The following is a 57,473-nucleotide window of genomic DNA, read 5'->3' on the forward strand; positions in this document are numbered from 1 at the left end:
CATGCGGTGCGGCCGTACCATAAGGTCGATCTTGCCATTGTGCGAGCCGGGCGCACGCAGTGTCGCGTCGCCGACCGTGATGTGATCGCCGACCGCGTTTCCGACCAGCCTGTTGGTGCGGCCGACGAAAGAGGCGACGAAAGCCGTTGCCGGGCGCTCGTAAAGATCATGCGGCGTGCCGAGCTGTTCCAGACGCCCGCCATTGAGCACGGCGACCTTGTCGCACATGCTGAGCGCCTCCACCTGATCATGGGTGACGAAGATGGAGGTGATGCCAAGCTGTTTCTGGATGCGGCGGATTTCAGAGCGCATCTCGTCGCGCAGCTTGGCGTCGAGATTGGAAAGAGGTTCGTCAAACAAAAGGATGGAGGGCTGGATGACGAGTGCACGCGCCAGTGCGACGCGCTGCTGCTGGCCACCGGAAAGCTGGGCGGGCCGGCGGTCCTCGCGCCCTTCCAGACGCACCATGGCAATCGCTTCGCGCGCACGCCGTTCCGCTTCGGCAGCCGGCACCTTGCGCATTTCAAGACCGAACATGACGTTCTTGAGAACAGTCATATGTGGGAAAAGCGCATAGCTCTGAAAAACGAGGCCGATATCGCGCTTGTAGGGCGCAAGCTGCGTCACATCCTTGCCATCGATCAGGATCGAACCTGACGTCACGGGCGCAAGGCCGGCAATCATGCGCAGCGACGTCGACTTGCCGCAGCCGGATGGACCGAGGAAGGCAACCAGTTCGCCCTTGGGAATCTCGAGATTGAGATTATCCACGGCGACCATGGTTTCGTAGCGCTTGGTCAATGAACGAATCGAGAGAAATCCTGGCTGCATGATGTCTGAAGTTCCCATTCTGGCTTTTTGCCTTTCTCCAGAACATGTCCCATCCCGGCGGGGTCGCGGGCATGCCCTGTCCCTTGATCTATGCAATCGCGGCGGAAATTCACCTGCGCTCTGCGCGGCGCTTTCCCTATGCAGGCCTTCGGGCCACCCACCCCTCCATCGATGCCAACACCGACGGAGGAAATGAGCCGGGGCCTATGCCGTTTCCGCATCCGCCCGAAGGGGATGCGGAAGACTTGCCATTTTTCACGACAGAGACGCGAAAGCCTTAGCGGCTGAGCGGGATGACCTTGCGGCGCCAGTCCTGCGTGATTTGGTCACGAACCTTCGAGAGGCCGATCCAGTCGACCGGGATAACCTTGTCCATCGCCTTGACGACCGTGCGATCGCTGACATCGGGAGCCACCGTGGCCTTGGCGTTGGTCGGCGCATAATACATGGCGGCGGTGAAGGCGGCCTGGGCTTCCGGGCTCAGCGCGTAATCGATGAACTTGCGGGCCGCCTCGGACGACGGGCCGCCCTTGACGAGATTGAGCGTGTTGATCTGCAGGATCGTGCCTTCCTTCGGAAGAACGACCTTCATCTTGCCCTTGGAACCATCGGCATTCACCTGGCTGCGGGCATTCCAGCCCACGCCCAGCGACACCTGACCGTTGACGACAGTCGGATAGACTTCCGGCTTCGGTTCCCACGTCTGGACGTTCGGCGCGACTTCCGCCATGGCATTGATGCCGGCGTCGATATTCTTGATGAAGTCGGTGCCGCCATTCATATGGTCCATGATGATGGTCGTGCCGATACCGACGATGTCAGGAGCGCTCAGCATGGCGATCTTGCCCTTGAAGGCGCTGTCTTTCAGGGCATTCCAGCTGTCCGGCGCGGTCTTGATTGCATCGGTGTTATAGATGAGAACGAGATTGTCGAAGGTCACGCCGACACCGGCGACGCCTTCGAAGCGGGCGTTCGGATAGAGGTCGGCAACGTTCTTGGTAACGCTTTCATCGACCTTGTCGAACAGGCCTTCGTCCGTGCCGGTCTTGGCGACGGAGACGTCCATCAGCGCGATATCGGATTGCGGAGCAGCTTTCTGGGCGCGCAGCGAGCCGAGCATGGCGGCGGAACCCTGCTGCGGGAAATAGTCGACCTTTATATCCGGGTTGGCGGCCATGAAAGGCTCGATGACGGCCTTGGTGTAACGCTCCTGGAAAAGGCCACTATAGCCGAGGAACGTCACGGTCTGCTGGGCGTGCGCCGGCATGGCGGCCGCGCCCAGCATGAGAATCCCACTCAGAAGTATCGATTTCTTCATTGTCCTGTTCTCCTCTATTGTTATTGGGAGTGGCGAACGGATCCGCCACCCGAAAGATTGTGTCAGGCGCTGAGCTTCGCCTGGACGAATTTGTTGGCGCCGGAAATATCCGGCAGCTTCTCGCCGTTGCGCAGGCGTTCCAAAAGCACGATCTCGGCTTCCTGCATGCCGATGGCGCGTTCCGCCATGGCGCGGGCCTGGCTCGGATGAAGGGCGACAACGCCGCTTTCGTCGCACAGGATCGCATCGCCCGGATTGATCATCTGGCCGCCGACGCTGATCGGAACGTTGATCGCGCCTTCCAGACCAAGGATCTTGGTGGTGATCGGCGACGGGCCGCGGCACCACATGGGCATGTCGACCTTGGTGAACTCCGAGAAATCGGTCGCCGGGCCATCGACGACACCGGCTTTGACGCCGGCCATCTTCATGGTGTTGGTGATGACGCCGCCCCAGCAGGCGTGGCGGGTATCGCCGCAACGGTCGATGAGAACGATATCGCCCGGACGCACGAGTTGCGTCAGGTAGTGGAGCATGGTCGAATCCGCATTCGGGATGCGCAGCGTGACGGCAGTGCCCGCCACGCGCTTGCCCGGAAGAACGGCCCGGATTTCAGGATCGACGAAACCGGAATGAAGCACATGTCCGATCGTTGCCACTTCGACCTTTTCAAGAAGCTCGATGATGTCGGCGCCGATCTGTTCCGGCATGGGGTTGACGATAAACATTGGGTCTTTCTCCGATCAGAGAACGTGGTGGTTCGCCACCGGCACGTTGGCGCGCACCTTGGCCGAATAGTCGAAGTCGAGAGCGGCGCCAGCAGTTCCGACGGTGTCGGAGCATTGCGCGACGATGTGACCCCACGGATCGATGACCATGGAATGCCCCCAGCAGGCCTTCTTGCCGCCCGCATGGGTGCCGATCTGGCCGACAGCGAGGAAATAGGTCTGGGTTTCGACGGCGCGGGCGCGAGCCAGCACTTCCCAATGGTCCTTGCCGGTCATCAGCGTGAAAGCGGCCGGCAGAACGATGACATCTGCACCCTTGTCCCGCAGGGCACGGAACAGTTCCGGGAATCGGATGTCGTAGCAGATGCCGCAGCCGACCGTCCTGTCGCCAACCTTGTAGGTCACGACCTCTTCGCCACGGGCAACGGAATCGGATTCGCGGTAGCTGATGCCGTTCGGCGTATCGACGTCGAACAGGTGAATTTTACGGTAACGGGCGATCTGTTTGCCGTCCGGGCCGAAAACGAGCGTCGAATTGTAAAAGCGGTTGCCTTCCTTCTCGACGATGGAACCGGCATGCAGCGTGATCGCGTGCTTTCTGGCCAGATCCGAAAGCAGCGAGTAAATCTCGCCGCCGGGGAATTCTTCCCCGCTCTCATGCATTTCCTGAGGATTATCTCCAAGAAATGCGAAGTATTCCGGAAGAACAACAAGATCAGGACTATCCGCCTTGACTGCCTTCTCAATTAAATCGGCAGCAACCTTGAGGTTTTCTGCCTTGTCGTTCTGGGTATTCATTTGAACAAGTGAGACTTTCACGTTGCTCTCCTCTCATGTTGCGAGGAGAATTAAGAACGGGAACTGTTTTCCTGACAAACGGAAAAACTCTATCGAAACCCATAAGGTAAGCTTATAGATTAATCATTTTGCGTTGCAGCATAAAATTTAAGCTGCGGCCGTCATCCATTGCGTGGTGGTTTCACTGACGATTTCCGTCGCCATGTCGGCAATGGCACGGGCAAGCGCATTGTCGCCGCGCTCCTGATAAACCGTGTGGAAGGTAAGAGGCGGCACCGCCGGTGTGATGTCGAGAATACGCGCTTCGCCCGATTTGATGATGCCATCCACCAAAACGCGCGGCAAGGCGCCTACCCCGACAGCCGTGGCCACAAGGCGCGTCATGATCGACAGCGAATTGGAATTGTAGATGCGGCTGTCGGACAGTCCATGGGAATCGAGAAGCGCCCGCAAGGCCTGATGCGGCTGTGAGCCGGTCGAGAAGGTAAGCAGCGGAAAATGCGCGATATCTTCAAGCGTGACACCGGTTTCCGGCAGCGGCAGCTCGACGGCGCCGACCCAGCAGGATTCGAATGTACAGAGCGGTGAATTATAAATATCCGCAGCCATGATCGGCCCCATGATGAAACCGACATCCACCTCGCCGTTCTGAATGCGCTGCGAGAGTTTCAAGCTGGTATCGATGGTCAGATCGAGGCTGACACCGGGATATTGTTCGTTCACTCGGCGGATGAGCAGCGGCAGCCAGGCATAAACGATCGTATCGGCGGCACCGATCCGCACCGTACCCCTCAGCGCCTCGCGGTTACTGACGATCTGCCGGAACTCGCCGGTGAGGTTGACGATCTTTTCGGCATGTTGCAGCGCCAGACGACCCGCGGGCGTCAGGTTGACGCAGCGCACATCGCGCGTGAACAGCACGACACCAAGCTCCCGCTCCAAAGCGGCGATCCGGTTGGATACCGATGCTTGCGTTGTGTGCAAACGTTCCGCGGCTGCCGAAAAGCTGCTCAATCGGGCAGCCCAGAGAAAAGTTTCGAGGAATCGCGTATTCATGGGCTCAATCTTCTCGCATGGCTCCGCGATCCAGCTCCAAGTCTCTGGCTTCGTCTTGCCCTTGGCCTTTGTGGTTCAAGGGGCAGTATGTCCGATGCGCGCGCCCATAGGCAAGCGATCAAAGCCGGCGCCTCCCTTTCTGAAGTGATTGCGCCGGTTCCCTTAATGGAGGCATTGGATGGGGATCAGCGTGCCGTGATCTTTTCCTGCAAGAGCTGGATGGCGAGATGCTGGATCAGAATGATCGTCTTGGCATCGCGAATATCGCCGCGGCCGATCATCCGCATCGCCTCGGGCAAGGCGATTTCCAGCACGTCGATGTCTTCGCCCTCGTCCGCTGAACCGCCACCTGCCCCGACCTTATGTTTCTCGGCATATTCGCCGTAGAAAAAGGCGAGATATTCCGTGACCGATCCGGGGCTCATATAGATATCGAACAGATGCGTAAGTTCGGAAACCTCATAACCGGTTTCCTCGATCAGTTCCGCACGCATGCGCGTCGCCGGTTCAGCGCCTTCCAGCAGCCCCGCCGGTGTCTCGATCAGCGATTCCAGACCGCCATTCAAAAGCACCGGCAACCGGAACTGGCGGGTCAGCAGCACATTGTCGCTTGCCGGATTGTACAAAAGGCATGTCGCGCCGTTGCCGCGATCATATGCCTCCCGGGTCTGCCGTTGCCAGCTTCCGTCCCTCAGCTGAAGTTCATACTCATACTTGGTCAGCCGTCCCCAATCATCCGCCAATACGCGTTCGGAAATGGGGCGGTAAACACTGCTAGTCATCAAATTCACCTCGTTTTCGTCTGTCTTTTCAAAGGCCATGCAACCGGCCTTCGACATGCGTGCGCGTTTCGCCGCCAACCCATATCTGGCCGGCATCGTCGCGGGTCAGATAAATGCGGCCGTGGCGGCCAAGGTACGTTCCCTGCGCCGCGACATAGTCTTCGTCAACCACACCCTTCGCGAAAAGCCATTGCGCCGGCACTATCTTGCCACCACATTGTGCGCCGTTTCGGGCTGAAGATATTTAGCCCGAACGCGATGGAATTCATAAGCCGCATCGTCGGACACGGCCTTGGCCGCCAGCCACGCATGGTGATGCCGCTGGGCGGTAATGACGACGGCGCAACACATTCCGCCGGACTGCTGAGCGGGCGGGAAACCACCGTTTTGAAACTTCTCTCCGAAGGCCGCAGCAACAAGGAAATGGCCCGCGATCTCGGCCTTTCGGAAGCGACCGTGAAATTCCACCTGAAGAACATCTACGCGAAGCTTGGCGTCAGCCGGCGTGGCATGACCGTTTCCGTCAGCAAACATCTCAAGCTGACCGACCGCGAATGATGCCGACATCGATATGCGATGTCGGCCGGTTCCCATGAGGTTGTTACACTGGACTACACTTGAACCAGGTTGAGGCAAATGACGGTCCTGTCATCGCTGAATTCCGCCGTTGTCGAGCCTTTGACGGACGGATACTCACGCAGCTTGTGAAAATCCGCCGCCTCGACACGCGCGAATTCCGCTTCCCAGGCCGTAACATCCGTCCCCGCCGGCAGGGACAAATAGCCGTCGGAGAATATTTCAACACTCGAGAGCCCGTCTTTGGCGATGCGGACGTCAACCGTCCCCTCCTGCATAACTGTTCCGCCATTCACCGAGGCGTAACACAATACATGCCCATGCCGGTTTGCGAATTGCGGCTGGACACGGATTCCACCCATCAGGAATTCCTCGACCGTTTCAATGTCGTTCTCAAGGCCGCTCATCCCGGCCGCGGCAATAACGACATTTTCCGCATCCCGCGCCGTCAGGATACCGTTTGCGACAGCCGAACGCAGGCCTGAGAAGATCGTCGCGCGCGTGCGCGCCTCGGCCGCGTCGCCATCGCCGATGGCGGCGAGAAGCTGTTTGAACACGAATATACGCGCCGAAGTGCTTACCGTATCGATAAGCTTTGTGTGCTGAAACAGACGGGTGCCGTTGATCCTGACGCCGGAATCGCCAGCAAGCAGCAGGCGGAAGCTGTCGCCCATATCCGCGACGATCGCCAGGGTGGTTGATGGCGGATGGCCGGCATTGATGCGCTGCGCCTCCTTTTTCAGGATATCGCTGATATTCTGAAAAAGCGCGGGCGCGGCGAGTGTTTCCAGCCTGCCGTCAAGGCTCATCTCAGCCACGGCATTGGCGGCGGCAAGGGCCGCAATGCGGCCGGAACTCAGCCCGCCGTAACTTGCTCCGGTCGGGTCGGTCGCGCCGTCGAAAACGGCCAGAACCCGTCCGGGAATGAGAAGCGCCACATCGTCCCCCGGCTTTGCGGCGTTCTTGTATTTCGATTGCGAAAAGCTCGCGATATTCATCTTTCTGGTGTCCTTGCAGAGGGAGGCTGGCGGCGACACATGGGGTCGCCGCTGCTGTAGTTTTGAATGATATTTGATGGCTTCAGACGAAAGAGGCTTCCTTGTCTTCCGAAAGCCGGAAGACGACGAAGACGCAAAGTCCGGTGCTGACGAGAAGCAGCGTCGAAAGTGCGGCTGCCGTGCCGAACTCGCCGTCAATCACCTGAATATAGATCAGGACCGGCATCGTAATCGTCCGCGCCGTATAGAGGATCAGCGTCGAGGACAATTCGTTGATGGCGGTGATGAAGCTCATCAAGGAACCGATGATGAGCCCCGGCAACATCAGCGGCACCGTCACCGATATGAACGTCTTTGCCGGCGAAGCGCCGAGATTGACCGCGGCCTCCTCGATGGAAGGCTTGATCTGCCGCAGGATCGAGGTGGTGGAGCGGACGCCGTAAGGCAGGCGGCGGATAAACACCAGCAGGATGATGATCAATGCCGTGCCGGTAATGTCGAAAGGCGGATAACGGAACGTCGTGACGTAACCGATCGCCATGACGACACCGGGTATCAGATAGGGCACCATCAATAGAAGATCGAGCGAGCCTGATACTGCATTGTCTCGCCTGACAACGATGAAAGAGAGCAGGCCGGAAACGATGGCGATCAACACCACCGCGGCAAGCGCAAAGGTGAAGCTGTTGGCAATCGCCTGCGGTGAATCGCGGAGAATGCGGGCATAGCTGTCCAACCCGAAACCGCCGGTGAAAACGGGACCGTTCGTTGCGAGGAACGATGTGTAGATGACCGTGAGAGACGGCAGCATGGCAACAAAGACGACCAGATAGCAGAAACCGTGCACGATAAACGATTTCAGCGGGCGCATGGAGCGCTTTACCGGCCGGTTCGTCAATGAGCTGGCATAACGGCGCTTGGCGAGAATCTGCCGCTGCAAGAGAAGTGCGGCCATGGAAATCGCAATCATCACCATGGAAATCGTGACTGCCATGGTCGGCGTGCCGGCCATTTCGGAGGTGTATTGCGCATAGGCGATGGTCGAGAGCGTCCTGATGCCCTTGCCGAGGATTGCCGGCGTTCCGAAGTCTGCGATCGACAATACGAAGCAGATGATCGCGCCGGTGCTGACTGCCGGAAAGACCAGCGGCAAGGTGATCTTGCGGAACCGTTGGAACGCCGTGCAGCCGAGGTTTTCCGCCGCATCCTCATAGGATTTGTTGATGGTGTTCAGCGCATTTTCCGTCATCAGGAAGATATAGGGAAAGAACTTCAGGCTGAAGACCATCACGATGCCAGGTATCCCATAAATCGTCGGCAATGAAATACCGGCGAAAGACAGGAGATTGGTAACCGCGCCGTTGGCGCCGAACAGCATGATCCAGGCATAGGCGCCGATGAAGGGCGGTGCGCACAGAACCAGCACAGCGAAAGTCGCAATGAAGGTGCGGCCCTTTATGCGGTAACGCGAGGTGCAGAAGGCAAGCGGAATACCGAGCAGGCAGGCCCCCAACATGCCGAGCACGCCGATGACAAGCGTGTTCCACAATGCCACGGTATAAAAACGCCGCGTCAGCACTTGAACATAGTTGCCGAAACCGAAATCACCCGTCTTGGCGTCGAAGAAGCTGATGAAGAACACGCTGAAAATGGGCAGGATCAAAAAGATCGCCAATATGACAACGGCAAATGCCGTCACGCTGGTCCAGAAGCCTGGCAGTCTCAGGCGGAAGCCGCCCGTCGTTGCGGTCGCGGTCATATCCGTCATGACAGGCGCTCCCCGGTAACGCCCTCACCGAAGAGCTTGGTATCGCCCGCAGACCAGGAGAAAACCGTTTTCTGGCCGGGCTGAAGGGCGATGATATCGGGCGACGGCTTGGTGATCGCCTCGATTTCCTCTCCCGACGACAGTACCGCGGCAACATTCATCTCGCGACCGGTGAAGCTGACCTGCCTTATGGTGACAGGCAGTTCGATGCGGCGTTCATCTTCGGTCGCGGGCGAGCCAACGGTAATCGCTTCGGGACGGATGGCGGCAACGACCGTTCGTTGCGGCGCAATGGCGTCGACCTGCGGTAGCGCCACCACGTGCCCGGAAATGGAGGTCTGTCCGCCCGAACGATCCAGCGTCAGGAAATTGTTCGCACCCACGAAGGAGGCGACGAAACGGTTGGCGGGATTGTTATAAACCTCCCAGGGTGCAGCTGCCTGCTGGATGACGCCGCCATACATCACACAGACCAGATCGGACATGGCAAGCGCCTCCTCCTGATCGTGGGTCACATAAACCGTGGTAATGTTCATGGCCTGCTGGATTTCGCGCAGCTCGCGCCGCAGGTCCACGCGCAGTTTCGCATCGAGGTTGGATAATGGCTCATCCATCAACAGCACTTTCGGATTGATGACGAGCGCTCGCGCCAGACCGACGCGCTGCTGCTGACCGCCGGATAATTCATGCGGCATGCGCTTGGCGTAGGGAGCGAGCTGCACGATATCGAGAATCTTGCCGACGCGTTCGCGAATCTCGGTGGAAGATGCCTTGCGCTGCTTCAAACCGAAGGCGATGTTGTCGAATACGGAAATATGCGGAAAGACCGCATAATCCTGAAAAACCATACCGACATCGCGCTTGTGCGCAGGCACATGTTCGATCGCCTGTCTTTCGATACTGATGCTGCCGCTATCCTGCTGGTGAAACCCGGCAATCGTGCGCAGGAGGGTCGTCTTGCCGCATCCGCTCGGACCGAGAAGCGTAAAGAACGAACCCGAGGGGATGGAGATATTGATGTCGGAAAGGGCAACGACATCCCGGTAACTCTTTTTTATGCTGGTAATTTCCACGGCGGCCATGTGCTGCTCCATGACAAATCCTGCACGGCCCGTGACCACGCTGGACAAAACGAAAAGCGAATTGTGAACGGGATAAAGGGGGGCGGCCGCTTCTGCGCCGTCCCCGGCAATTATCTTATTGAACGTCGAGCAATGTCTCGTTCCACTTTTCCATCAGGCGCGCGCGATTGTCCGCAGCCCACTTGAAATCGTATTTCGCGTCTGGAACATCGGAAAGCGGAACGAGTGCCGGATTGGCGGGAACATCGGTTCGAACCGAGCGACGACCCGCCTTCACGACGACTTCCTGCGCTTCCTTGGAGACGATGAAATCGATGAAGGCCTTGCCATTGTCGGCATTCGGCGCTCCCTTGACGAGTGCCATGCCGTCAGGCGCAATTGCCGTACCCTCTTTCGGATAAACGATTTCGACCGGCGCGCTGCCGAGCTTGTAGCGCAGCGCGGCATCTTCCAGCGTAATGCCAACGGCCTGCTCGCCATCGTTGACGAAACGCGGCACCGCGCCTGAAGAGGTGGAAAGAACCGAGTTGCCGAGGATGCCGGTATAAATTTCCCAGCCTTTTTCCTCGCTGTCGAAATCCTGCAATACCGTTGCCATCTGAATATAGGCCGAGCCGGACTGATCGGCGCGGGCCGACGAAATCAGGCCCTTATATTCCGGCTTTGCAAGATCGGCCCAGGAGGTCGGAACAGGAGCGCCTTTCAGGGCTTCTTTATTGACGATAAAGGCCGTGACGACAGCCGTGAAAGGCACCCAGTTCGCGCTCGGTGAAAAGGCAGGGTTGATCGATGCAGCCTCAACCGGCTTGTATGGCTCGAAAAGGTCGGCGGAGAAATCGATAACCGTCCCGTCGACGCTCCAGATCACATCGCCCGCCGCCTTGCCGCTCTCCGCCTTGATGCGGTTCATCAGCTCGCCGGACCCGGCTTTGACAAGCTCGACCTTGGTGCCGGTTTTCTTTTCGAACATGGGCAGCAACTCGTCCATGAGCTGCTGCGGGGCGGCGGAATAGACCACGACGGTACCTTCCGCATGAGCGAAAGCCGCGCTGGCAAGGAAAGTCGCGCCGGCAAAAAGGCGCGCGAAAATAGTGCATGATTGACGCATAAGGGGGCTCCGTTTTTTTGTTCCCTGACAGACCGGCCCTGCGACATGATTTCTTTTTGATTTTGCCGTCGCCACCCGCTGTCCGCTATTTATTTTCTTTATGTAAATTAATTAGTCAAGCCGAAATTTATTTTGAATATGACAATAAAATATCATATTGAAAAAACACATTATTTCCTGATTTTTACTTACAGCCACCCAATTTCAATGGCGGGATTTCCGGCGAAACGCGGTGTACAATCGCGTAATTTTCGCTAATCATCCGGCATAATTTCTCGCGGGAGACTTTTTTGATCGATCTCGGCTACAATGAGCGGCGTCTGCTCGAGATTTTGCGCGGCAAGGGAGGCATGTCGCGCATCGAACTGGCGCGGGAGATGGATGTTTCCGCACCCACCCTTACCCGCCTGACGGCCAATCTCCTGGAATCCGGCCTCATCCTCGAGGCGGAGGAAGCCCGCAATGACGGTAAACGGGGGAAACCCTCCACCGCCATCGAGATCAATCCGAACGGGCTTTTCACCCTGGGGGTCTACTTCAATCCAGACGATCTACGGGTCTGCGTGGCCGATCTCAACGGCACAATAAGGCAGGAAATCAGATCGGAACTGGAAGGGCACAGTTTCGAGCATATTATGGAGATGGCCGAGGCATCCGCCCGGCAAGTCATTGAAAAAGCGAAGATAAAAAAGAAAGATGTGCTGGGCTGCGGTATCAGCTTTCCCGGCCATTTCAAGAGGGATCGCGGCCATGTCTTCCGCATCAAGCAGTTCGAAAGCTGGCGCGATATCGACGTCGAAAAGGACTTCCAGCCCTATTTCGATTTCCCGGTCTTTCACGAAAATGACGGCAACACCGTCATTCTTTCCGAACTCTATTATGGTGCAGGCCGCAATATTCGCAATTTCGCGATGATCTGGCTGACATATGGCATCGGTGGCGCCCTGGTGGTGCAGCGCCATCTCTATCGCGGCACCAATGGCAATGCCGGCGAGTTCGGCGGACTGTTTCCAAAATCCCATCCCCGCCCCTCGGGGCAGGACCTCTGCGACACTCTGGCTGCTCAAGGCATCGGCATTCGGCGCCTGAAGGACATTGACGAGAGTTATGCCGACCATCCCGCCGTGGTGTCGTGGCTGGAGCGGGCAACGGATCAGCTTCGCCTTCTTTCACTGACGGTCGCCCGTACGATGGATCCGGCAGCCATCATTTTCGGTGGATCGCTGCCGGACTGGATTCTCGAACATATCGTGCGGCGTATCGGTTCTCTGGACATACTCGGCGAAGATTTTTTCGTCGAGCCGCCGGAAATGCGCAAATCGATCATGAGCGACCTGCCTCATCTGGGCGCCGCCAGCATACCGATCTACCGCGCCACCACGCCCAGCTATTATTCCGGGCGGGCGCTGAAAGGCTGGGCATGACATGCCGTGGCCGCCAGAACTCTTTCCCCATTGGCCTCCCTGTTGATAACAGGGGAAGCCGCTATCTGGATATGCGCCGCCGGAATTCCTCCGTGCCCTGCATGATCTTGTCCAGAAGAGCCTCTATCGCCCAGAAACGCTCCTGAATATCGAACGTCACCGCACGGCTTTCGATGTCGCTTATGGTGCCGAGGCGCTGGTGATAGAGCTTCGCCAGTTTGGGATAGCCCATAGGCTCCGCCATGGCGGCGAGCGCCAGATAGACCGACAGCTCGTCAGCCAGTTCCGGTTGCCGGCCGGCTTCCGTCAGCAGCCATTTGTAGAGATCGGGATGGAAATTGGTGAAGACCCCGGTGAAACCGCGCGATCCCGCTTTCATGGCGTCGAATGCAATTGCCGCATTGGCGTTGACGATGGCGAGCGGCGTATTCGCGGTGAGCGCTACACGCCGCTTGACCGTTTCAAGATCACAGGAGACATCCTTCAGGATAACGAAACGACCGCTATTGGCGCAGAAGGAAATTTCGGCATCGGTCATGAGACGGCGATAGGGCGCCGGGCATTCGTAGAGACCAAGCGGCAGGTCGGAAGGCAGACGCTCGAGAAGCCAGCCGAGATCGTCGAGAAACTTCGAGTTGCCCTCCTGCCGGGCATCGAGCCGGTTGGTGACAAGCACCATGCCGTCAACGCCCGTCTGCGCGATGGCATTGAGCTCTTTCTGCTGATCCTCAAGCGTCTCGCTGATATGGCCCGAGGCAATGACGGGAATGCGGCCGGCTGCGGCCTTCTTAACAAAAGCAGCCAGTTCCACGCGCTCCTCGAGGCTGAGGAACATCATCTCGGAAGACTGGCAAACGGCAAACAGCGCGTCCGATCCATTGGCAATGTACCATTCCACGAGATTGGCGACGCCCTCGAAATCTATCTTGTCGCCCCTGAAGGGGGTGATCATCACGGGAATGATGCCTTCGATACGCTTGGTCATTGTTTTCGTCCTGTCAAACATATGTGGTTCCGGCATTCCGATGCGGAAGCCTTGCCGGCGTGGATCAGAGTTGTCGAAGATGAAATTCGAAAATAGGCCATTCAGGCTCGTGGGGACTGAAATGCCCGCGTGATCCGTCGCAGCACCGCGTTCGCGTGATCGCCGGTAACCGCGGAAATCATCACCACGTCCAGTTTCGAAAGCTGTGGGAGCAGGCCTTCCCTCACCTCCCGCAGACCGGCGGGCGCTACACTTCGCGCCAGCAGTGCGACGCCGATCCCGGCTTCGGCAGCCGCTCCCACCGCCGTTGCCCCGGTTCCGACGAATACCTCACGCCAGGCGATGTCCGCCGCCTCCAGCGCCCGAAGGGCCATGGCTCGCAAATTGCAGGGCTCCGGTTGAAGCACCAGCGGCACCGGCAGGTTGGAAGGCAGATCGAAATCCGCGCTGCAGTACCAGCCGAAGCTTTCCTGAAACAGCAACTCGCCATCGCGTCGGATATCATCATGCCGCAACACGACGATCGCATCGAGCGCGCCGGCATCGTAGAGCTCAAGCAGGGTCCTGGTGCCGGCGGTGCGCAAATGAAGCGTAACGCTCGTCTCACGCTCGCTGATCACCCGGAGTATCCGGGGCAAATCGGCCCCGATCAAATGATGCGTGAAACCGATTGCGAGGCGGGTCGGCTCCTGCCCAAAGACATCGAGCGCACGCCGGCCGGCCGCAACATAAGCCCGCGCGGCCTCCAGAAAGCGTTCGCCGGCCGCCGTCAAACGCACGCGACGCGGCGTCCGTTCGACGAGACGATGCCCCAGCATGTCCTCAAGCCGGCGCAGGCGCAGCGATATCGCAGCCTGTGACGTGTTCATCACGCCTGCAACCCGTGTGAAAGACTGCAATTCGGCAACGAGAAGGAAAGCCTCGACGGCCTCGGGATCCAATGAGCGCATGTTTTGCATAACAAGCTGTTATCGCTGAAATGCGCAAGCCCCTAATTCTATCGGGTTCTCGCGAGCGCTATTGCACGAAAACTCTCGATAGGAGCTTTTCGTGTCTTCACAGATTTCCTCGACCTCGCCCACGCCCGCCACCGACCGCCGGATCTGGGCAGTCCTCGCAGTCGCCGTCGCAACGCAAACCGCAGGCTCGTTCGTATCGCAGGGGATTTACATCCTCGTGCCCTTCTGGCGGGAAGCATTCGGCATCTCCCTCGCATCCGCTTCACTGACCGTGACCGTCATGAACGGTGTGCAGATCGTGACGATGTTCACGCTCGGCCGCGCCATCGATATTCACGGTGAGCGCCGCATTGTCGGCATTGCCATGCTCGGCATGGCGCTCGCGATGGCCTGCGCGGCGTCATTCGCAAACAGCCTGCCGGCGCTGCTTTTGTGCATCGCGTTTCTGGGCGGCACCTATGCTGCGGTCCAACCGGGCGGCACGCGGGCGATCATGCGCTGGTTCCCCCCTGCCAAACGCGGCATAGCGACAGGGTTTCGGCAGGCCGCGGTTCCTTTCGGAACGATGATCGCGGCCGCCCTCCTCCCGTTCATGGCGGTTCGTTACGGATGGCATGCGGCAGCATGGCTCTGCGCCGGTGTTTCCGTCACGGGCGCCGCACTCTTCTGGGGTCTCTATCGCGAGGGAGGCGATGTGGCCGCAAAAACCGAGCGCCCGCTTCCCCTGGCAAGACTCGCCCGCGAGGTCGGGCAGAATTCGAGCTTCTGGCCCCTATTACGGCTTGGTATAGCCATGTCCGCGTTTCAATTCACCCTCACCGCGCACGTCATCGGCTTCATGGCGGATGGATTGGGGCTTGGCCTTTTTGCCGCATCGTCCATGTTTGCCGCAACGCAGCTTGCGGGCATTCCCGGCCGGATTTTGCTGCCATGGCTCAGCGACCGTTTCCGGCCCGGCCTTCGTACGCAATCCTTCGGCCTGGTATCCGTCATTGCCGCAGGCGCTGCCGCAATCCTCGCGGCACTGCCCATCGGCGTTCCGACGCCGATTATCCTCATCGTGCTTGTCGTGCTGGGAATATTCGGGATCGGTTGGTTTCCACTTTACCTTCTTCAGATCGCCGAAAGCGCACCGAAAGGTTCAATAGCGTCGACGATCGCCTTCGCTTCCACGATCTGCCTGGGTGTCATGGCAATCGGCCCCTATATATTCGGCCTTCTGGTCGATCATCTCGGCTACGGGGCAGCATGGTCCGCACTGATCGTGCCGGTGGTCGCAACAGCGCTGCCCCTCACAATCTCATCGCCGCGCCTGCCGAAAGCTCAGATCGGCTCTTCATGAAACGGGATAGGCGCGGTTCACCGAAACCGGCAAGGGGGTGGTGCGCGGCGAGCCGCAATTGGGCATCGTGACAGTCGGGCGTTTTCCGCTTGGACAGGATGACGTGACCGCGCAGGTCACGGCGGACCTCAACAGGGCGGGATATCTTGCCGAGGCAAGCGACGACATCCAGGAGAACACCTCGGTCGCCATTCTCGGACGCGCCGCCTTTGATCGCTGGAAAACGAGCGGAAATGACCGGTCGGCACCCAACCTGTCGATCCTGAAGACGGCTTGAAACAGAGTGACAGACCGACTTTCCGTCGGATCACGACGTCCAGCATATCGTTGCTTTTAGCCTCCATTGCGAAAGGCGGGTTGAGATGCCGTCCGGCAAAGGGTATCAGGTGCCACTCCCAGGCGGAGCTTCCGCAAGCAACAAGGCGCATCCTGACATGATCCCGGACTTCCTCGTCACCCATTCCGGTGGCTTCCATGCCGACGAACTGCTGTCGAGCGTCGTGCTGACCCGGCTTTTCCCGCAGGCACGCCTGATCCGGAGCAGGGCGCCCGAATGGATCGCACCTGGCGCAGACCGCGTCGTCTACGACGTCGGCGGTGTTTATGACGCGGCGAAAGGCGCCTTCGATCACCACCAGCGCGGTGCGCCGTTGCGCGAAGACGGTCAGCCCTATAGTTCGTTCGGACTGATCTGGAAGCATTTCGGCCGCTATTATCTCGCCGCCTTTGGCGTTCCTGAAGACCATATCGAAACCGTTCACGCCTCTTTCGATGCCAGCTTCGTGCTGCCCATCGATCTGGTCGACAATGGCGCGCTCAGCCCCTCCACCGCCGGGGCACTCGCCGGGCTGACCCTGCCCGTCCTGCTGGAAACTCTGAAACCTGTTTTCGACGAGACAGATCCCGAAGCGGACAATCGCAGTTTCCACGCGGCGCTGGCCATCGCCCGCAGCTTCGTGGAGGCAAAGATTGCCAACAGCGCCGCGAAATTGCGGGCTGAAGCGCTCGTGAGCCGGGCTATCGTGGATGCCGGCGAGGGACATATTCTGGAACTGCCGATGGGAATGCCGTTTCGGCCCGCCATCAAGAAGGCGGGAGCCGACCATCTGCTCTTCGTCGTTCATCCACGCAACAACGACTGGTGCCTGACGGGCATCCGCCGCGCGGACGAAGGCTTTGAACTGCGGGCGGATTTGCCGGCGGCCTGGGCCGGCCTGACGGACAAAGATCTGGAAGCGGTTTGCGGCGTCGAAGGCGCGAGCTTCTGCCACAACGGCCGATTTGTCGCGGCGGCCAGAACCCGCGATGCGGCACTCGCCATGGCGGAGCTGGCGGTAAAAGAGGCGACCGCAGCCAAACAGTGACATCGCAGCCGACCATGCAACCACGCATTCGGCCCGGCAGCAGGAGGCGAAATTAAGCCCGGGTGCGGGTTTTGATCTCGCCCATACCCAGTTCTCGGTACGTCTCAGGAAATTCGCTGGCGCGCGCCCTTGAGCGTCAGGCCCCCATGGTTATCCTGCCCGAATTATGGCGGTCACACACGTATTGAGGAGTACGCGGCCGCTTTCGGGGAGGATATCATGAAGTTTCTGTTGGCCGTTTCGCGCGCCATCGATGCCGCCAATGCAGCCATTGGCAAAGGCATTTCCTGGCTGCTTCTCGCGGCCATTTTCATCAGCGCCATCAATGCCGTCATGCGCAAGGCGTTTTCGATGAGTTCCAACGCCTGGCTTGAATCGCAGTGGTATTTGTTTTCCGCCGTGTTTCTGATCGCCGCCGCCTACACGCTTCTTAACAACGAGCATGTGAAGGTCGATCTGGTCTACGGTAATCTTCCGCGCAAGGGACAGCTGTGGGTCGACATTCTCGGGACCATTTTCTTTCTCATGCCCTTCTGCCTCATCACGGTCTATCTCTCCTGGCCGGTGTTTCTGCAGAAACTTGCTTCCGGTGAGGTTTCAAACAACACGGGCGGCCTCATTCAATGGCCGGTCTGGGCGCTGATACCGATTGGCTTCAGCCTTCTCGCCATCCAGGGCGTTTCGGAACTCATCAAGCGTGTCGCGATCCTGCGCGGCGATATCCCCGATCCCGTTGCAGAGGCTGACGCCGCGGCGGCAATGCTCTGATCGAAGGAAAAAACAACAATGGCATTCATTGCGGAAAATCTCGCGCCCATCATGTTTGCGGCGCTCATCATCGTGCTGTTGCTCGGCTATCCCGTGGCCTTCGCGCTAGCCTTTGTCGGCTTTTTCTTCGGCTTCATCGGGATCGAACTCGGCTTGCTGCCAGCGACGCTGTTCCAGGCCATTCCCGATCGCATATTCGGCCAGATGTCGAACGAAACGCTGCTGGCGATACCGTTCTTCACCTTCATGGGGCTCATTCTTGAAAAGAGCGGCATGGCGGAGGATTTGCTGGACACGATCGGCCAGCTGTTTGGACCGGTCCGCGGCGGCATTGCGTTTGCCGTGATCTTCGTCGGGGCAATTCTGGCCGCCACCACCGGCGTCGTCGCCGCCTCGGTTATCTCGATGGGCCTCATCTCGCTTCCCATCATGTTGCGCTATGGTTATGACCGCAAGGTCGCCGCCGGCACGATCGCGGCTTCCGGCACGCTGGCGCAGATCATCCCGCCCAGCCTCGTGTTGATCGTGCTCGCCGACCAGCTTGGCCGTTCGGTGGGCGACATGTACAAGGGCGCGCTCGTTCCGGGTCTCATGCTCGTGGCGGCCTATGCGCTTTATATCATCGTGACCTCGATCATCAGCCCCACGAAAGTCCCGGCCCTGCCGTTGGAGGCGCGGACCCTGCGCGGCACCAAGCTGCTGCTCAAGGTCATCACCTCGCTGGTGCCGCCGCTCGTCTTGATATTCCTCGTGCTCGGCACGATCTTCCTTGGGATCGCCACCCCCACGGAAGGCGGTGCCATGGGTGCTGTCGGCGCGCTTGCCCTTGCGCTTGCCAACCGCAAGCTCAATTTCGGTCTGATCCAGCAGTCGCTGCACGCCACGGCGAAGCTGTCGTCCTTCGTGCTGCTCATCCTGCTCGGCGCGCGCGTCTTTTCCCTGACCTTCTATGGCGTGAACGGCCACGTCTGGGTCGAGCATCTGATGACATCGATCCCGGGCGGCGAGATCGGCTTCCTGATCGTCGCCAACCTGCTGGTCTTTTTCCTGGCCTTCTTCCTCGATTATTTCGAGCTGGCCTTCATCATCATCCCGCTGCTGGCGCCGGTCGCCGATGCGCTTGGCATCGACCTGATCTGGTTTGGCGTGATGCTAGCGGTCAACATGCAGACGTCGTTCATGCACCCGCCCTTCGGTTTCTCTCTGTTCTTCCTGCGATCCGTCGCACCGACGCGGGCCTACAAGGATCGGATCACGGGACAGACGATCCAGCCGGTCACCTCGTCCCAGATCTACCTGGGCGCCATTCCCTATCTGTTCATCCAGCTGACCATGGTCGTCATCATCATCGCCTTCCCCGGCATCGTGATGCACTACAAGTCAGGCGCCAAGGTGGCGGATCCTTCGTCCGTCCATATCAACGTTCCCATGCCGAGTGCGGGAACGGACGCCGATCCCTTCGCCAATCCTTTCTCGGCACCCGGCAACAGCGCACCGAGCTTCGGAAAGCCGGCCACCCCATGACAATCGGCCGGGCGCAAAAGCGCCCGCCGCAACAAAAATCGCTGACGTTCAATAGGAGGAGGTAATCTATGAAGGTCAACCCAGGTCGCAGACAACTCTTGTCGGGCGGCGTACTTGCAGGGGCTGCTGCGGCTGCTTCGGCACTTGCGACACCCGCCATAGCCCAGTCTTTGCCAACCGTTCGCTGGCGTCTCACGTCCGGCTTCCCGAACAATCTGGACACGATCTATGGCGGCGCCGTCGTCATGGCCAATGCATTGAAGGCGATTACAGGCGGAAAGTTCGAAATCCAGGTCTTCCAGGCCGGTGAAATCGTTCCCGGCGCCCAGGCCATCGACGCCGTAAAAGCCAATACCGTCGAGATTTCCCATACCTGCGGCTATTATTTCACCGGGAAAGATCCGACATTCGCCATCGGTTCGACCATCCCCTTCGGCCTGAACGCCCGCCAGCAGAACGCATGGCTCTACCACGGCGGCGGCAACGAGGCTTACAACGAATTCCTTTCCGACTACGGCGTCATCGGCATTCCCGGTGGAGCAACGGGCGCCCAGATGGGCGGCTGGTATCGCAAGGAGATCAAGAGCCTCGAGGATATCAAGGGCCTCAAGATGCGTATTGCCGGCGTCGCCGGACAGGTGCTCGCCAAGCTTGGCGCGGTGCCGCAGCAGCTTCCGGGCGGCGACATCTATCCGGCGCTGGAACGGGGCACCATTGATGCCGCGGAATGGGTCGGTCCCTATGACGACGAAAAGCTCGGCTTCTACCAGATCGCGCCATACTACTATTATCCCGCATTCTGGGAAGGCGGACTGACGATCCACTTCTTCGTCAACAAGGACCAGTACGCAGCATTGCCTGATGAATACAAGGCAGCGCTCGACACCGCCTGCAAGGCCGCCAACATCAACATGCAGGCGCTGTACGACGTCAAGAACAAGGATGCGATCCGCTCGCTGGTTTCCAAGGGCACGCAGCTTCGCCCGCTGCCCCGCGATGTGCTCGACGCCGCCTATAAGGCGACCTTCGAGCTTTATGACGAGTACACCCAGAAGCATCCCGCATGGGCCAAGATCTATCCGGGCTGGAAGAAGTTCCGCGATGAGAGCTTCGAATGGTTCCGCGTCGCCGAATATACCTATGACAGCTACGGCTATGCCATGCAGACGGCCGGCAAATAAGCCGACATAGAACCTACCGAGGCCCCCGAATGGCGACATTCCGGGGCCTCGGGCCTCTAGCAGCTATTCTTTGATAAGCCCGTTATCGATCGCATAGCGGATGAGACCGGCGGTCGTCGCTATATCCAGTTTCCTCTTGATGTTCTTGCGATGGGTTTCCATCGTGCGCTCGGCGATGTCGAGCGCCAGGGCAGCGTCGCGATTGCTCTTTCCGCGCGCGATCAGCAGCAGAACCTCCTGCTCGCGTGTCGTCAGCGCCTTCAGCCTGCCCGAAGACCCCTCCATCAGCACATCGCGAACGCCAGAGGAAAAATAGGTGCCGCCGGCAGCCACGGTTTCGATTGCGGCGACTATTTCTTCGGTCGCCACGTCCTTCAGAATGTAACCGGCCGCACCATACATGACCGATGTCGATATATATTCCCGGCTGTCATGCATCGACAGCATCAGCACCCGGGCGGAAAGCTGCTTTTCCTTAAACAGCTCCAGGGCATCGATGCCATTGATCTGCGGCATGTTGATATCCATCAGCACCACATCTGGCCGCGTGGCGACAGCCGCGTCGATACCGGCCATGGCGGACACGGCGGTTCCGACGACTGCGAGATGCTCGTAGGTCTCGAGGACGGCCCTCAACCCATCCAGAACCAGAGGATGGTTGTCTATCAACAACACACGGATCGGATGAACGGTCACTCGGCGGCCTCCTGTAGGCCGCTATTGCGATCCTTCATGGCGGTAATGGGCAACACTGCCCGCAGAACGGTTCCCCTGGCGGAGCTTTCGACATCCAGCCTGCCCCCGAAATGCGTCATGCGTTCCTGCATGTTTCTCAAACCGAGCCCCTTGCTCGCCGGCATCCCGTTTTCTGTCCGAACGGCAGGAAAGCCGCGGCCATTGTCGCTGACATCCATCTGCACCCGTTCGTCGCGACTGGAAAAACGGATGGCGACCTGCGTCGCGTCGGCATGGCGCTCGATATTGGTCAGCGCCTCCTGTGCGACACGGTAAAGGGCAACCCGTGCCTCCGGGACAAGCATATGCTTGAAGGCCACGGATTCAAGCGTCGCCGCAATTCCCGTGCGTTCGGAAAAACTCGAGATCAGGGATTCCAGAGCTGCCGTCAGCCCCAGATCGTCGAGGACACGCGGGCGAAGATCGTGCGAGATGCGGCGGACTTCCTTGATCGCTTCGTTCAGCGCAATGGCGCCTTTGCCGATTGCCTCGACAGCGCCGACATTATCCGGCGTGACCTTGCGCCGCGCGAGATCGATCGCAAAACGCACGCCGACAAGATTTTGGGAAATGCCGTCATGCAGTTCCCGGGCAATGCGCAGACGCTCCTCCTCCTGGGTATCGATGATCCTTTGCATCAATTCCTTGAGCCGGCCATCCGCCAGCCGCTGCTGGCGCAGATTGAGCAGCATGCAGGTGGCAAACACCAGCAATACGGCGGGAACCGCAAACAGGGCGACGATCAGGAAGTTCCAGGTGATCGAATGCCGCAACTCCTCCTTCGCCGCTGCCGTCGTCGCAAAAACGTCGTCGAGGTAAACGCCGGTACCGATCATCCAGCGCCATTTGTCGAGGCCGGCCGCAAAGGAAAGCTTGTCGGCCATTTTTTTGGTGGAAGGCTTTTCCCACTTGTACTGGACCAGTCCTCCCCCCTTTTTCGCCTCGACGATCAGATCGTAGATCACCCGGTTGCCATCGGGATCGTGGAGATCCAGCCAGTTGTTCCCCGGACGGAAATTCTGTCGCGGATGGACCACGTTCAGCCCGTCATAGTCATAGACGAAGAAATAGCCGTCAGTACCGTAGTCGAGACCGGTCAGGATGCGCTTGACCTCTTCCTTCGCGGCCTCGTCATCAGGTCCTGCCCTGTCATAGACCGAGCGGATCGCCGAAAGGGCAAGATTGGTGAGGTTAAGGAGTTCAGCCTCCTTTGCCGCGAGCATGTTTCGTTCGAACGCATCGATGCTCGTGCGCGCCAGCGTCATGGACTGCCACGTGATCAGCGCTGTGATGACGATAATCGCAAGAACGAGAGGCCCGATGGCCAATGCGAGAATCTGGCTCCTGAGTTTCATGCGCCCCCGACACATTCATCTTGCACACTTCACTTCACAACACTTAATGCCGCAAATCGGCGACGTTGGAAAGCGAGCCGCGCGACGCGACCGTGAGTGACCCTATCCAGGTTTGCAACCTGAGGGCAGCTTTCAATCATTTCTTTGGCGCGTGGGGTAAGCAGCGTTCCCGTTTTCGTTAGGCCTGATCCAGGGCAAGGGTCAGGTCGGCGACAAGATCGTCGGGATGTTCGATGCCGATTGACAGCCGGATCGTGGAATCCAGCACACCGATGCGCTGGCGGACATCGGCAGGAACTCCCGAATGCGTCATCGTTGCGGGGTGAGACGCAAGAGACTCTGTGCCGCCGAGACTTACCGCGAGTTTGAATATGTTGAGCGAATTGAGGAATTTGAAAGATGCGGCCTGCCCGCCGACGATGTCGAACGAGAAGGTCGATCCCGCGCCGGAGCATTGAGCGGCGAATACCCTGCCAACCGCGGACGCCGGATCGCTGAACGGCAGGTAATGGATTTTCTCGACCTTGGGATGCGTATTCAGGAATTCCGCCACGACCCTGGCGTTGCTGTCCGCCCGCTCCATCCGGATCTGCAGCGTCTCAAGGGAACGTCCGAGCATCCAGCACGAATGCGGATCGAGCTGCGTGCCGATTGCTCCACGCAACGCCTTCACCTGTTTCATGACTTCCTTCCGGCCGAGCGCTGCCCCGGCAATGAGGTCGGAATGCCCGCCAACATATTTCGTCAGCGAATAGAGCGAGATGTCCGCACCGTATTCGATGGGCCGCTGGAACACCGGGCCGAGAAGCGTATTATCGCAGGCGATGATTGGCCTGTGCCCCTGCCTTTCGCTGATCAAGTCGGCGACCCGGCTCATCATCGAAATATCGACAATGCTGTTTGTCGGATTGGCGGGGGTCTCGATGAGGATGACGGAGACCCTGCCTTTCGCCATCGCCTCTTCTGCGGCAGCCATCACCGAGGTTTCGCTGACACCATCGGCGAAACCCACCGCCGAGACGCCGAAATTATGGAAGGTCTTGGCCAGCAGCGTCTCCGTGCCGCCATACAGCGGCTGGGAATGCAGCACGGTGTCACCGGGCCGCACGAAGGCGAAAAGTGTCGTTGAAATGGCGGACATGCCCGAGGAGAACAGCGCACAGCTCTCGGTGCGCTCATAAACGGCAAGACGATCCTCGACGATTTCGCTGTTCGGATGGTTGAAGCGCGAATAGACGAGGCCCGCGCCCCTGCCCTCCGGCGGCTCCTTGCGGCCGGAGACATAGTCGAAGAAGTCGCGCCCGTCTTCCGCCGATTTGAAAACGAAGGTCGATGTCAGGAACACGGGAGGCTTTACGGCGCCCTCCGACAATTCCGGATCATAACCGTAATTGAGCATCTGGGTTTCAGGATGGAGAGCGTGGTTGCCGATATGGGTTTTGGACGGATGCGGCGCGGTCATTTCCGATGATCCCTGAGCTGGCGTTGAACTACCCGCAGGTTACACGCAGTGAAACCAAAATACCTTGCATTCTGAAGCGTCAAGTTATCTCATGAAGCAATATATTGCGGAGAACGGTCATTTATGTCGCAAAAAATTGCAGACCCGATCGACAGGCGGATACTCAAGGAATTGTCTGCCGATGCGCGGATCACGAACAACGAACTTGCCGAGCGGGTCGGACTGTCGGCATCGGCGTGCCTGCGACGGCTTCGACGCCTGGAAGAGATGGGCGCCATCAAAGGGTACTCCGCGATCATCAATCCCGCAATCGAGGGATGGACCATGACCGCCCTTGCTTCCGTCCGCCTCAGCCGCCAGCACGATGACGAAATCCGGATGTTCGAGGCAGCCGTTCTTGACTGGGACGAGGTTCTCGAATGTCATCTCGTCACGGGTCCGAGGGACTATATGCTCAAGGTCATGTGCGGTGGGCTGGAGGATTACGAGCGTTTCATCAAGGACAAGATTGCAAAGCTGAAATGCGTCGAGACCATTGAGACCAGCTTCGTCATGAACACCATCAAGGCGCGGCGCATCTGAGCTTCGCGGCCACGGCGGCAACCCGCTTTCTCATCAGGCCCGCCGCCCATCGGCGCTAATCGTTCCCTATTGCTTCAAGCCAGATGCTGACGGCGACAGCTCCCGCATCGGGATGTCCTATAGCCCGCTCGCCAAGATAGCTCGCGCGCCCGAGCCGCGGCTTCATCGACGCCGTCGCCTCGGCGCCTGCGATGCCTGCCGCCGAGGCGGATCGCCAAGCCTCGTCGGCCGAAGCTCCGGCTGCGAGCCTGTCCCGGAACGTTTCCGCCGCCGGATGAAGCGCATCTATCATCGTACGGTCCCCCGGTCTTGCACCACCGAGTTCCGAGACCGCGAGAACGGCAGCCACGAACGCCTCCGCCATCTGTTGGTCCGTCGGCTTTTCGATCCCGGCAAGATGGCGCGAAGCGCGCATCAGGCCCGTGGCGTAAAAGGGGCCCGAGCTTCCGCCGATTGCCTTCCGCATCGCATTCGCCATCGCCATCAAGCCACCGGACACATCTGCGAAGCTCTCCCCCGGCAGCGCCAATATTGCTTCGGCGCCTCGCACCATGCTTGTCCCAAGGTCACCGTCGCCCGTAACACTGTCGAGCTGCGTCAGTTTAGGCTCTGCAGCGATCAGGGCTCGGGCGACCCGCTCCGCCGCGGAACGCAGTCGTTCACCGGCTGCTGTTATTTCGATTTCCGCAGTCACGCTCTTCTCGACACCTGCCGAAGGCAAGACGCGGTTGCGGTTCACCGCACCGCCGCGCGGCCATGCGCCGGCGTCGGTCGGCGCATCGATGAGGTTGAGCATTGCGTCGTCCACATGCATGACCGACAAAGAAAAGCCGGGCATATCGAGGGCGGAGAGGAAGGTACCGGCCCATGCCCGTTCGACCACGACGCCCTTTGCTTCCAGGCGTGTGATGGCGGATCGCGCCACGACCGCAAGTTCCATTGGCGGCGTCGATCCCAGTCCGTTGACCAGAAGCTCAACCCGGTCTCCGCTCTTCAGCCCGCCATCGGCTTCGATCGTCTCGAGGACCAGCTTCACAAGCTCGTCCGCCGATGCGATGGACATCCGCCGGACGCCCTGCTCGCCATGGATGCCGAGCCCGACTTCGATTTCAGCGTCACCAAGGACGAAGCCCGGCCTGCCGACGGCAGGGAGCGTGCAGGAGCCCAGCGATATTCCCATGGAGGACAATTTTTCGGCGGCTTCCCGGGCGATGCGAGCCACCTCTTGAAGGGGAAGTCCCTGCTCCGCGGCCGCGCCGGCGAGCTTGTGAACGAGCACTGTGCCTGCAATACCCCGGCGGCGGTCGTCGGGAACTGTGTCCTTCAAGGCGACATCATCGGCAACGACCACGATTTCGACCGGAATTCCTTCAGCTCGCGCCAGCTCGGCCGCCAATCCGAAATTCAGCCGGTCGCCCGTGTAGTTCTTGACGATAACCAGAGCGCCGGCGGGTCCGGCCGCAGCCCTGATGCCGGCAAGAACCGCATCGGTGCTTGGCGAGGTGAAGACATCGCCTGCCACCGCAACGGTCAGCATGCCCGCGCCCACATAACCCGCATGGGCTGGCTCATGGCCACTGCCCCCGCCCGACAGCACCGCCACCCTGCGCTTTTCCGGGGCCTGAAGGCCAGACCGGATAACGACATTCTCATCCGCAAGCAGGACCGTCGCGGGGCTGAGGGCCACCACGCCTTCGAGCATGTCCCGCACAACGGTGGCTGGATCGTTGATGAGCTTCTTCATGCCTTACTCCTCGATGCAGTTCGTTGGCCGGCGGGGACACGCACGTGCCCTGCTGACCGTGAACAAGCACGATCTCCCGGCCAATTTCAAGTTCCAGCTATTCGAACTCGCGACATCGATTGTGGGCGCGCGAGGGAAACACAGGTGCATATCCGCCATTGCCTCTCGCGGCGGAGGCGCTATCATGATCGCGCTGTATGACGGTAAGCTTTGGGAGGAGCGATACGTGAGACGGATGTGGCCAGACGAATTTGCGTTTCTGCTGGACGGTGCAGAAGAGGTTGACCTACATATTCCATCGACGGCGCATGACGATGGTTCGCCCGGAAAAACAATATCCAGAAAGGCCTTGAAAGCCCGGATCAGCCAGCAGGATTTTGAAAATATCTGGCATCTCGCAGAGGCCCGCTACCGGCTGAACGGCAGGTTCTCTGACAAGGCGATTACGCTGATCGCCAACAACCCCCACTACCAGAAATGGCACCCTTCCGACGGCGGCAGTATCGAAAGCGTCTCCGATAGCGGTCAGAAATACACGACACGCTATGTGATCGTGCATTTTCTTCTGGATGATGTTAGCGAAGCTGTCGAAGCCTGAGATCCGGAGGGGCGGTTCCTGCCGGTGAGTGGTGGAGGGGCCTCGAAAGCCATATTTCGGGGATTTAGAACTGGGAGCAACAGTTTGCGCTTGGCCCATTGCTCATGTCGTCAGCTAACTGTCGTGACAAACGCAGAACCCCGCAAGGTCTCCGTTTGTCACTGCCGTGCGTGCCAGCATCGTACCGGCTCAGCGTTCGGTGTCGCGGTATTTTATGAAGCCGATCAAGTTACTGCGTCGGGAGAATACCAAACCTACATGCGGCCCGGAGATAGCGGGAAGAGCCTGGAGTTCCGCTTCTGCCCCGTCTGTGGATCGACCGTCTATTGGATACCGGAATTTCGGCCCAATCTCGTCGCCATCGCCTTGGGCTGTTTTGAAGATGCAAGCGCTATGGAACCAACTCAGAGCGTTTATGAGGAGACCCGCCATGCTTGGGTTTCCCTTTCTTTTCGAGATTCTGGAGAGAAACGTTAACGGGCAAATTCATTGCAGGGACGTCGAATTCCGTCGGATCGATACAGGGTCATACAAAGTTTGAGTTGACCCTCTTGGACGGTGAGGCGAGACTTGAATGCCTGAACGATGGGGGAAATGATGGATCAACCACACCGATGGCGCCATATGGCAAGCGCGCCGAAAAACGGAGATCGGATTCTCATCACGATACGTCCGTCCGAACAAGGGCCATCCCAAGTAGACCTTGCGTACTGGTCGAAAGGCGACCAGTACGGTTCAGAAGGCTGGCGTGCCTCAGACTCTTCGCCAGGGCGGATCATCGAATACTCCGAGCCGGAATTGAAGTGCTGGATGCCTATGCCCTCAGCCAATACCGATGGCCTTGCGATGCCCGCTCCCTGGGAAGGTGACGATGCCCGGGAGCTTGATGGGTCCGGGATCTGAGGATAGACGCCAAAGCGATGAGCCCGCGCAAGGCGGGACATTCCATCGCGATAGACGATTTCGGCACCGGCTATTCCAGCCTTCAATATTTGCAGGGGCTCCCGATGGATGCCCTGAAGATCGACAAGTCCTTCGTCGACACGACTGGCAGGAAATCCGCAACCAGCACCGTTACGCTGCATATTACCGGAATGGCGCGTGAACTTGGCCTGTTGACCCTCTGCGACGGTATCGAGACGGAGGAGCAGGCAGCGTATCTGCGGGAACACGGCGTGGACTTCGCTGAGGGCTGGCTTTTTTCGAGGGCCCGGCCTGCCCCCAGAAACGCTTTCGCTCGGCTCCTTCACTTCTCCGTGCTGTTTATTTTTCGGAAGCTTCTTCTGGTCGCGTTCCTGAGAAGGTGCCGCGCCAGAACGCAAATTTTCTGCGGAACAATCGGTAGATGTTGAAGTTACTCTTCTTCAGGAGGAGGACAATCTATGATCACCAAAGCCATTTTTGTGGGGGCAGCCGCTGCCTTGACGACGCTTTTTTCCACTGTGGCACTGGCGCAGACCGACCTGACCATGTGGTATCACGGCGCGGGCAATGTGGAAGAACGCAAGATTCTGGCCGGCATCATTGAGGACTTCAATTCGTCCCAGTCGGACTGGCGGGTCTCGCTTCAGGAATTTCCCCAAACCGCCTATAACGAATCCGTCACCGCCGCCGCGCTCTCCAACAAGCTGCCAGACATTCTGGATGTCGACGGCCCGAACATGCCGAACTGGGCCTGGTCCGGTTATCTGCAGCCACTGCAGATCGACGAGGCAAAGCTTGCCAATTTCCTGCCCGGCGCGGTGGGAAAGTGGGGAGACAAGCTCTATTCGGTCGGCCTGTGGGACGCGGCTGTCGCGGTCTTTGCCCGCAAATCGGTTCTCGATGAAAATGGCATTCGCATTCCAACGCTGGACCGGCCGTGGAGCGGCGAGGAATTTAATGCCGCGCTCGAAAAGCTCGCGGCCAGCGGCAAGTTCGAATATGCGATCGACCTCGGTATGGCCGATAAAACCGAATGGTACAGCTATGCCTTCAGCCCATTTCTGGAAAGCTTCGGCGGAAGCCTGATCGACAAGGAAAATTATCAAACCGCCGAGAACGCCCTTAACGGAGACAATGCCATCAAGTTCGGAGAATGGTGGCAGTCCCTGTTCCAGAAAAAACTGGCACCCGGAACATCGCAATCGCCTGCCGACCATGAAACCGGCTTTCTGGAAGGCCGTCACGCGCTGCAATGGATGGGCAACTGGGTTGCGGTGAAGGCTCTGGAGAAATATGGAGACGACCTGCTGTTCCTGCCTGCCCCTGATTTCGGGAACGGTCCGAAGATCGGTGCAGGATCCTGGCAGTTTGGTGTATCGGCCACCAGCAAGCATCCCCAAGGCGCATCCGCCTTCATCGAATTCGCCATACAGGACAAATATCTCGCGCAGTTCTCCGATGCGATCGGCCTGATCCCGGCCACGTCTTCCGCAGCCCAGATGACGGAGAACTATAAACAGGGTGGCCCGCTCGAAGTTTTCTTCGAGCTCTCCAAGCGTCAGGGAACGTTGCGCCCGGTGACGCCGGCTTACGCCTTCATCTCGCCGGTGTTTTCGAAAGCGGTGTCTGACATTGCCAATGGCGCGGATGTCGCCGATACGCTGGACAACGCGGCCGACGAGATAAACAACAACATAGAACGCAATTCCGGTTACCAACCCAAATAGGGGAAGGTTGTCGATGGCGCTCTTGTCTTCAAAGGGAAAATTGACCCGGGACAGCTTTACGGGCTGGTTCATGGCTGCACCGGCGATGGTGCTGATCGGGCTGTTCCTGATCACGCCCTTTCTGCTGGGGCTCGGGTTTTCCTTCACCAACCAGCGGCTGACATCTCCCAATCCGACCGAGTTTGTCGGCGTTGAAAATTACACCCGGCTGCTGGGTATCGGCGTGCTGAAGCTTGAGCCGGAAAGGGAGGCGGATGGGAGCCTCAAGCAGGATGCGGATGGCGCAACCTCCTATCCGCGAATTCGCACTTTCACCCGCAACAATCCAGACTATCCCCATCTGGACGGGATGCGGGAATATAGGAGCTTCAGCTGGGGTGAGAACCAGATCGTCATTCTGGCGCGCGACGTCGTGTTTTTGACAGCGCTCGTCAACACGCTTTCCTTCGTGGCGGTCGTTGCCCCGGTTCAGGCGGCACTGGCGTTGTTTCTTGCCCTGTTGGTGAACCAGAAGATTCCCGGCGTCACGATTTTCCGCGCGGTCTACTTCATGCCCGTCGTGCTGTCGGTTGTGGTGGTGGCGTTGCTCTGGCGGTTTATTTATGCGGCGGATAACGGGCTCCTCAACAGCCTTTTGAGTTACATGAGCTTCGGGCTTTTCCAGCCAGTCGACTGGCTGGGCAGAACCGATACCGCCCTGTGGGCCATCCTGGTCATGTCCGTCTGGCAGGGGGTCGGTTTCCACATGGTCATATGGCTTTCCGGCCTGCAAACAATCTCTCCGGATCTTTACGAGGCAGCCGATATCGAAGGCGCGAGCCGCTGGCAGAAGTTCAGCATGATAACCTGGCCGCTGCTGCGCAACACCGCCGTGCTAATTATCATCGTCATCACCATGCAGGCTTTTGCCCTTTTTGCGCAGATCGATGTGATGACCAAGGGCGGCCCCCGCGATTCGACACAAAGCATCGTCTATCAGGCGGTTGAGCGGGGATACCGACAACAGGACATCGCGGCAGGTTCGGCAATCTCGGTCGTCCTCTTCCTGCTTGTCCTGTGCATCTCACTGACCCAACGATACCTGACAAGGGAGAAGCAATGATGCAGGCCGGACAACGCAAGAGCCTCGCTTTTCTCATCGGCAACTATGTGCTCATGCTCGCTTTCGCGGCGATCTTCATTTTGCCTCTCTTGTTCATGGGCTTCTCGTCGCTGAAACCGAACGACCAGCTGCTCAGTGATGCGACCTCGATACGCGCTTTCCTGCCGGTTGGAGATCTGTCGCTTCAAAACTACACCGCCGCTTTCGCCCGGGCGCCGATTGCGACCTTCATATTCAACTCGGTTCTGGTAACGGCCGTTACCGTGTTTCTCGCCCTGCTGCTTGGCTCGCTTGCCGCATTCGCCTTTACCTTTTTGAACTGGCGCGGAAAGGATGTTCTCTTTTCGATCATCCTCGCCACGCTCATCATTCCCTTTGAAACCATTGCCGTGCCGCTGCTGCTCGAGGTCAACAATCTGCCATGGATCGGCAGCAACGGGTTTACCTGGGGATGGCTCAATTCGTGGCATGTGCAGATCATCCCATGGATCGCAGACGGGCTGACGATTTTCCTCTTCGTGCAATATTTCAAGGATCTGCCAAAGGAGTTGCTGGAGGCGGCGCGCATCGACGGGGCCAGCTGGCTGCGGATTTACGCACAGGTGGTGATGCCGCTTAGCGGCCCGGTCATCGCAACGGCTGCGATCCTGAAGTTTCTCGTCATGTACAGCCAGCAATATCTATGGCCGCTTCTCGTTACCCAGTCCGAGGCCTACAGGCCGGTGATGGTGGGGCTGCAATATTTCTTCCAGCTCAACACACCCTGGGGTGAGGTGATGGCCTATCTCGCCATCATCACGCTGCCGGTGCTGATCTTTTATCTCTGCCTGCAGAGGCTGTTCATCTCCAGTATCGCGGCAAGCGGGATAAAGGGATAGCGCCCCATCCTGCACGGGGTGAAGGCCTGACACAGGGCGATAGTGAGAGAATGCACTGGGACTTGCGGGAGCTTGCTGAATTCCATTAGCGCCGAATATTCTGGCCAACCCGGAGGCTGTTGTGTTTTCTTACGAACTTGAACGCTGAACGGCGGCCGGCAGATCGTCGTTCCAGATTGGCTGATTAGACTGCCATTAAAATCGAATGTTTGACCGGGAAGGGCAGTCGCCCGAGAGTTGATCTTAAGCGCCTGCGAGATTTGCCCTTCTCACATTCATGGTTTGCGCCGCTCTGAAGGATGAGGCCGATGAAAATGAGATTTCTCTGTGAGGCTGTTGTTGCCTTGATGTTTTCCACCGCAATCGCCTCCGCCCAGCAGGCGTCCGACGCGGTGGCGCCGGAAAGGGCAACCGGGCTTGCCACCGCCAAACGCGTCCAGTCAAAGAACTTCATGGTCGCCGCAGCCAATCCGCTGGCGACCAAAGCGGGACGCGACGTGATCGCCGCAGGCGGCAACGCCATAGATGCGATGGTGGCGGTGCAGACTGTGCTGGGCCTCGTTGAACCGCAGAGTTCCGGTCTCGGCGGCGGCGCCTTCCTCGTCTATTACCACGCTAAAAGCGGCAGGCTGACGACGTTGGACGGCCGGGAGACGGCACCGATGGATGCCACGCCAAAGCTCTTCCTGGATGACAAAGGTCAGCCGCTTAAATTCATGAACGCAGTCATCGGCGGTCGTTCCGTTGGCACGCCGGGAACGGTGCGACTTCTGGAGGAAGCTCACAAACGCTATGGAAAGGCGGAATGGGCAAGCCTGCTGAAGCCGGCGGAAACGCTGGCGACTGAAGGTTTTCAGGTGTCGCCGCGCCTTGCCTCTCTGATCGCATCAGAGGGTGACCGGCTGAAGACATATCCAGAAGCGCGGTCCTATTTCTTCGACACCTCCGGGGCCGCGCTGCAGGCCGGTGCTCCGTTGAAGAACCCGGCCTATGCCGAGACGCTTGCAGCGATCGCCAAGGGCGGCGCCGATGCCTTTTACAAGGGGAAAATTGCCGAGGCGATCGTCAAGACCGTGCGCGAGGCAGCCGACAATCCTGGCGTGCTGTCGCTTTCCGATCTTTCCAACTATCGCGTCATCGAGCGCGAGCCAGTCTGCTTTGTCTATCGTGTACTTGACGTTTGCGGCATGGGACCGCCATCGTCAGGCGGCATCGCCATCGGCCAGATGCTCGGCATGGCGGAGAATTTCGATCTCAGGTCGCTGGGGCCGAAAAATGTCGAAAGCTGGCGCATTATCGGCGATGCGCAGCGTCTCGCCTTCGCCGACCGCGAGCGTTACGTCGCTGACACCGATTTCGTGCCGCTACCGGTCAAGGGCATGCTGGACAAGACCTATCTAGGGGAGAGGGCAAAGCTGCTCGACGGCGACAAGGCGCTGGCCAAAGACGCGGTCAATGCCGGTGCGCCGGAATGGGACCACGCGCTGCTTTTCGGCCGGGATGCCGCGCTTGAGTTGCCGTCGACGAGCCATTTCGTCATCGTCGACAAGGAAGGCAACGTGGTCTCGATGACGACAACGATCGAAAGCGGCTTCGGCTCGCGTCTGATGACGAATGGCTTCCTGCTGAACAACGAGTTGACGGACTTTTCCTTCAAGACCCATGACGGCGGTCTGCCGATCGCCAACCGCGTCGAACCCGGTAAACGACCGCGCTCCTCCATGGCCCCCACTATCGTGATGAAGGATGGAAAACCGCTGCTCGCCATTGGTTCGCCCGGAGGAAGCCAGATCATCGGCTATGTGGCGCAGGCGCTGATCGCCTATATCGACTGGGGCATGCCGGTGGAAGTGATCGTCGCCCAGCCGCATCTCATCAACCGGTTCGGCACCTATGACATCGAGGCCGGCACCAGCGCGGAAGAATTGGCCGGTCCGCTGAAGGCGCTGGGTTACGAGGTGAAACCGGGTGAGATGAACTCCGGTCTGCATGCTGTCGAAATCACCGCCGAAGGCTTGGCCGGCAGCGCCGACCCACGACGCGAGGGACTGGTGATGGGGGAGTGAACGCTCAGCCTGCGGAAAAACGGCGACCTCAAGAGACTGAGCATAGCGTTCGTGTAGAGGTTAGATGACTACCCCGCAGGGTGTTCTGTTTTAGCGAGGAAATCGTCGGGGAACTGGTAACAACCAACGCCGTTCGTTGTTTGCATGACCAATGGAGGAAGGCATGAAAAACTTCGCCCTTTATTACTGGCCAGTTCCTTTTAGAGGTCAGTTCATCCGCGGAATTCTGGCCCATTGTGGGTACTTCTGGGATGAACACGATGCCGATGCGATTGAAGATATTATGGATTGTGGGGTGGAAAAGCAGCCGGTTGCCTTCATGGGGCCACCGGTTCTGATTGACCGTGAGCGCAATTTTGCGATCTCCCAGATGCCGGCGATCGCCATCTACCTGGGTGAACGGCTGGAGATGTTGCCGACAACTATTGAGGGCCGCGCACTCAGCGCCAAGATCGTTAACGATGCCAACGATGTCCTTGATGAGTTGACTCTCAACGGCGGGCGCGAAATGTGGACACCTGAAAAATGGGAAGGGTTCGTCCCACGCCTCCAAAAATGGATCCGTATTTTCGCGGATACCGGGGCACGAAACGGCTTGAGCGCTACTTCCGGATTTATGCTCGGAACAGAAAAGATTGGCGTAGCAGATATAGCGACTGCAATCCTTTGGACTACGGTCGCCGACCGGTTCCCTGTGATTCAGGGCATCATTGAGGATACGTCACCTACAATCTGGGACCTTTCCAGAAGAGTGGTAGCCACAACTTCGCTGGCCGCCTTGAACGATAAAAGTTTCGAGGAATACGGCAACGCTTATTGCGGAGGAGAGATTGAGAAATCGCTCCGGAAGGTAGCGGGTTGATTCACGTCTGCGCGGCGCCATCGCTTTGTTTGCTTTGCAGCCGGACAAAAGTCTTGAAGAGATACGCACCGCCGACGCACCATTTCGCAGACACGCAGTTGAAAGGAATCCGAACCAACGCCACTGTCATTACAGAAGTCCGATGGCGCAAGCCTACCTCTTTTCAAAAGCGGAGCCGATGATCTTCCGCGAGAGAACGACGCCAAAGAACCGGCACAATCCATTTGTCACTCAGCAGGCTGCAGACTCCGTTTGACGGAATGGGTCTGAAGTGTCTGTCGTCCTCTGATCCGCGCGATGGGCCGGCATCCCGAATATGCAGGAATCTCGGGATACGCAGCCTTGTTGCGAATTCTAGTAGCAAGCCGTACCGGCAAATCCGTCAATATCCCCCTGTCAGAAAAATGTTCTCCCCGGTCATGAAACTGCAGGCCTGCGACGACAGGAAGATGGCGGCCCCCACCATTTCTTCCGGCTGCCCGGCACGGCCCATCCAGTTCAGCGTCCGGACGTATTCCCCCCAGCCTTCGGGATCCTCATCACGACGGTGGGCATTGCGGTCGGTGTCGATGAGGCCGGGCGCGAGTGTGTTGAGCAACACATTGTCGCGCGCATAATCCCGCGCCTGACTCTGGATCAGATTGTGCTGCGCAGCCTTGGTGGCGGCATAGGCGGTGACGATGCCCTTCGGCCGCAGCTGATTGACCGAACCGATGGAAACCACCCTGCCCCATTTGCGGGCCGCCATGCGCGGCAGGGCCGCCTGCAGCATATCCACCGTCGAGCCCAGATTGACCGCCAGCTGAAACGCCAGATCGTCCGCTGTCAGTTCATAAAGCACGGCGTTGATCTGGGCGCTGGCATTGATGACAAGAATATCGACCGGCGCAATCGCCTCGGCCCGTTCGATGAGATCACGACCGGCACCGGGTTCGGACAGATCGCCCGCCAGTTCCTGCGCCGTGCCGCCGCTTGCGACGATCCGGTGCTGCACGGGCGCGGCAGCGCCCGGCTTTATGCCATGCAGGATGACATGGGCGCCCGCGCCCGCCAGCCCCTCGGCAATGGCGGCGCCTATGCCACGACTGGAACCGGTGACGAGCGCCGTGCGGCCCGTCAATCCAAAGACGCTTTCGAGACGCATCCCTTATCCTTCAAACAGCGAAATGCGCGCGCCGGCAATTCCCGGGCGGCAGGAAAACAGGCCGCCGGAGAGCGGCGCATCGGCGAGTGTGGAGGCAGGCAGGCGCGTGCGGGCGCTGGTGATGAACAGCGTCGACAGGTCCGGCCCGCCAAAAGCGATGCTGGAAGGGCGTGGCACCGGCATGTCGATCACCTGGTCCAGCTTGCCGTTCGGAAGATAACGGCGCACGCACCAGCCATCCCAGATGGCGCACCAGACACCGCCTTCGGCATCCACCGCCAGACCATCCGGCCGGCCATCGGCCACCGGAATGCGGGCGAATTCACGGCGCTGCGACAGCGCGCCCGTCGCCGGATCGCAATCATAGGCGTGGATGAGACCGGGCACGGTATCGACGAAATAGAAGGTCCGGCCATCCGGGCTCCAGCCGAGGCCGTTGGAGACGATGATGCCGCCTTCCTTGCGCTCGGACGCGCCATTTGCATTGATGCGATATAGTGCACCGGTGGGCTTGGAGGCATCGATGCGCATCGATCCGACCCATATCGCGCCATCCGGCCCGCATTTGGCATCGTTGAGGCGGTTGTCGACGATGCCCGCCTCCGGGCTGACGAAGGGTGTCAGCCGGCCGGAGGCGAAATCCAGCCATTCGACGCCATCCTGCGACGCCACCAGCAACCGCCCGTCGGTGACCGGGATGACGGCGCTGACCAGCTTGCCGGTCTCGCAGGTTTCGTTGCGGCCAGTAGCGGGATCGAAGCGGTACACCGCCGGATGCAGGATATCCACCCAATAGAGCGCGTTTTCCCCCTCGTGCCAGACCGGGCTTTCCCCCAGCTGCGCACCCCAAGGCAGAATGCAGCTGAGTTCGGCACTGGGGCGGCCCGTTGCCGAACGCGGGCGCGGTCGCGAGCTGATCGCCACGGCCCCGGCGGCACCGGTAATGCGGCGGGCGGCGGCAATCAATTCACGCCCGGCGGGATGGATATTGGAGGAATCCAGCCGCGACGACGGCCCGAGCGCAACAAGCACGCCCATCGGCGTATTGTCCCGGCCCATGACAGGGGCGGCGACCGAATTCACGCCCGGCAGATGCTCCTCGTAGGAAATCGAATAACCCCGTGCCCGCGTCAGCGTCAGATCCGCCTGCAGCGCATCGAGGGTGGTAATGGTTTTGGGTGTCTGCAGATCGAGCGTCAGGCGATCCAGCAGCGCGCGGCCAACGGCGGGGTCCTGAAAGGCGAGCAGCGCCTTGCCCGGTGCGGTGCAATGCAGCGGCACGCGGCGCCCCACCTCGACGCGCACCGAAAGACCGTTCGGCGAGCGTTCGGCGAGATATTGCGTCATGGTGCCGTCAAGCCGGCACAGTGCAACCGTCTCCCCCAGTTCAGCGGCCAGCCGCTCCAGTTCCGGGGTCGCCGCCGAGACGAGATCGAAGCTCTCCCAAACCTTGTGGGACATTTCCAGAAAACGCTGGCCCAGCACATAGGTGCCGCGGGCCTCATCCTGACGGACGAGGCCATAAGCGATGAGGGTGCGCAGGATTCGCGCGAATGTCGGCTTCGGCAGACCGGAGGCGCGCAGCAGCTCGGCAAAACGCAGCGGTTCCGGCGCATCGGCGACCATGTCGAGCAGGGTCAGCCCCTTGGCAAGCGCCGCCGTGCCCCCCGGCGTCTCGGGTTTCATTGCCTCTGCTCCTTCGCGAGTCGCTGCCGCCTTGCGACCGCCGCGTCGTCCAGCATCCGGTCCATCGTCCATTCCGCTTCAAACCCCAAAGTGTTTCTGATCCGCTCGTTGGACGTATGGTAATAAACGCCGTCGCCAGGAAAATCGACTGTCACGATGGGAAGGCCGGTCAGCGCCGCAATCCTCGGCAGAAGCGTGGCGAAATCGGCAGGTTCATCCGCCTCGAGATTGAAGATGCCGCCCGCCGCGTCGGGATGGTCGAGAGCAAGCAGAATCCCCGCCACCATATCGCGTGTCTCGGTTATATGCATGCGGAACGGCCGGCCGTTTTCGTTGCGCGCCAGAATGTGCGCGGGTTCGCCGATATCGCGGGACTGGAGCAATTCGGCGATGGCGGTGTTTCCGAAATTCTGCTGCTGGCGGATGCGCGGCCGCAGGAAAAACCGGGGGCCGGAAAAGAAACTGTCCTCATCCAGCAGCTCCGCCGCATCCTGCGTATGCGAGAAACGCAGGATAACCGTTTCCATCGTGCCGTTTCGTTGGTGAAAGCGCACCAGCTCTTCGCCCAGAAGCTTGGTCAGACCGTACGGCGAATTGGGGCAAAGCGGATGGTCCTCGGTGACCGGCAGGAACTCCGGGCGGTTTTCCGGATAGACCTCGCCCGATGAGGCGAAAACGAACCGCCGCACGCCGGCTGCTGAAGCCGCATCCAGAAGCCGGCGCGTGCCCTCGACATTGACGGCAAACATGCGGTCGCGATCCGCCGGAGCCCAGGACATGAACGCCCCCAGATGCAGGACGGCGCTCACACCCTTGATGGCGTCGGACAAAGCCTGCGCATCCTCAAGTGACCCTACAACCTCCTCGCCGCCGGTTCCCGAGGGTCTGAGATCAAAGCCGCGAACGGTTCGGCCCTGCGCGCGCAAGGCGGCGACAACGGCGCGGCCGACACGGCCTGACGATCCGGTGACAAGGATCATAGTCTTGCTCCGGTCTTTGAATCGAAGAGATAAAGCTGCGCCGGATCGAAACCGAGCCGGAGTGCCTCATTGCCGGGAAGATTGCCGGTATGCGAGACGCGCGCGATCAGCCCCTTGGACTTGCCTTCTTCGCCATCTGCGACCCTTGCGCCCTCCGCATCGAAATAGACATATTTTTCCGATCCCAGGCTTTCCACCAGCGTCGGACGGACTTCGAAGGTAACAGGCGCATCGCCCAGAACGAGATGTTCCGGCCGCAGGCCGACGATCACGCTGCCCTGACGCTCGACGACCCCCGGCAGGGAAACCTGTTGCCCAAAGAGGGTCACCGTGCCGTCACGCAGTTCCGCATTGAGGAAATTCATGCCCGGAGAACCGATGAACCCGGCAACGAACAGATTGGCCGGATTGTTGAAAAGCTCGTCCGGTGCAGCGATCTGCTGGATGATGCCGCCCTGCATGATGACGACGCGATCCGCCATTGTCATCGCTTCGACCTGATCATGCGTCACATAAACGGTGGTGACGCCGATGCGCTTGTGCAACGCGCCGATCTCGGCACGCATGTGGACGCGCAGCTTGGCATCGAGGTTGGACAGCGGCTCGTCCATCAGGAAAGCCTGCGGCTGGCGCACGATGGCGCGGCCGAGCGCTACGCGCTGGCGCTGGCCGCCCGAGAGATCCTTGGGCTTGCGATCGAGATATGGGGTGACTTCCAGAATGCGCGCGGCATCATCAACACGGCGGTCGATCTCGGTCTTGTCGGTGCCGCGCATCTTAAGGCCAAAGCCGATATTCTGGCGAACGGTCAGGTGCGGATAAAGCGCATAGTTCTGGAACACCATGGCGATGTCGCGGTCACCCGGCGCCAGATCCGTCACTTCGTTGTCGCCGATGAAGATCTGGCCTTCGCTTGCCGGTTCGAGGCCGGCTAGGATTTTCAGCATCGTCGACTTGCCGCAGCCGGAAGGCCCGACCAGCACCACGAACTCGCCATTCTCGATCTCAAGCGAAAAGGGCCTGAGAACGTTGAGCGCGCCATAGGACTTACTGACGTTGCGAATGGAAATATTGGCCATGCTTATTTCTCCGCGCCAGCGGTGAGGCCGCCGACCAAATAACGTTCAAGGAACAGGTAGATTGCGATGATCGGCAGCGCGATGAACACGGATGCGGCGGAGATGTCGTTCCAGTAGGTGACATATTCGCCCTGCATCGTGGTGATGCCGAGATTGGCCGTCCAGTTGTCCGGCGAGTTGACGAGGAAGGTGCGAGCATAGGCATAGTCTGCCCAGCTGAGCACAAAGGCATAGAGTGCGGTGGCGGCAAGCCCCGGTGTGGCGATGGGAAGCACGACACGCACCATCGCGCCGATCGGCGAGCAGCCATCCACCATGGCGGCCTGCTCCAATTCCTTCGGAATGGTGTCGAAATAGCCTTTCAGCATCCATGTGGCGAAAGGAATGATCATGGTCGAATGCGCCAGCACCAGTGTCCAGAGGCTACCGATCAGACCGAAGCTGGAAAAGATCGAAAACAGCGGAATGACGAGCAGCGTCGCAGGCAACATCTTCGCCGTCAGGACGAAGAGACCCATGGTCGCGCCGCCCCGCATTGAATAACGCGACAGTGCATAACCGGCGCTGACCGAAACCAGCATCGATAGCGCCACCGAGCCGATGGCCGCCAGCATCGAGTTCCAGAGCCACAGCAGGATCGGTTTTGCCGCCCAGACCCTGGCGAAAATATCCCATTGCGCATCATCCGGCCAGAAGGTTGGCGGCAGGCGGTAAAGCTCGTCTGTGGTGGAAAGTGCTGTGACCAGCAGCCAGTAGACCGGGAACAGGATCATCACCAGGGTGAAAATCACAGTCGCGTAAAGGGCAAGGCTCTGTAAAAATGTCCGTTTCATCAAAGCCTCCTCAATAGATCGATTTCGAACGCCGGCCGAGCATCAACAGGCTCGCGACGATGCAGATCACCAGCGTAAGCACGCCGACGGCGGCGGCACGACCGAAATTGTGATACTGGAAGGCCTGGTCATAGGTCATGATCGACAGCGTCTGGGTTGAACGCAGCGGCCCGCCGCCGGTCAGAACCTTGATGATGGAAAAGTCGCGGAATACCCAAAGCAGCGTCAGCACCAGCGTCACGCCCAGCACCGGCATCAAAAGCGGCATGGTGATCCAGCGGAAACGCTGCCACAAACTCGCGCCATCCACCTTTGCGGCCGCATAATAATCGGCGGGGATGGACTGCAGGCCGGCCAGACACATGATCGAGACGAAAGGAAAACCCTTCCACACCATGGTGATCGCCACGGCCCAGAATGCGGCCGTGGAACTGCTGACCCACGGGATCATCTGGTCGGTAAAACCGAGCTTGATCGCCAGCCACCCGAACAGGCCGAAGGAAGTGTCGAACATCCACGCAAAGATGACGACCGCGATGATTTCCGGCACCGCCCAGGGCAGCGCCATTCCCAGCCGCGCAACGGTACGGCCGTTGAAACGGTTATTGGCCAGAAGCGCCGTGCTGAGGCCAACCGCGACGCTGCCGGCGGTAACGACGATGACCAGTTTCAGCGTTACCCAGCAGGCCAGCCAGAATTCCGGCGACGAGAACAGCCAGGTGTAGTTGCTCAGCGAAAACGGCCGGCTGGCGCCGCCAAGCCTTGGAATCTTGACCTGCTGGAACGACAGGTCGATGGCCAGCACGAGCGGCCAGACGATGATGGCGGCAACCATCAGGACCGCGGGCGCGATCAGAATATAGCCGAGGAGATGTTGCCGGCTGGGACGCGCAAGATCGAAGAACTTGCGACGCCCAGCCCGAACGGGTTCGGTCATGGATGGTCCTCCTGCCGGATGCGGATGATGGCCATGGCCCTTTACGGGCCATGGCAGGACAACGGGATCAGGACAATGGGGGATCAACCCTTGATGGCTTCGGCCTTTGCCTGCATGGTTTTCGCCACCTCCGCCGGATCGAGATCCTGAATGATCATCCGCTGGCTTTCTTCCATCACCATCTTGCTGAACTCGTTGTAAAAAAGCTCAAGCCCGGTCGGGATGCGGTCGATACCGGCTTCCGACGCGGCCTTCATTGTTTCGATCAGCACCGGAAAATGCGGGATAGTCTTTTCAACACCCGAGACATCCGCCTTCGGGCTTGGCGGGGTGTTGCCGCCAAGGGTGGCGTAACTGCGCTGGAATTCCGGCGTCATCGTCAGCTTGATGAAATCCCAGACCAATGCCTTCTGGTCGTCGGGAATATCGGCCGGCATGGCCAGCACGTTGGAAGACCCGCCAAGCGGCGGATGAAGCGGCGGCGCGACATAAACGATGTCACTCTTGGCCGAACCCTTTTCGGTCGTACCATAAAGCCACGGTCCATCGAGCCGCATGGCCATCTTGCCATCGGCAAACAGCTTGCGCACGTCGCTGGCGCTCATGTCGACCGGACTGATCCCGCTCTTCATCACGGTTTTCCAGCGTGAAAGACCCTCCACCATCTGCGGCGTATCGATGGTGATATTGCCGTCCTTGTCGGTCCAATAGGCGCCGGCATCGAGGATGTAGTTCAGCATTTCCGTGAGATATTGCCCCGGACCACCCTTTGTTTCGTGGCCTGTACCAAACTGATCGATAATGCCATCGCCGTTCAGATCCTTGGTCGTCGCTTTCGCAGCGGCCAGAAACTCGTCATAGGTCTTCGGAACCGCGACGCCCACCTCTTCCAAAATCTTCTTGTTGTAGGCCATCACGAAACCGAAATAGTTGGTCATGATGCAGACGGTTTCGCCATTCCATTCGCATTTCTGCTGGCCGGCCCAGCCCGTCATGTCGATGCCGTCCTTCTTCAGCCACGGGTCGAGCGGTTCCAGCCAGCCGCTATCGGCAAACATTTGAAATTCGAAGGACGCCAGATGCACGATCTGCGGCGGCTGGTTGGCCGCAAAGAGTGTCGTCATCGTGTCGGCGTAGGAGCTGCGCTCGGCCTTGGTGAATTCGATTTTCACGCCCGGATGCTGTTTCTCGAAGGCGGCGATGGCGGAGCGCCACCATTCGCCTGTGCCGGCATCATCCGTCTGCCAGGAAATGAATTTCAACACCGTATCGGCCATGGCGGGCGCTAATCCCCCCACGGTCATCAGCATCGCGGTCGCTGTGCCAAGCGCCAGCTTTTTTATTCTTTTGGTCATGGGTTCCTCCTCCAGAAAACCAGTTCAGATACGTTCAATAACGGCGAGCGCCGCCTCCGACGGCTTGACGCCAAGTCCCGGGCCGGATGGCAGGTGATATCTCCCCTCTCGGCAATCCATGTCGCCGGCGAGCAGGCGGCGGTTGGGCTCGAAAATCGAGTGCTGGAACTCGTGACCCTTCAGGGTCGGCAATGTCGACGACGCCTGCAGGCTCGCAGCGAGGAAGATGCCCGCACCGACGGTTGCGTGCGGGATCACGTCAATGCCGTGCTCGGCGGCAAGAGCGCCGATGCGGATGAAATTGGTAATGCCCTTGTGGCCCATTTCCGGCTGCACGATCGCGATGCGGCAGCGTTCGATGCGGGCGCGCATGTCCCAATGGGTGCGCCATTCCTCACCAACAGCGATCGGGACGTCTGTTCCCTTCGAAACCTTTTCCAGCCCTGCGATATCCTCCGTCCAGACCGGCGCTTCGGCAAACCACGGGTCGGAGGGTTTCATTTCGGCAATGAGTTCCAGCGCCCGCTCCGGCGTCTGGTTCCAGTGCATGTCGGCGGCAATCTTCGCCTGAGGCCCAAGCACCTGCCGCAGATTGGCGATTTCCGCCGCCGGGCCATCGTCAGCCGCCGGCGTTGCGAATTTGAAAGCATCAAAACCGCGATCCTGCCAATATTTCGCCAATTCCCCGCGCGCTTTCAGTGTCTTTTCGGGCAGGCCTGAAACATAGGCCGAGAAGCTGTCGACCCCGCCGCCGAGAAGGTCGCGGATGGATTTTCCGGCTTCCTGCCCGGCAATGTCCCATAGCGCGATATCAAGCGCGGCAAGCGCATCGACATAAAAGCCGCCGGTATAACCACGTACCCGCATCATGTCGTAAAGGTCGTCATAAACAGCCGAAGGATCGGACGCATCGCGGCCGATCACGAAACCGGCGAGAAGATCATTAATGAGGGCGGCGACCGCGCCGGGGGCGACGATGCCATAGGTCTCGCCCCAGCCGACAGTGCCGGCCCCGGTGGTCATGCGCACCAGCACGCTGCGGTCGAAAGTGGGATAGACCGTGCGATTGCCCTTGCGCACGATGTAGCCGTTGGGATTGACCACCTCGCCTTCCCTGAGCGCGCCGAGATAGGGAACCTTGCGCGGCTGGGTCAGTGTGAAGACTTCGACTGTTGCGATGGGGCTGTTCATGCGGCCTCCGCGGCAACAAGGCCAAGCTCGACCAGATTGGCGTCAATATCGGCAAGGGCCGCCGCATCAAGCTCGGGTGTCGGGGCACGCACACCGACGCCTTCGATCACGCCGCGACGGGCGAGCACATATTTGGTCAACCGCATGCGATAGACTGCCTGCAACACCAGAAGCGGCAGGGTGCGGACATAAATCCGGCGAGCCTCTTCCCGCCGCCCGGCAACAAGCGCCCGGTCGATGGCCACATGTTCCTCGGCGATCTCCAGCGCCGGCATCGCTGCCGTAGCACCTCGGGCATATTCGTCGAGAATATAACGCGCACCGCCGCCACCGATGACGCCCTTCAGGGTCGAAGGTGCATGGGCGATGATGTGGCTGATGGCCGGGCCGGCCGGAAGGGTCTCTTCCTTGACATAAGCCACCTGCGGCAAGGCGCGCACGATTTCCACAATCGCCTGGGGCGAGAGGTCGGAGCCGCGCGGCGCAGGCGCGTTCTGCAGGATGATTTCGACTTCGGGCAGCGCCTCGACGATCCTGCCGAGGAATTCGATCAGCGCCGGCGCATCCGTGCCGACCGATTTGGGCGGCTGCACCATCAGATGGCGAATGCCAAGCGCCGATGCCGCCCGCCCATGCTCGACAACCTCACGCCAGTCGGCAGCACTGGCGCCGGCCACGACCGGCACACGACCGGCTACCGCATCCACGACGATCTTCAGCAGCGTTGCACGCTCGGCGGCATTCAAAGCCTCCACCTCGCTGGCGAAACCGGGAAACACGACACCATCCACGCCCTTGTCGAGCGCAAAGACCACCAGCCGCTTCATGCCCGCTTCGTCAATGCCACCATCAGCCAGAAACGGCGTGGGCAGAACAGGCAAAATCCCCTTGAGGCCAGCCACCATCTTTTTCCTCCCAATTGAGTATCATATTTTGATACCTTGAATTCACTAATTGACACTACATAGACTCGCACCCTATGACAAGCCCCAAGATGAAATGAACGAGGAGGTTCAAGACATGGCTGCAACAGCGACATCGATCATCGTTGATTGGGGAACAACATCACTGAGGGCGGCGCTTGTCGGTGAAGGCGGCGAAGAATTCGATCATCTGGAAACCGCCGACGGTATTTCGAGCCTTGGCAAGGGTGAGCATGAGGCGGCCCTGATGGCGGCACTCACCCCGTGGTTCTCGCACCACGGTGCCTTGCCCGTCGCGGCCCTCGGCATGATCACCAGCCGCAACGGCTGGGTTGAAGTCGCTTACGTGCCGTGCCCGGCAGGCCCGGCGGAACTTGCCGCCGGCACGGTGCGCAGGTCGCTGCCGAATGGCTCGGATCTCGTCTTCCTGCCGGGTCTCAACGACCCCGCCCGCCAGCCCTTTCCGGATGTGATGCGCGGCGAAGAAACCCAGATCGTCGGCCACGGCCTTGGCGAAAACGCCACCCTCATCATCCCCGGAACCCACAGCAAATGGGCGCGGGTGAAGGCGGGGCGGATTGACGGCTTCCAGACATTCGTGACCGGTGAAATCTTCAACCTGCTCATCAATCATTCCTTCATCGCGCGCGGCTCCACGCAGCCGCCGGTCGACGATCCGGAGGCCTATCGCTGGGGTCTGAAAGAGGCAAAACGATCCGCCGCCATGCTGTCGCTCATGTTTTCGGCGCGAACCGGCGGGCTTGCCGGCCGGCTTTCGCCGGATCAGCTGCGCTCCTATGTTCGGGGACTGGTCATCGGGCAGGAGTTTAGGCAGGCCCGTGAGGCGGGATGGTATGCGGAAGGAGACGAGGCAGCTATCGTCGGCAATGACGGGCTGAACGATCTCTATCTGGTTGCCGCGGATGTATTCGGCCTCAGGACATCGATTGGCGCGGACGACGTCCTGACGAAAGGGGCCCTGACCGTCCTGCACCAAGCGCTTTCGTAACCTCAGCCGACCGCGGGATGCCGAAATGGCGGCATCCGCCTTTCAGTTCACATGTTTTTAGGACCGTCATGTACGACTTCCCGGCCAATATCGGCACCAGCCGTCACGAAAACGATATCATTGCCATTCTGGCCCGCCTTCAGCGCATCGGCCTTCCAGACAATCCGATCGCCTTTTATGGCTCATCCTCGTTTCGAATCTGGAGCTCCGTCACCGAGGATCTCGGCTCGCTGGATATCGTCAATCTGGGATTTGGCGGCGGCACTTACCTCTCCGCCAGCCACTACCTGCACCAGCTCCTGGTTCCCTTAAAGCCAGGCAGAGTGGTGCTTTATTTCGGCGAAAACGATATTGCCAGCGACGGCCTCAAGGCTCAGACGACGTTTCGGCACCTGCAGGATTTGCGCGACAGCATCTCTCGAGCGCTCCCGCAGGCGGACGTGTTTATTCTGGCGATCAAGCACAGTCCGGCGCGCTGGATTTACCGCCATGAATTCGATCTTTTCAACCAGACGGCGCGCGACTGGTGCAACGGTCGCGAACGCACGACATGGCTTGATCCGAACGCCGGCCTCATCGGTGAAAATGGTCTGCCGATGTTCCGTTATTATTTGCCAGATCTGGTTCATCTGAATGCAGCAGGCTATGCAGTCTGGTCGGAAGCGCTCAGAAAAACGTCGGTCTGCTGAACAGAGCTGGCTCGGGAAATTTGAACGGAGGAAGAAGTGGAATTTCTGCCTGACTTCGGCTTAGATGCCGGGAACAGGAGATACGAAATTCAAATCACCTCCAAAATACGCTTTAAGATGCTGACGCTGGTACATACACAAATCGCGGGTGGATTCTTTTCAGTAGCCACGGCCAGAACATGAGTCGCATCAAGTTGACGCCATCGTCCATATAAACGTTCAATCGGAAGTGCCGCGATAAAGGTCTCGGAATCTTCTGTGTCGATCACAACCTCCGAGAGCGGAATCACGAGACCTGCCCCATTGGCTTTGACAGCGGCCTCCTTCGCGGTCCACATCTTCAAAAATCCGACGTTTTTCGCATCCATTGGCGCGTGGAAAGCTGAGGTAATTTCCTTCCAGAAATCTTCCTCCCTCTCGGATTCGACATCAACACCAATACGACCCGACCGCGAAAACGCTACGACAACCCAGTTGCCGCCATGCGAGAGATTAAAATCCAGAGGGCCGGCGTTTACCAGGAAAGGCTTGCCACCCGCTGCGCGCGAAAAATGAAGGTCTGCGGTTTCCATTCCGACGGCCGCACCGACCAGTAAGCGCTTGAGGACATGCGCTCCTTGAAAACGGCGACTATCCTCCAACTTATGGAAACGCTGCGCTTGGGCCCACTCGACGTCATTGAGAAGCGCAGCCGCATCGTAAACCGCAAGAATTTCGGAGACAGGGATTGCAACGACAATACCTGCGTCGGCCTCACCCTTATCAAACATTTTCAAAGTCGGTCATACCATCCACTTTTGCGCATCTCTTTTCGGAAGAAGCTCTTTTGCTTCTATCGCAGAATTGACAATCGAGATCATCATCATTCTCCCCTTCCACTAAAACAGTCATCACGGTTTTCGGCAGCGACGATCAACACTAAACGTCAGCGCCCCAACACCGGTGTCCATCAAAATATTTTTCATGACAAAGTCCTAAAGAGCCGATCCTGTTCGTCTAAACTACGAGAGGAAATTCGCATGTTCCGTTTCTCGGTGTCACCATGCATCGGATCGAAGGGTCGCATATGCTTGCCCCGCAAGCGTTTGCGCACTTCATCGGCAAACTGGGCCAGCTTTGGCAAACCGATGCGATGCAGGCAAGGGCTATTTCAGCGAGAGAGGCATGAGCCTGATTTGAGATGCGAACCTGATGGATGCGGCAGACGATGAGACATCATGAAACTGCCGGCGTCCCCGAAGCCAGCGATATTCTGACGGAAGCGACCGTTCTCCAGCAGTCCATGTGGCCTGAAGTGCCGTGCAGCACCGGCGCGATGCTTCCCGGCTGGACAACCGCTGCCGAGTTGTTTTCCAGCCCTTCGGCATTGCAGGAATTCCTGGATTATGAGGCATCGTTCGATCCCGGCGTAGATCTCAAAAGCCGCGCCGCATTTCTGATGAGCGACTATTGCTACATCTTCTTCATGGCCACCGTGCCGTTGCTGGTTAGCCGCGGCATCGTGCCTGATATGTCGCCTGATGCCTTTTCGCTGCAGTTCTATACCCATCATGGCGAGCATGACGGGGAGCCGATGACAGTGCGGCGTGCCCGCGTGAGGCTGTTGTCGCCGCAGATTTTTGCGGATCGGGATGACGGGCCGCATTCGACGGTCACGGACCACGCAGGCCTGTGCGAGCATTTCAGGATGGGCGTCGAGCAACATTTCCATCCGCTGGTGGAAGCATTGGCAAAAAGAACCGGCTTTTCGAAGAATGCGCAGTGGCGGCTGGTGGGAGACGCCATCGCCGGCAGATTTCTCGACGTTGGAAGACGGTTCGGCTGTCTCGCCGATGCAATTGCAACAGCAATGGCGATCGTCAAGGTACAAGGATCGCCGCTGAACAACCGCCAGCTGGGGTATTTTGACCTCACCCTGCACGACAGCGCATTGAAGGAACCATTCACCTACACGTTTCGCGCGCGTGGCGGATGCTGCCGGTACTATACCGTTAAAGGTGCGGAAAAGTGCCCGACCTGCGTATTGAAGTCGAGCGATGAACGGGACGCCTGTCTGCTACAGGAAATGCGTGCCCATTTCTGCCTGAAGTAGAATTATTATTTTTCATAAATTTATTTCGACTTGAGAGTCCCATAGTCCCTTCCCTGTTCGTCTTCAGCATGAGTGGGCGGATATTGCCGCCTTTTGTCTGAAACGCTTATCAAGTGCGCGGGAGCGGGGGCTTCAATGGAATGCAAGGGAATTAACGGCAGAACGGCTCGAACCGGTCTGGCTGGATGGGTGGCGATGCTGCTCGCAACGTCGGTTTCTGCTCTGGCGATGCATGTGCCGGCCGCAGCGCAAGGCACCGAACAGGCAAGCGCCTCGCCGCGACAGATTTCGATTGCCGCCGGGCCGCTTACCTCCGCGCTCAATCAGCTCGCCACGCAAACCGGCCTGCAGATCATCTTTGACGGTTCGATTGCGAATGGCAAAACGTCTAACGGCGCCAGCGGCAATCTCACACCTTCCCAGGCGCTCAGCTCAGTGCTTGCAGGGACCGGTGTCCAGTCGCGGTTTGCCGGCCAGAACCAGATCGCCCTCAGCCTTGCGGCGGCTCCTGCAGATGCCGCAGCCGTCGGTGCCGACGGCACGACTCAGTTGCAGGCCATAACGATTTACGGTTCACGCAACGCCACTACGCTTGCAAGCGCATCCTCGAGCATCGGCATCGTCAACGCAGAACAGATCGCCGACGGTCAGATCAGAAGTTTCCGCGATAGCTTCCGTCGCATGGCAAACGTCATGGACGGCGACTGGGCCGATGCCGGCTTCATCATTCGTGGTGTCAGCTCGGAAGGTCTTGTTCCCGGCGGCGCGCCTCTGGCGACACTTTACATCGACGGCGTCCAGCAGACGGTGCGTGGGGCACGCCGCGGGGCACGCGGGCTGTTTGACGTGGAGCAGGTCGAAGTCTATCGCGGCCCGCAGTCCACCCTGTCGGGCCGCGCTGCCATGGCCGGCGCCATTTACATAAAGACCAAGGATCCCACCTTCGAAAAAGAGGCGGAGCTCTCGACCACAATCGCCACCGGCAATCTTTACGGCACCGGCTTCATGTTCAATACGCCGCTGGTGGACGATCAGATCGCCATTCGCATGTCTGGTGAGATCCAGCGCAGCAAGAACGATATCAATTACCCGACCTTCGAGCGTTATGAGAACTACAACGAGTTCACGCACGACTTTTATTATCAGGTCCGGGGCAAGGTCCTGTTTGAACCGGCGGAGATGCCGGAGACGCGCGCGCTTCTCAGCTACTCGTTTTCACATGACAACCCAGCCGTTCGCGACATTGGCGGTCCGGCCGGCTCCATCCCCTTCAGCTTCGATCAGAAACGCGGCGACTACCTCATTCCGGCCTACATAGAATATCGCCCGACCGATGTGCATAATGTTGGGTTGGAGGTAACACATGATTTTTCAGACGAGTTAAAGCTGACCTCACTTTCGGCCTTCAGCTATTCCGATGCCGATCGTCTTTCAGTCAATTACGGAACTCCGGGCGAGATTGACACCTATCACGGCTACTACAAGGAATGGATCGCCTCCCAGGAAGTGCGCCTCAATTATGAAGGTGACAAATGGGACTGGGTCGGCGGCGTCTATTTTTCCTATGAAGATGAAAAAAATTTCTATGACCGCACCATTCCGCTGACCGCCACCGTCAAGCGTAACCAGGTTCAGCGCAACACGCAGAAATCGTTCAACGCCGCCCTGTTCGGAGAGGCGACCTACGAATTCGTTCCAACATGGAAAATTACCCTCGGCGGCCGGCTGGACTACACGGATCAGGACATAACGCAAAATCTGGTACGCACCCAGCCTCTTGGCGGCAGGACGACAGTGATGACGGACTATGCCGCGTCCTTCAGCGAGGTCAATTTCGTACCGAAAATTGGCCTTTCGAAAGAGCTGACTGACACACAGACGGTTGGGGTTACCTATTCCCAAGGCTTCCGGACAGGGGGGGCGAGCTACGATTCGTATCGGCGCACGGCCTATAATTACGAACCCGAAAAGGCATCGACCTACGAGATTTTCTATAAGGGCTCGTTCATGGATGACCGGCTGACCGTCAATTCAAACGTGTTCCTGACCAAATATTCGGACCAGCAGGTTCTGATGCAGCTGGATCCGACGGACCTGCTAAGCCGGCGCATCATCAACGCCGCGTCGTCGGAAGCATGGGGCTTCGAGTTCGAGCCGGCGTTCAAGGTCACTGACAACCTCGAAACCTTCGCATCGCTCGGCTACGTCCATACCGAGTTCAAGAATTTCAACGATCTGACCTATGGCAATCTGTCCGGCCTGCCGTTCCCGGAAGCGCCGGAGTGGTCGCTGGGTCTCGGCGCTCGCTACACGTTCGATAATGGCGTCTATATCGGCGCGGACGCCAAATATACCTCGAGCTATCTGGCCCGTCTGGGCAGCCTGCCGCACGATTATCTCGACAGCCGTTGGATCGTGAACCTGCAGGCGGGCTACAAGACCGAAAGGTGGGAACTCAACGCCTTTGCGCAGAACCTTCTGGACGAGAAATATTTTGTCTATAACGACAACAATATTGCCGCCACGCTCGGTGAGCGCCGAAACGTCGGCCTGAACCTCAAGGTCAAATTCTGATGCGTTTCCTGCGCGGCTCCCATGCCGCGCAGGCTTCCATTTCTGGAGTAGTGAATGATCCTGCGGTCGTTTCTCATCTTGCTGATGGGACTTTTTGCCTCCGGCGCTTCGGCGCAATGTTCGGGCCGGTCCCTCACAACAGGCGTGTATGGCGCACCGATCTGCGTGCCGGACACGCCCCGCAGGATCGTTGTGCTCGATCCTTTCTATAATCTTGGAATGGCGCTTGAACTCGGCCTGCCTTTGGTCGGCGCACCGCTTATGTCCGTTCAAGACCACGAACTGAAAGAAAAAGCCGAGAAGGCGGCGGTCGCCGATATTGGCGAAGCACGGCAGCCGAGCCTCGAGCGCATCGTGGCCCTGAAACCGGACCTGATTATAGGGGATGCCGCCCTGCACGGCCAGTCCTACCAGAACTTCGCCAAGATTGCGCCGACCGCGCTCATCGATGCAAAGAGCTGGAAAGACCATTTCCGCACATTGGCGCTCCTTTCAGGCAAGAGTGACGAGGCGGCAGCGATGCTGGCCGGTTACGAAAAACGAGTTGCCGCCATCAGAGAGAAGACCGCTTCCCATAAGGTATCGGTATTGCGGGTGACGCCCAGCGGTTTTCATGTCTATCTCGACGGTCCGGCCGCCTATGCGCCTTATGAGGTTCTTCGTGATGCCGGCGTAAAACGGAGTGCGTACGAAACGACTGAGGACAATACGGTCTTCAAACGGCCCGAATGGGAGGACCTTGCACTCCTCGACGGGAACATCCTGCTTTACGTCGTTGCCGGCAGATATGACACAACCATGGACGATGCGCTTGCCGACCGCACGACCAGCAACCCCTTTTGGCAAATGTTGCCGGCAGTCGCATCCGGAAACGCCCACCGGGTCAAGCGCGAAACATGGATGAGCTTCAACGGCATCGGCTCCGCCAACAAAGTTCTCGATGACATCGAGCAATATCTGCTGGATAAGCCGTGACATCGTTTCGCGGACTATCGAATGCGGAAAGACCGATACATCCTCGCCGCGCGGAATTTTTCTGCGCGGTCCTGCTTCTGCTCGCCATCGCTGGCCTGCTGTTTTCCGCAATGCTGGCAGTAATCGCTGGCCCGACGCCCCTTTCACCGTCGACGGTGCTCTCTGCAATCTTTCGCTTTGACGGCTCGCGTGATCATCTCGTCGTGATGTTGCTGCGCTTGCCACGCGTCGCAGCGGCCATGATCGCCGGAGCGGGCCTGGCCGTCTCAGGCGCAATCATGCAGGCCGTGACGAAAAACCCTCTGGCTTCGCCGGGTCTGCTCGGCATCAATGCCGGCGCCGCTTTCGCAGTCGTGGCCAGCCTGTCGATCATCGGCGTTTCGGGCGACGCGCTGGTCTGGTATGCCTTTGGCGGCGCAGCTTTTGCCGCGTTCTGCGTTTTCGTCATCGGTTCTATCGGGCGTGTGGGCGCGACCCCGCTGATCATGGTGCTGGCTGGAGCGGTGGTCGCGACATTTCTCACCTCGCTTACTACGGCAATTCTGATCTTCGACCAGACGACACTTGATGCGGTGCGTCTGTGGACCGTCGGTTCCTTGAGCGGCCGGACGATGGATCAGGTCATCACCGTCATGCCTTATTCGCTTGCGGGGCTGTTCGGATCACTTGTCCTTGCCCGACATCTGACGACCTTGAGCCTTGGAACCGATGTCGCCACCGCGCTTGGCCAGAACCCGGCCCTCTGGCGCAGCCTGTCGGTCGTCATCGTCATTCTCCTGTCCGGCAGCGCCGTCGCACTTGCCGGACCGGTCGGCTTCGTCGGTCTCGTTGTGCCGCACATCGTTCGCCTTGCCATCAGCATGGATTACCGTTGGGTCATTCCCTTCAGCGCCGTCATCGGTGCGATCATGGTGGTTCTCGCCGATCTCGCCGGACGGATCATCCTCGCCAACCAGAGTTTTCCTGTTGGCGTCACGATGGCGCTGATTGGAGCGCCGTTTTTCCTCTGGCTGGCACGTTATCGCACGGGGGCAGGCAAGCCGTGACACGCGCGATAACTGTTCTGATCACTCTTAACCTGCTGGCCGTGGTTGCTGCAATGATGTGGGGTGACCAATCGATTGCCTGGCGTGACGTTGCCGATGCGGTCATCGGCACGGCGTCACCCGATCTGCAGATGATTGTCATCGAATTCCGGTTATCGAGGGCTATTCTGGCTCTGCTTGCGGGCGCAGGCCTCGCCGTTGCGGGGACGATTTCGCAAACCGTCATGCGCAATCCCCTCGCGGAACCCGGCGTTCTGGGCATCAATGCAGGCGCAGCGCTTTTCGCAAGCGTAGTGATCATCGTTTTTGCCAATGTTTCGCCAGCCGTTCTGCCATGGGCTGGCTTTGCGGGGGCCGTCACCATGGCGACGGCGGTTTACGCCCTGTCCTGGAAACGCGGAACCTCCTCTCTGCGGATAATCCTTGTCGGCATCGGCTTAAGCGCGCTCGCTGGCGCGGGAACCAGCTTTCTGACCGCATTCGGCAATGTCGTCGATGTTCAGCGCGCGATGATCTGGCTTTCGGGCAGTGTCTACGGCGCCGACTGGACAAAGGTCCAAAGTCTCCTGATCTGGCTCGCCGCTCCGCTCGCCCTGAGCTGGTTCTCCTGCCGGCAACTGGATCTCATCCGTTTCGGCGACGATGTGGCGACGGGCTTGGGACAGAGGGTCAATCTCATGCGGGCATTCCTGATATTGCTCTGTACATTGATATCGGGAGCGACCGTCGCCATGGTCGGGCTGGTGGGTTTTGTCGGACTGATCGCGCCGCATATTGCAAGGCGGATCGCCGGCCACTCCCATGTTGGCCTCATTCCCGTTGCCGGGCTGACAGGCGGCCTATTACTCTCGATCGCCGATATTGTCGGCCGCACCGTCATCGCGCCGGCGCAGCTGCCGGCCGGTATCGTCACTGCCCTGCTGGGCGCTCCATTTTTTGCCTATCTTCTGAAGGGCCGCAGGCATGTCTGAACACTATCGCCTCGCGACACGGGAGCTTTCCCTCGGATATAACGGCTCCATTATTGTCGATGACCTGAGCCTGAACATTCCATCCGGACGCTTCACCGTTCTCGTCGGCCAAAACGGCTGCGGCAAATCCACGATATTGCGCGCGCTTGCCGGGCTTCTCGCCCCGATGAAAGGAGAGATATTTCTCGACGGCAGGCCGACACGGAAAATGCCATCACGGGAACGGGCAAAACAGATCGGCGTCCTGACGCAAGGGCCTCAGGCCCCTGAAGGATTGACGGTTGCCGAGCTGGTCCGTCAGGGGCGTTATCCGCATCGCAGGCTTTTCGAGCGATGGTCCAGCCGTGATGAGGATGCCTGCGCCCATGCCCTTGATCTCACCAACATGACGGCGCTCTCCGGCCGACAGGTGGAATCCCTGTCAGGCGGCCAGCGACAACGCGCATGGATCGCCATGGCGCTCGCCCAGGAAACGGACATTCTTCTTCTCGATGAACCGACGACGTTCCTCGATCTCGCCCACCAGATCGAGATACTCGATTTGATCCGGCAGCTTGTTCGTGATCGGGGTCGCACCATCGTCGCGGTGCTCCATGATCTCAATCAGGCTGCCCGTTACGCCGATGAGATTGTTCTCATCAGGGATGGCAGGATATTTGACGCCGGAACGCCAGGCGCCGTCATTACCGACAGGAATGTTCTCGATGTCTTCGGCGTCAACGCCGTCATCATGCCGGATCCGCTTTCGGGAACACCGATGTGTGTCCCCGTCCCGTCCCGCGGTTGAGGCGAGCTGCGACGTGTGGCGGCCTCGCAACATTGGTTGGCTTTTTCGTAAATTGCAATCCGGCCTCACTCATCCCCAGGTCTTACTCCGCAGGGCCAAAAGATGTAATGAATCCAGACATAAACATGATAAAAAATATCCTCTTTTATGCAGCGAAGGATTTTTTCTCGGCACAAACCGTAAATCATTGCACTTGCATCGCTTTTTACCCACCAGTAGAAATTCCACTACGGCGATGATGGGTCAAAACTGTGCTGCCGGATGATAACTTGGGTCGGACGAAGGCCTTGGAGAGCTCCGGTTTGCGCTCCTTATTCGCCCCCTTCAGTTGTCGCAGATTGCAGCTTGCGGAGGATCAGGAAAGCGATGCGGACGTCGACGGCCAGCCTCAATGAAAGTGACGGAACCGACCTCTTAAACAGGGCGATCGTCGAGCATTACGGCGACATTATCAAGGCAGTGGGCGGACGCAGCCGGTCAGACGGGGCCGCGCGGGAAATCGTTCACGACCTCTACGTAAAACTCGCATTGCAGCCGGACGCGCTCTCCGGCAAACGATCTATAAAAGCATTTCTGTGCCGCGCCGCATCCAATATGCGGATCGACCGGATCAGACGCGAGCAGTTCGAGTCCCGACTTTTCTCCGGTTCGGATGAAGATGCGAAAGCGGTAGTGGCGACGGACAGCGCTCCCGACCAAGGGATGGACGTCGAAGCGCGGCTGGCGATCCTCAAACAAGCCATTGCCGACCTGCCTGAAAAACGGCGGGCGGCATTCGTGCTGCACAGGCTGCATCATCTCTCACCGGACCAGATCGCTTCGAAGCTGAAAATTTCGCGCAATATGGTTGACCGGCACCTCAGGCGCGCACTCAGCCATTGCCTCGACCGCCTTTTCGAAATGGAGTAAACATCCCAATCCAAGCAGTTCATTCGTCTACACATTGGAGAGCATAATTGGAGCGTTCCGTGAAACGTAGACGTCTGACGCGCGATCAGCGCAAGCGAAACAGAGAGGCAGCCGACTGGGTCTTTCGCAACCGCGACCCCGAACAGCCGGAAACGGAGCGGGCGGAGTTCCGTCGCTGGATGGAGCTGGATCCGGAGAACTGTCAGGCCTACACGGCTGCGAAGCGCATTCTCGGCGAAGCGAGAACTGCGATCCGGTCCGATGCCGGGCTTCGTGATATGCCGGTTGACACCTCACCACGTGGGCGCAACGCGATCATCTCTTCAATCGTGGCAATCATTTCGGCCGGAGCACTCTTCATTGCCCTGGACGGCGCCATGCGTCTGAGTGCCGATATTATGTCCGGCGCCGACGAAATGCCGGAAGTCACGCTGGAAGATGGTTCGCGGGTTCAGTTGAACGCGTCGTCGGCGATCACACTCGATTTCACCAACGGCCGAAGGACGGTTCGGCTCCTGCGCGGTCAGGCATTCTTCCAGGTCGCCCCGGATGAAAGTCGTCCGTTCTCCGTCAGCACAGAGGATACGCTCGTCACAGCTCTTGGCACGGCTTTCGATGTTCGCCAAAGCGCGTCAGACACGCGTGTCGCCGTAACGGAACATTCCGTAAGGGTAGAGTTCAAGACTGAGGGAAGCATCCCGGTGAAACTCAGGGAAGGTGAAGAAATGCTTCACCTGAACGAGACAGGGGAAAGCACGATCCGCAAAACGGATGCCGCTACTGCTCTTGCCTGGCGCCGAGGCCAGCTTACCATCGACAATATGCCGCTTTCCTACGTTATCGAGGAAATACAACGGCACTTTCGTGGGCGCATCGTCATAGGAGACGACGCGACCGCCCGCCGGATCGTCAGCGGTACGCTCTTCGTTACCGATACAGAGGGTGCGCTGAATTTTCTGCGGACCGCGCTCAAGGTTCAGATATACAGGATTGGCCCCATCGTCGTCGTAACGTCCTGATACAAAACCAAGCTAAGGCTGTAGCCCTTTATCATGTTGGGGGATGCCTTTGTACCCGGCATCCGGGCCGATCTGGCGGGGCGAAAGGTACCTGTCTTTGATGGCCGGATCACCGGGATCACTCGTCACGGGGACCGCAATGCCACTATCAAGCTCGATATCGGCCTCGATGTCGCAGTCGACATCCTCCTGTTCGCGCATCCGCACAATAAGCCGTCCGCAAGCCTTCATGACGCACTGGGCCTTGCCACGGTCAACGCCAACCGGCATCGCCCTCAAGACCGACGGGCGCCGCGAAACCAGAGACCGTCCTTCCTCGGCTGGCTTTTCCTGCGTGTCGTTTGCTATCGAGAGATGCGCCACGCCGCGCGATCGCCGTGCGGCAGGCGAGGCTGGCGACATTTTCCATATGCGCAGCATCGCTGACGACGGTGTTATAAATGCTGACATCCTCAAAAACGCGGGTCAGGTTGACGTCCTGCTGCGTGAAAGTTTCGATCAGGTCGTGATATTGCATCCCGGTGATTGCGAGGACAGGAACTTGGTCCAGCTTGGCGTCATAAAGACCGGTCAGAAGATTGGTGCCACCGGGACCCGAAGTGGCAAGACAGACGCCGAGCCTGCCGGTCCATTTGCCATAGGCCGTC

53 protein-coding genes and 4 pseudogenes (2 of these 57 cut by a window edge) are annotated in these 57,473 nt (G+C 59.1%); 29 read left to right on the forward strand and 28 right to left on the reverse strand.

The window, feature by feature from the left end:
* From PH605_RS18175 to PH605_RS25350, 7 genes and pseudogenes are all read right to left on the reverse strand, one after another.
* Window positions 1-831 carry the 5' portion of an ABC transporter ATP-binding protein gene (locus PH605_RS18175; RefSeq protein ID WP_142845636.1) on the reverse strand. It extends 243 nt beyond the left edge of the window, so only the first 831 of its 1,074 coding nucleotides appear in the window; its start codon is at window positions 829-831; its stop codon lies off the left edge, out of view.
* Window positions 832-1,108: 277 nt separating this feature from the next.
* Entirely contained in the window at window positions 1,109-2,149 is a 1,041-nt protein-coding gene (locus tag PH605_RS18180) for an ABC transporter substrate-binding protein (protein WP_142845637.1), read from the reverse strand.
* A 62-nt stretch (window positions 2,150-2,211) separates the two neighbouring features.
* Complete coding sequence (locus tag PH605_RS18185; protein WP_003521976.1) at window positions 2,212-2,877, reverse strand: RraA family protein; 666 nt, start codon at window positions 2,875-2,877, stop codon at window positions 2,212-2,214.
* Between the two features lie 15 nt (window positions 2,878-2,892).
* The gene (locus tag PH605_RS18190; protein WP_059761162.1) at window positions 2,893-3,675 is read right to left on the reverse strand and encodes a carbon-nitrogen hydrolase family protein; all 783 of its coding nucleotides are present in this window, start codon (window positions 3,673-3,675) and stop codon (window positions 2,893-2,895) included.
* Window positions 3,676-3,822: 147 nt separating this feature from the next.
* Window positions 3,823-4,731, reverse strand: a complete 909-nt coding sequence (locus PH605_RS18195) for a LysR family transcriptional regulator (protein ID WP_142845638.1) — start codon at window positions 4,729-4,731, stop codon at window positions 3,823-3,825.
* A 185-nt stretch (window positions 4,732-4,916) separates the two neighbouring features.
* Window positions 4,917-5,513 carry an NUDIX domain-containing protein gene (locus PH605_RS18200; protein ID WP_142845639.1) on the reverse strand — a complete coding sequence of 199 codons (597 nt, stop codon included), beginning with the start codon at window positions 5,511-5,513 and terminating at the stop codon, window positions 4,917-4,919.
* 28 nt (window positions 5,514-5,541) lie between these two features.
* Window positions 5,542-5,709 (reverse strand): annotated as a pseudogene (locus PH605_RS25350) (phenazine biosynthesis protein PhzF); the annotation flags it as partial.
* A gap of 62 nt (window positions 5,710-5,771) precedes the next feature.
* Between PH605_RS25350 and PH605_RS18210 the strand changes: the two are divergent.
* Window positions 5,772-6,071, forward strand: a complete 300-nt coding sequence (locus PH605_RS18210; protein WP_236781220.1) for a response regulator transcription factor — start codon at window positions 5,772-5,774, stop codon at window positions 6,069-6,071.
* A 53-nt stretch (window positions 6,072-6,124) separates the two neighbouring features.
* On the opposite strand, the gene PH605_RS18215 is transcribed toward PH605_RS18210, so the two are convergent.
* The 4 genes from PH605_RS18215 to PH605_RS18230 all read right to left on the reverse strand — a co-directional run bounded on the left by PH605_RS18215 (window position 6,125) and on the right by PH605_RS18230 (window position 11,045).
* Window positions 6,125-7,087, reverse strand: a complete 963-nt coding sequence (locus PH605_RS18215) for a hypothetical protein (protein WP_142845640.1) — start codon at window positions 7,085-7,087, stop codon at window positions 6,125-6,127.
* Window positions 7,088-7,169: 82 nt separating this feature from the next.
* Window positions 7,170-8,855, reverse strand: a complete 1,686-nt coding sequence (locus PH605_RS18220) for an ABC transporter permease (protein ID WP_078052877.1) — start codon at window positions 8,853-8,855, stop codon at window positions 7,170-7,172.
* Complete coding sequence (locus PH605_RS18225; protein ID WP_236781219.1) at window positions 8,852-9,949, reverse strand: ABC transporter ATP-binding protein; 1,098 nt, start codon at window positions 9,947-9,949, stop codon at window positions 8,852-8,854. Before PH605_RS18225 ends, PH605_RS18220 begins: the two co-directional genes overlap by 4 nt.
* Window positions 9,950-10,052: 103 nt before the next feature.
* Window positions 10,053-11,045 (reverse strand): ABC transporter substrate-binding protein, encoded by a 993-nt coding sequence (locus PH605_RS18230; RefSeq protein WP_080857777.1) that lies wholly within the window; start codon window positions 11,043-11,045, stop codon window positions 10,053-10,055.
* Between the two features lie 290 nt (window positions 11,046-11,335).
* Between PH605_RS18230 and PH605_RS18235 the strand changes: the two genes are divergently transcribed.
* Window positions 11,336-12,469, forward strand: coding sequence for an ROK family transcriptional regulator (locus tag PH605_RS18235; protein ID WP_142845641.1), 1,134 nt, complete (start codon window positions 11,336-11,338; stop codon window positions 12,467-12,469).
* A 61-nt stretch (window positions 12,470-12,530) separates the two neighbouring features.
* On the opposite strand, the gene PH605_RS18240 is transcribed toward PH605_RS18235, so the two are convergent.
* Window positions 12,531-13,454, reverse strand: a complete 924-nt coding sequence (locus PH605_RS18240) for a dihydrodipicolinate synthase family protein (RefSeq protein WP_080857775.1) — start codon at window positions 13,452-13,454, stop codon at window positions 12,531-12,533.
* Between the two features lie 101 nt (window positions 13,455-13,555).
* Window positions 13,556-14,413, reverse strand: a complete 858-nt coding sequence (locus tag PH605_RS18245; RefSeq protein ID WP_142845642.1) for a LysR family transcriptional regulator — start codon at window positions 14,411-14,413, stop codon at window positions 13,556-13,558.
* A gap of 91 nt (window positions 14,414-14,504) precedes the next feature.
* On the opposite strand from PH605_RS18245, the gene PH605_RS18250 reads away from it, so the two are divergent.
* From PH605_RS18250 to PH605_RS18275, 6 genes are all read left to right on the forward strand, one after another.
* Window positions 14,505-15,755 carry an MFS transporter gene (locus PH605_RS18250; protein WP_142845643.1) on the forward strand — a complete coding sequence of 417 codons (1,251 nt, stop codon included), beginning with the start codon at window positions 14,505-14,507 and terminating at the stop codon, window positions 15,753-15,755.
* 58 nt (window positions 15,756-15,813) lie between these two features.
* Window positions 15,814-16,032 carry a hypothetical protein gene (locus PH605_RS18255; protein WP_420868477.1) on the forward strand — a complete coding sequence of 73 codons (219 nt, stop codon included), beginning with the start codon at window positions 15,814-15,816 and terminating at the stop codon, window positions 16,030-16,032.
* Window positions 16,033-16,189: 157 nt separating this feature from the next.
* Window positions 16,190-17,119, forward strand: a complete 930-nt coding sequence (locus PH605_RS18260) for an MYG1 family protein (RefSeq protein WP_142845644.1) — start codon at window positions 16,190-16,192, stop codon at window positions 17,117-17,119.
* A 219-nt stretch (window positions 17,120-17,338) separates the two neighbouring features.
* Window positions 17,339-17,887, forward strand: coding sequence for a TRAP transporter small permease subunit (locus PH605_RS18265; RefSeq protein ID WP_059761233.1), 549 nt, complete (start codon window positions 17,339-17,341; stop codon window positions 17,885-17,887).
* Window positions 17,888-17,905: 18 nt separating this feature from the next.
* Window positions 17,906-19,411: a TRAP transporter large permease gene (locus tag PH605_RS18270; protein ID WP_065654907.1), complete on the forward strand. Its 1,506-nt coding sequence runs from the start codon at window positions 17,906-17,908 to the stop codon at window positions 19,409-19,411.
* A gap of 68 nt (window positions 19,412-19,479) precedes the next feature.
* On the forward strand, window positions 19,480-20,592 hold the full coding sequence (locus PH605_RS18275; protein WP_065654906.1) for a TRAP transporter substrate-binding protein: 1,113 nt from the start codon (window positions 19,480-19,482) through the stop codon (window positions 20,590-20,592).
* Between the two features lie 63 nt (window positions 20,593-20,655).
* Here the strand turns inward: PH605_RS18275 and PH605_RS18280 are convergent, their stop codons facing one another.
* The 3 genes from PH605_RS18280 to PH605_RS18290 all read right to left on the reverse strand — a co-directional run bounded on the left by PH605_RS18280 (window position 20,656) and on the right by PH605_RS18290 (window position 24,144).
* A complete protein-coding gene (locus PH605_RS18280; RefSeq protein ID WP_059761235.1) occupies window positions 20,656-21,288 on the reverse strand; it encodes a response regulator in 633 nt (210 codons plus the stop codon).
* On the reverse strand, window positions 21,285-22,682 hold the full coding sequence (locus PH605_RS18285; protein ID WP_065654905.1) for a cache domain-containing protein: 1,398 nt from the start codon (window positions 22,680-22,682) through the stop codon (window positions 21,285-21,287). Before PH605_RS18285 ends, PH605_RS18280 begins: the two co-directional genes overlap by 4 nt.
* 178 nt (window positions 22,683-22,860) lie before the next feature.
* Window positions 22,861-24,144 (reverse strand): cystathionine gamma-synthase family protein, encoded by a 1,284-nt coding sequence (locus tag PH605_RS18290; protein WP_142845645.1) that lies wholly within the window; start codon window positions 24,142-24,144, stop codon window positions 22,861-22,863.
* Window positions 24,145-24,267: 123 nt separating this feature from the next.
* Between PH605_RS18290 and PH605_RS18295 the strand changes: the two genes are divergently transcribed.
* A complete protein-coding gene (locus PH605_RS18295) occupies window positions 24,268-24,726 on the forward strand; it encodes an Lrp/AsnC family transcriptional regulator (protein ID WP_003521846.1) in 459 nt (152 codons plus the stop codon).
* Between the two features lie 55 nt (window positions 24,727-24,781).
* Here the strand turns inward: PH605_RS18295 and PH605_RS18300 are convergent, their stop codons facing one another.
* A complete protein-coding gene (locus tag PH605_RS18300; RefSeq protein ID WP_142845646.1) occupies window positions 24,782-26,470 on the reverse strand; it encodes a dihydroxyacetone kinase family protein in 1,689 nt (562 codons plus the stop codon).
* A 235-nt stretch (window positions 26,471-26,705) separates the two neighbouring features.
* Here PH605_RS18300 and PH605_RS18305 point away from each other — a divergent pair, with 235 nt between their 5' ends.
* From PH605_RS18305 to gst, 9 genes and pseudogenes are all read left to right on the forward strand, one after another.
* Window positions 26,706-27,068 (forward strand): hypothetical protein, encoded by a 363-nt coding sequence (locus PH605_RS18305; RefSeq protein WP_065654901.1) that lies wholly within the window; start codon window positions 26,706-26,708, stop codon window positions 27,066-27,068.
* Between the two features lie 84 nt (window positions 27,069-27,152).
* Window positions 27,153-27,545 (forward strand): GFA family protein, encoded by a 393-nt coding sequence (locus PH605_RS18310; RefSeq protein ID WP_078052893.1) that lies wholly within the window; start codon window positions 27,153-27,155, stop codon window positions 27,543-27,545.
* A gap of 120 nt (window positions 27,546-27,665) precedes the next feature.
* Window positions 27,666-27,971, forward strand: a complete 306-nt coding sequence (locus tag PH605_RS18315; RefSeq protein WP_065654962.1) for a hypothetical protein — start codon at window positions 27,666-27,668, stop codon at window positions 27,969-27,971.
* Window positions 27,972-27,997: 26 nt separating this feature from the next.
* Window positions 27,998-28,420, forward strand: a pseudogene (locus PH605_RS18320) (EAL domain-containing protein); the annotation flags it as partial.
* A gap of 30 nt (window positions 28,421-28,450) precedes the next feature.
* A complete protein-coding gene (locus PH605_RS18325) occupies window positions 28,451-29,719 on the forward strand; it encodes a sugar ABC transporter substrate-binding protein (protein WP_078052894.1) in 1,269 nt (422 codons plus the stop codon).
* 13 nt (window positions 29,720-29,732) lie between these two features.
* A complete protein-coding gene (locus PH605_RS18330; protein ID WP_078052895.1) occupies window positions 29,733-30,821 on the forward strand; it encodes a carbohydrate ABC transporter permease in 1,089 nt (362 codons plus the stop codon).
* Window positions 30,818-31,699: a carbohydrate ABC transporter permease gene (locus tag PH605_RS18335; protein WP_142845647.1), complete on the forward strand. Its 882-nt coding sequence runs from the start codon at window positions 30,818-30,820 to the stop codon at window positions 31,697-31,699. The genes PH605_RS18330 and PH605_RS18335 overlap by 4 nt, the downstream gene beginning before the upstream one ends.
* Window positions 31,700-32,007: 308 nt before the next feature.
* Entirely contained in the window at window positions 32,008-33,765 is a 1,758-nt protein-coding gene (ggt, locus tag PH605_RS18340; protein ID WP_142845648.1) for a gamma-glutamyltransferase, read from the forward strand.
* Window positions 33,766-33,928: 163 nt separating this feature from the next.
* Window positions 33,929-34,627 carry a glutathione S-transferase gene (gst, locus tag PH605_RS18345; protein WP_142845649.1) on the forward strand — a complete coding sequence of 233 codons (699 nt, stop codon included), beginning with the start codon at window positions 33,929-33,931 and terminating at the stop codon, window positions 34,625-34,627.
* Between the two features lie 382 nt (window positions 34,628-35,009).
* On the opposite strand, the gene PH605_RS18350 is transcribed toward gst, so the two are convergent.
* From PH605_RS18350 to PH605_RS18390, 9 genes are all read right to left on the reverse strand, one after another.
* Window positions 35,010-35,771: an SDR family NAD(P)-dependent oxidoreductase gene (locus PH605_RS18350; RefSeq protein WP_142845650.1), complete on the reverse strand. Its 762-nt coding sequence runs from the start codon at window positions 35,769-35,771 to the stop codon at window positions 35,010-35,012.
* A gap of 3 nt (window positions 35,772-35,774) precedes the next feature.
* Window positions 35,775-37,457 carry an SMP-30/gluconolactonase/LRE family protein gene (locus PH605_RS18355; RefSeq protein WP_142845651.1) on the reverse strand — a complete coding sequence of 561 codons (1,683 nt, stop codon included), beginning with the start codon at window positions 37,455-37,457 and terminating at the stop codon, window positions 35,775-35,777.
* A complete protein-coding gene (locus PH605_RS18360; RefSeq protein WP_142845652.1) occupies window positions 37,454-38,437 on the reverse strand; it encodes an NAD-dependent epimerase/dehydratase family protein in 984 nt (327 codons plus the stop codon). Before PH605_RS18360 ends, PH605_RS18355 begins: the two co-directional genes overlap by 4 nt.
* On the reverse strand, window positions 38,434-39,516 hold the full coding sequence (locus tag PH605_RS18365) for an ABC transporter ATP-binding protein (protein ID WP_142845653.1): 1,083 nt from the start codon (window positions 39,514-39,516) through the stop codon (window positions 38,434-38,436). The genes PH605_RS18360 and PH605_RS18365 overlap by 4 nt, the downstream gene beginning before the upstream one ends.
* Window positions 39,517-39,518: 2 nt before the next feature.
* Window positions 39,519-40,349 carry a carbohydrate ABC transporter permease gene (locus PH605_RS18370; protein ID WP_142172418.1) on the reverse strand — a complete coding sequence of 277 codons (831 nt, stop codon included), beginning with the start codon at window positions 40,347-40,349 and terminating at the stop codon, window positions 39,519-39,521.
* 10 nt (window positions 40,350-40,359) lie between these two features.
* Window positions 40,360-41,286 carry a carbohydrate ABC transporter permease gene (locus tag PH605_RS18375; RefSeq protein WP_142845654.1) on the reverse strand — a complete coding sequence of 309 codons (927 nt, stop codon included), beginning with the start codon at window positions 41,284-41,286 and terminating at the stop codon, window positions 40,360-40,362.
* A gap of 83 nt (window positions 41,287-41,369) precedes the next feature.
* The gene (locus tag PH605_RS18380; RefSeq protein ID WP_142845655.1) at window positions 41,370-42,641 is read right to left on the reverse strand and encodes an ABC transporter substrate-binding protein; all 1,272 of its coding nucleotides are present in this window, start codon (window positions 42,639-42,641) and stop codon (window positions 41,370-41,372) included.
* A 24-nt stretch (window positions 42,642-42,665) separates the two neighbouring features.
* Window positions 42,666-43,832 carry a mandelate racemase/muconate lactonizing enzyme family protein gene (locus tag PH605_RS18385; protein WP_142845656.1) on the reverse strand — a complete coding sequence of 389 codons (1,167 nt, stop codon included), beginning with the start codon at window positions 43,830-43,832 and terminating at the stop codon, window positions 42,666-42,668.
* Window positions 43,829-44,737 (reverse strand): dihydrodipicolinate synthase family protein, encoded by a 909-nt coding sequence (locus PH605_RS18390; protein ID WP_142845657.1) that lies wholly within the window; start codon window positions 44,735-44,737, stop codon window positions 43,829-43,831. Before PH605_RS18390 ends, PH605_RS18385 begins: the two co-directional genes overlap by 4 nt.
* 115 nt (window positions 44,738-44,852) lie before the next feature.
* Here PH605_RS18390 and PH605_RS18395 point away from each other — a divergent pair, with 115 nt between their 5' ends.
* Window positions 44,853-45,764, forward strand: a complete 912-nt coding sequence (locus tag PH605_RS18395; protein WP_142845658.1) for a 2-dehydro-3-deoxygalactonokinase — start codon at window positions 44,853-44,855, stop codon at window positions 45,762-45,764.
* 68 nt (window positions 45,765-45,832) lie between these two features.
* Window positions 45,833-46,453, forward strand: a complete 621-nt coding sequence (locus PH605_RS18400; protein WP_142845659.1) for a GDSL-type esterase/lipase family protein — start codon at window positions 45,833-45,835, stop codon at window positions 46,451-46,453.
* An 89-nt stretch (window positions 46,454-46,542) separates the two neighbouring features.
* On the opposite strand, the gene PH605_RS18405 is transcribed toward PH605_RS18400, so the two are convergent.
* On the reverse strand, window positions 46,543-47,223 hold the full coding sequence (locus PH605_RS18405) for a 4'-phosphopantetheinyl transferase family protein (protein WP_142845660.1): 681 nt from the start codon (window positions 47,221-47,223) through the stop codon (window positions 46,543-46,545).
* Window positions 47,224-47,735: 512 nt separating this feature from the next.
* Between PH605_RS18405 and PH605_RS18410 the strand changes: the two genes are divergently transcribed.
* The 9 genes and pseudogenes from PH605_RS18410 to PH605_RS18450 form a co-directional block, all read left to right on the forward strand.
* Complete coding sequence (locus PH605_RS18410) at window positions 47,736-48,545, forward strand: ferric iron reductase (RefSeq protein WP_271040156.1); 810 nt, start codon at window positions 47,736-47,738, stop codon at window positions 48,543-48,545.
* A 195-nt stretch (window positions 48,546-48,740) separates the two neighbouring features.
* Complete coding sequence (locus tag PH605_RS18415; protein ID WP_237680935.1) at window positions 48,741-51,119, forward strand: TonB-dependent receptor domain-containing protein; 2,379 nt, start codon at window positions 48,741-48,743, stop codon at window positions 51,117-51,119.
* A gap of 54 nt (window positions 51,120-51,173) precedes the next feature.
* The gene (locus tag PH605_RS18420; protein WP_142845663.1) at window positions 51,174-52,094 is read left to right on the forward strand and encodes an iron-siderophore ABC transporter substrate-binding protein; all 921 of its coding nucleotides are present in this window, start codon (window positions 51,174-51,176) and stop codon (window positions 52,092-52,094) included.
* Complete coding sequence (locus PH605_RS18425; protein WP_142845664.1) at window positions 52,091-53,140, forward strand: FecCD family ABC transporter permease; 1,050 nt, start codon at window positions 52,091-52,093, stop codon at window positions 53,138-53,140. The genes PH605_RS18420 and PH605_RS18425 overlap by 4 nt, the downstream gene beginning before the upstream one ends.
* Entirely contained in the window at window positions 53,137-54,111 is a 975-nt protein-coding gene (locus tag PH605_RS18430; protein WP_142845665.1) for a FecCD family ABC transporter permease, read from the forward strand. Before PH605_RS18425 ends, PH605_RS18430 begins: the two co-directional genes overlap by 4 nt.
* The gene (locus PH605_RS18435) at window positions 54,104-54,898 is read left to right on the forward strand and encodes an ABC transporter ATP-binding protein (protein ID WP_142845666.1); all 795 of its coding nucleotides are present in this window, start codon (window positions 54,104-54,106) and stop codon (window positions 54,896-54,898) included. Before PH605_RS18430 ends, PH605_RS18435 begins: the two co-directional genes overlap by 8 nt.
* Before the next feature lie 366 nt (window positions 54,899-55,264).
* A complete protein-coding gene (locus PH605_RS18440; RefSeq protein WP_078052914.1) occupies window positions 55,265-55,807 on the forward strand; it encodes an RNA polymerase sigma factor in 543 nt (180 codons plus the stop codon).
* Between the two features lie 47 nt (window positions 55,808-55,854).
* Entirely contained in the window at window positions 55,855-56,826 is a 972-nt protein-coding gene (locus tag PH605_RS18445; RefSeq protein WP_142845667.1) for a FecR family protein, read from the forward strand.
* A 54-nt stretch (window positions 56,827-56,880) separates the two neighbouring features.
* Window positions 56,881-57,127: pseudogene (locus PH605_RS18450) on the forward strand (NAD(P)/FAD-dependent oxidoreductase); the annotation flags it as partial.
* A gap of 14 nt (window positions 57,128-57,141) precedes the next feature.
* Here the strand turns inward: PH605_RS18450 and PH605_RS18455 are convergent.
* Window positions 57,142-57,473: pseudogene (locus tag PH605_RS18455) on the reverse strand (thiamine pyrophosphate-binding protein); its annotated part runs 170 nt beyond the window's last position; the annotation flags it as partial.

The organism is Agrobacterium sp. CFBP 3001, from assembly GCF_027871605.1.
Taxonomy (GTDB): domain Bacteria; phylum Pseudomonadota; class Alphaproteobacteria; order Rhizobiales; family Rhizobiaceae; genus Agrobacterium; species Agrobacterium leguminum.

Bases quoted from the DNA above. Each gene is read 5' to 3' on its own strand.
- PH605_RS18375 (WP_142845654.1), bottom strand. From the start codon at position 41,286: ATGACCGAACCCGTTCGGGCTGGGCGTCGCAAGTTCTTCGATCTTGCG.
- PH605_RS18180 (WP_142845637.1), bottom strand. From the start codon at position 2,149: ATGAAGAAATCGATACTTCTGAGTGGGATTCTCATGCTGGGCGCGGCC.
- gst (WP_142845649.1), top strand. From the start codon at position 33,929: ATGAAAAACTTCGCCCTTTATTACTGGCCAGTTCCTTTTAGAGGTCAG.
- PH605_RS18350 (WP_142845650.1), bottom strand. From the start codon at position 35,771: ATGCGTCTCGAAAGCGTCTTTGGATTGACGGGCCGCACGGCGCTCGTC.
- PH605_RS18300 (WP_142845646.1), bottom strand. From the start codon at position 26,470: ATGAAGAAGCTCATCAACGATCCAGCCACCGTTGTGCGGGACATGCTC.
- PH605_RS18220 (WP_078052877.1), bottom strand. From the start codon at position 8,855: ATGACGGATATGACCGCGACCGCAACGACGGGCGGCTTCCGCCTGAGA.
- PH605_RS18270 (WP_065654907.1), top strand. From the start codon at position 17,906: ATGGCATTCATTGCGGAAAATCTCGCGCCCATCATGTTTGCGGCGCTC.
- PH605_RS18305 (WP_065654901.1), top strand. From the start codon at position 26,706: ATGTGGCCAGACGAATTTGCGTTTCTGCTGGACGGTGCAGAAGAGGTT.
- PH605_RS18240 (WP_080857775.1), bottom strand. From the start codon at position 13,454: ATGACCAAGCGTATCGAAGGCATCATTCCCGTGATGATCACCCCCTTC.
- PH605_RS18440 (WP_078052914.1), top strand. From the start codon at position 55,265: ATGCGGACGTCGACGGCCAGCCTCAATGAAAGTGACGGAACCGACCTC.
- PH605_RS18365 (WP_142845653.1), bottom strand. From the start codon at position 39,516: ATGGCCAATATTTCCATTCGCAACGTCAGTAAGTCCTATGGCGCGCTC.
- PH605_RS18335 (WP_142845647.1), top strand. From the start codon at position 30,818: ATGATGCAGGCCGGACAACGCAAGAGCCTCGCTTTTCTCATCGGCAAC.
- PH605_RS18370 (WP_142172418.1), bottom strand. From the start codon at position 40,349: ATGAAACGGACATTTTTACAGAGCCTTGCCCTTTACGCGACTGTGATT.
- PH605_RS18405 (WP_142845660.1), bottom strand. From the start codon at position 47,223: ATGTTTGATAAGGGTGAGGCCGACGCAGGTATTGTCGTTGCAATCCCT.
- PH605_RS18435 (WP_142845666.1), top strand. From the start codon at position 54,104: ATGTCTGAACACTATCGCCTCGCGACACGGGAGCTTTCCCTCGGATAT.
- PH605_RS18230 (WP_080857777.1), bottom strand. From the start codon at position 11,045: ATGCGTCAATCATGCACTATTTTCGCGCGCCTTTTTGCCGGCGCGACT.
- PH605_RS18260 (WP_142845644.1), top strand. From the start codon at position 16,190: ATGATCCCGGACTTCCTCGTCACCCATTCCGGTGGCTTCCATGCCGAC.
- PH605_RS18380 (WP_142845655.1), bottom strand. From the start codon at position 42,641: ATGACCAAAAGAATAAAAAAGCTGGCGCTTGGCACAGCGACCGCGATG.
- PH605_RS18360 (WP_142845652.1), bottom strand. From the start codon at position 38,437: ATGATCCTTGTCACCGGATCGTCAGGCCGTGTCGGCCGCGCCGTTGTC.
- PH605_RS18275 (WP_065654906.1), top strand. From the start codon at position 19,480: ATGAAGGTCAACCCAGGTCGCAGACAACTCTTGTCGGGCGGCGTACTT.
- PH605_RS18355 (WP_142845651.1), bottom strand. From the start codon at position 37,457: ATGAAACCCGAGACGCCGGGGGGCACGGCGGCGCTTGCCAAGGGGCTG.
- PH605_RS18285 (WP_065654905.1), bottom strand. From the start codon at position 22,682: ATGAAACTCAGGAGCCAGATTCTCGCATTGGCCATCGGGCCTCTCGTT.
- PH605_RS18325 (WP_078052894.1), top strand. From the start codon at position 28,451: ATGATCACCAAAGCCATTTTTGTGGGGGCAGCCGCTGCCTTGACGACG.
- PH605_RS18390 (WP_142845657.1), bottom strand. From the start codon at position 44,737: ATGGTGGCTGGCCTCAAGGGGATTTTGCCTGTTCTGCCCACGCCGTTT.
- PH605_RS18215 (WP_142845640.1), bottom strand. From the start codon at position 7,087: ATGAATATCGCGAGCTTTTCGCAATCGAAATACAAGAACGCCGCAAAG.
- ggt (WP_142845648.1), top strand. From the start codon at position 32,008: ATGAAAATGAGATTTCTCTGTGAGGCTGTTGTTGCCTTGATGTTTTCC.
- PH605_RS18190 (WP_059761162.1), bottom strand. From the start codon at position 3,675: ATGAATACCCAGAACGACAAGGCAGAAAACCTCAAGGTTGCTGCCGAT.
- PH605_RS18420 (WP_142845663.1), top strand. From the start codon at position 51,174: ATGATCCTGCGGTCGTTTCTCATCTTGCTGATGGGACTTTTTGCCTCC.
- PH605_RS18410 (WP_271040156.1), top strand. From the start codon at position 47,736: ATGTGGCCTGAAGTGCCGTGCAGCACCGGCGCGATGCTTCCCGGCTGG.
- PH605_RS18225 (WP_236781219.1), bottom strand. From the start codon at position 9,949: ATGGAGCAGCACATGGCCGCCGTGGAAATTACCAGCATAAAAAAGAGT.
- PH605_RS18385 (WP_142845656.1), bottom strand. From the start codon at position 43,832: ATGAACAGCCCCATCGCAACAGTCGAAGTCTTCACACTGACCCAGCCG.
- PH605_RS18200 (WP_142845639.1), bottom strand. From the start codon at position 5,513: ATGACTAGCAGTGTTTACCGCCCCATTTCCGAACGCGTATTGGCGGAT.
- PH605_RS18415 (WP_237680935.1), top strand. From the start codon at position 48,741: ATGCTGCTCGCAACGTCGGTTTCTGCTCTGGCGATGCATGTGCCGGCC.
- PH605_RS18210 (WP_236781220.1), top strand. From the start codon at position 5,772: ATGGAATTCATAAGCCGCATCGTCGGACACGGCCTTGGCCGCCAGCCA.
- PH605_RS18400 (WP_142845659.1), top strand. From the start codon at position 45,833: ATGTACGACTTCCCGGCCAATATCGGCACCAGCCGTCACGAAAACGAT.
- PH605_RS18245 (WP_142845642.1), bottom strand. From the start codon at position 14,413: ATGCAAAACATGCGCTCATTGGATCCCGAGGCCGTCGAGGCTTTCCTT.
- PH605_RS18295 (WP_003521846.1), top strand. From the start codon at position 24,268: ATGTCGCAAAAAATTGCAGACCCGATCGACAGGCGGATACTCAAGGAA.
- PH605_RS18195 (WP_142845638.1), bottom strand. From the start codon at position 4,731: ATGAATACGCGATTCCTCGAAACTTTTCTCTGGGCTGCCCGATTGAGC.
- PH605_RS18330 (WP_078052895.1), top strand. From the start codon at position 29,733: ATGGCGCTCTTGTCTTCAAAGGGAAAATTGACCCGGGACAGCTTTACG.
- PH605_RS18265 (WP_059761233.1), top strand. From the start codon at position 17,339: ATGAAGTTTCTGTTGGCCGTTTCGCGCGCCATCGATGCCGCCAATGCA.
- PH605_RS18395 (WP_142845658.1), top strand. From the start codon at position 44,853: ATGGCTGCAACAGCGACATCGATCATCGTTGATTGGGGAACAACATCA.
- PH605_RS18290 (WP_142845645.1), bottom strand. From the start codon at position 24,144: ATGACCGCGCCGCATCCGTCCAAAACCCATATCGGCAACCACGCTCTC.
- PH605_RS18185 (WP_003521976.1), bottom strand. From the start codon at position 2,877: ATGTTTATCGTCAACCCCATGCCGGAACAGATCGGCGCCGACATCATC.
- PH605_RS18315 (WP_065654962.1), top strand. From the start codon at position 27,666: ATGGATCAACCACACCGATGGCGCCATATGGCAAGCGCGCCGAAAAAC.